General features: G+C 51.4%; 54 protein-coding genes and 2 pseudogenes (1 of these 56 only partly in view). 28 read left to right on the top strand and 28 right to left on the bottom strand.

Going from position 1 to position 57,671, the window contains the following annotated elements:
- Positions 1-23: 23 nt before the first annotated feature.
- Entirely contained in the window at positions 24-659 is a 636-nt protein-coding gene (rutR, locus tag HA49_RS03940) for an HTH-type transcriptional regulator RutR (protein WP_038020633.1), read from the bottom strand.
- A 318-nt stretch (positions 660-977) separates the two neighbouring features.
- On the opposite strand from rutR, the gene rutA reads away from it, so the two are divergent.
- Genes rutA through rutG form a run of 6 tightly spaced genes read left to right on the top strand, consistent with a single transcriptional unit; the run spans position 978 to position 5,971 of the window.
- Positions 978-2,069 carry a pyrimidine utilization protein A gene (rutA, locus tag HA49_RS03935; RefSeq protein ID WP_038020899.1) on the top strand — a complete coding sequence of 364 codons (1,092 nt, stop codon included), beginning with the start codon at positions 978-980 and terminating at the stop codon, positions 2,067-2,069.
- Positions 2,069-2,806: a pyrimidine utilization protein B gene (gene rutB / locus HA49_RS03930; protein ID WP_038020632.1), complete on the top strand. Its 738-nt coding sequence runs from the start codon at positions 2,069-2,071 to the stop codon at positions 2,804-2,806. Before rutA ends, rutB begins: the two co-directional genes overlap by 1 nt.
- A gap of 47 nt (positions 2,807-2,853) precedes the next feature.
- Positions 2,854-3,246, top strand: a complete 393-nt coding sequence (gene rutC / locus HA49_RS03925; protein WP_038020631.1) for a pyrimidine utilization protein C — start codon at positions 2,854-2,856, stop codon at positions 3,244-3,246.
- Positions 3,247-3,248: 2 nt separating this feature from the next.
- Positions 3,249-4,031, top strand: a complete 783-nt coding sequence (rutD, locus tag HA49_RS03920) for a pyrimidine utilization protein D (RefSeq protein ID WP_038020630.1) — start codon at positions 3,249-3,251, stop codon at positions 4,029-4,031.
- Positions 4,032-4,060: 29 nt separating this feature from the next.
- Positions 4,061-4,582, top strand: a complete 522-nt coding sequence (gene rutF / locus HA49_RS03915) for an NADH-dependent FMN reductase RutF (RefSeq protein WP_038020629.1) — start codon at positions 4,061-4,063, stop codon at positions 4,580-4,582.
- Positions 4,583-4,639: 57 nt separating this feature from the next.
- Positions 4,640-5,971, top strand: coding sequence for a pyrimidine utilization transport protein G (gene rutG, locus HA49_RS03910; RefSeq protein WP_038020628.1), 1,332 nt, complete (start codon positions 4,640-4,642; stop codon positions 5,969-5,971).
- Between the two features lie 347 nt (positions 5,972-6,318).
- Here the strand turns inward: rutG and HA49_RS03905 are convergent, their stop codons facing one another.
- The 6 genes and pseudogenes from HA49_RS03905 to ulaA all read right to left on the bottom strand — a co-directional run bounded on the left by HA49_RS03905 (position 6,319) and on the right by ulaA (position 10,726).
- Positions 6,319-7,005 carry an L-ribulose-5-phosphate 4-epimerase gene (locus HA49_RS03905; RefSeq protein ID WP_038020627.1) on the bottom strand — a complete coding sequence of 229 codons (687 nt, stop codon included), beginning with the start codon at positions 7,003-7,005 and terminating at the stop codon, positions 6,319-6,321.
- A 1-nt stretch (position 7,006) separates the two neighbouring features.
- Positions 7,007-7,858 (bottom strand): L-ribulose-5-phosphate 3-epimerase, encoded by an 852-nt coding sequence (locus HA49_RS03900; protein ID WP_038020626.1) that lies wholly within the window; start codon positions 7,856-7,858, stop codon positions 7,007-7,009.
- Positions 7,859-7,867: 9 nt separating this feature from the next.
- On the bottom strand, positions 7,868-8,518 hold the full coding sequence (locus HA49_RS21390) for a 3-keto-L-gulonate-6-phosphate decarboxylase UlaD (RefSeq protein WP_072055930.1): 651 nt from the start codon (positions 8,516-8,518) through the stop codon (positions 7,868-7,870).
- Positions 8,519-8,539: 21 nt separating this feature from the next.
- Positions 8,540-8,998: pseudogene (gene ulaC, locus HA49_RS21385) on the bottom strand (PTS ascorbate transporter subunit IIA); the annotation flags it as partial.
- Between the two features lie 9 nt (positions 8,999-9,007).
- Positions 9,008-9,313: a PTS ascorbate transporter subunit IIB gene (gene ulaB, locus HA49_RS03890; protein WP_038020625.1), complete on the bottom strand. Its 306-nt coding sequence runs from the start codon at positions 9,311-9,313 to the stop codon at positions 9,008-9,010.
- 12 nt (positions 9,314-9,325) lie between these two features.
- Positions 9,326-10,726, bottom strand: coding sequence for a PTS ascorbate transporter subunit IIC (gene ulaA, locus HA49_RS03885; RefSeq protein WP_038020624.1), 1,401 nt, complete (start codon positions 10,724-10,726; stop codon positions 9,326-9,328).
- Between the two features lie 40 nt (positions 10,727-10,766).
- Between ulaA and HA49_RS03880 the strand changes: the two genes are divergently transcribed.
- From HA49_RS03880 to HA49_RS03865, 4 genes are all read left to right on the top strand, one after another.
- On the top strand, positions 10,767-11,012 hold the full coding sequence (locus HA49_RS03880) for a hypothetical protein (RefSeq protein WP_038020623.1): 246 nt from the start codon (positions 10,767-10,769) through the stop codon (positions 11,010-11,012).
- 67 nt (positions 11,013-11,079) lie between these two features.
- Positions 11,080-12,144, top strand: coding sequence for an L-ascorbate 6-phosphate lactonase (ulaG, locus tag HA49_RS03875; RefSeq protein ID WP_038020622.1), 1,065 nt, complete (start codon positions 11,080-11,082; stop codon positions 12,142-12,144).
- A 63-nt stretch (positions 12,145-12,207) separates the two neighbouring features.
- Entirely contained in the window at positions 12,208-12,963 is a 756-nt protein-coding gene (gene ulaR, locus HA49_RS03870; RefSeq protein WP_038020621.1) for an HTH-type transcriptional regulator UlaR, read from the top strand.
- A gap of 207 nt (positions 12,964-13,170) precedes the next feature.
- On the top strand, positions 13,171-13,653 hold the full coding sequence (locus HA49_RS03865; protein WP_038020620.1) for an RES family NAD+ phosphorylase: 483 nt from the start codon (positions 13,171-13,173) through the stop codon (positions 13,651-13,653).
- Between the two features lie 84 nt (positions 13,654-13,737).
- On the opposite strand, the gene HA49_RS03860 is transcribed toward HA49_RS03865, so the two are convergent.
- The 5 genes from HA49_RS03860 to HA49_RS03840 form a co-directional block, all read right to left on the bottom strand.
- Positions 13,738-14,340, bottom strand: coding sequence for an alpha/beta hydrolase (locus HA49_RS03860; RefSeq protein WP_038020619.1), 603 nt, complete (start codon positions 14,338-14,340; stop codon positions 13,738-13,740).
- A gap of 9 nt (positions 14,341-14,349) precedes the next feature.
- Positions 14,350-15,291 carry a glutathione S-transferase family protein gene (locus HA49_RS03855; RefSeq protein WP_038020618.1) on the bottom strand — a complete coding sequence of 314 codons (942 nt, stop codon included), beginning with the start codon at positions 15,289-15,291 and terminating at the stop codon, positions 14,350-14,352.
- A gap of 13 nt (positions 15,292-15,304) precedes the next feature.
- A complete protein-coding gene (locus HA49_RS03850) occupies positions 15,305-15,709 on the bottom strand; it encodes a DoxX family protein (RefSeq protein ID WP_038020617.1) in 405 nt (134 codons plus the stop codon).
- 103 nt (positions 15,710-15,812) lie between these two features.
- Positions 15,813-16,724, bottom strand: coding sequence for a LysR family transcriptional regulator (locus tag HA49_RS03845; RefSeq protein WP_038020616.1), 912 nt, complete (start codon positions 16,722-16,724; stop codon positions 15,813-15,815).
- Between the two features lie 128 nt (positions 16,725-16,852).
- A complete protein-coding gene (locus HA49_RS03840; RefSeq protein ID WP_038020615.1) occupies positions 16,853-17,854 on the bottom strand; it encodes a zinc-binding alcohol dehydrogenase family protein in 1,002 nt (333 codons plus the stop codon).
- Positions 17,855-18,041: 187 nt separating this feature from the next.
- On the opposite strand from HA49_RS03840, the gene HA49_RS03835 reads away from it, so the two are divergent.
- The 4 genes from HA49_RS03835 (at position 18,042) to HA49_RS03820 (ending at position 21,302) form a co-directional block, all read left to right on the top strand.
- On the top strand, positions 18,042-18,959 hold the full coding sequence (locus HA49_RS03835) for a LysR family transcriptional regulator (RefSeq protein WP_038020614.1): 918 nt from the start codon (positions 18,042-18,044) through the stop codon (positions 18,957-18,959).
- A 59-nt stretch (positions 18,960-19,018) separates the two neighbouring features.
- Positions 19,019-19,633: a TetR/AcrR family transcriptional regulator gene (locus HA49_RS03830; RefSeq protein WP_038020613.1), complete on the top strand. Its 615-nt coding sequence runs from the start codon at positions 19,019-19,021 to the stop codon at positions 19,631-19,633.
- 228 nt (positions 19,634-19,861) lie between these two features.
- Positions 19,862-20,896 carry an NADP-dependent oxidoreductase gene (locus tag HA49_RS03825; RefSeq protein WP_038020612.1) on the top strand — a complete coding sequence of 345 codons (1,035 nt, stop codon included), beginning with the start codon at positions 19,862-19,864 and terminating at the stop codon, positions 20,894-20,896.
- 115 nt (positions 20,897-21,011) lie between these two features.
- The gene (locus tag HA49_RS03820) at positions 21,012-21,302 is read left to right on the top strand and encodes a DUF1330 domain-containing protein (RefSeq protein WP_038020611.1); all 291 of its coding nucleotides are present in this window, start codon (positions 21,012-21,014) and stop codon (positions 21,300-21,302) included.
- A gap of 60 nt (positions 21,303-21,362) precedes the next feature.
- On the opposite strand, the gene HA49_RS03815 is transcribed toward HA49_RS03820, so the two are convergent.
- Complete coding sequence (locus HA49_RS03815; protein WP_038020610.1) at positions 21,363-22,292, bottom strand: 2-hydroxyacid dehydrogenase; 930 nt, start codon at positions 22,290-22,292, stop codon at positions 21,363-21,365.
- Positions 22,292-23,137, bottom strand: a complete 846-nt coding sequence (locus tag HA49_RS03810; protein ID WP_038020609.1) for a GNAT family N-acetyltransferase — start codon at positions 23,135-23,137, stop codon at positions 22,292-22,294. Before HA49_RS03810 ends, HA49_RS03815 begins: the two co-directional genes overlap by 1 nt.
- 298 nt (positions 23,138-23,435) lie before the next feature.
- Between HA49_RS03810 and HA49_RS03805 the strand changes: the two are divergent.
- Positions 23,436-24,213: pseudogene (locus HA49_RS03805) on the top strand (transporter substrate-binding domain-containing protein).
- A gap of 65 nt (positions 24,214-24,278) precedes the next feature.
- Here the strand turns inward: HA49_RS03805 and HA49_RS03800 are convergent.
- Positions 24,279-25,454, bottom strand: a complete 1,176-nt coding sequence (locus HA49_RS03800) for a M20 aminoacylase family protein (RefSeq protein WP_038020608.1) — start codon at positions 25,452-25,454, stop codon at positions 24,279-24,281.
- A gap of 646 nt (positions 25,455-26,100) precedes the next feature.
- Between HA49_RS03800 and HA49_RS03795 the strand changes: the two genes are divergently transcribed.
- Genes HA49_RS03795 through HA49_RS03785 form a run of 3 tightly spaced genes read left to right on the top strand, consistent with a single transcriptional unit; the run spans position 26,101 to position 29,628 of the window.
- Positions 26,101-26,604 (top strand): sugar dehydrogenase complex small subunit, encoded by a 504-nt coding sequence (locus HA49_RS03795; RefSeq protein WP_038020607.1) that lies wholly within the window; start codon positions 26,101-26,103, stop codon positions 26,602-26,604.
- Between the two features lie 52 nt (positions 26,605-26,656).
- On the top strand, positions 26,657-28,261 hold the full coding sequence (locus tag HA49_RS03790) for a GMC family oxidoreductase (protein ID WP_038020606.1): 1,605 nt from the start codon (positions 26,657-26,659) through the stop codon (positions 28,259-28,261).
- Between the two features lie 11 nt (positions 28,262-28,272).
- Positions 28,273-29,628 (top strand): cytochrome c, encoded by a 1,356-nt coding sequence (locus tag HA49_RS03785; RefSeq protein WP_046791664.1) that lies wholly within the window; start codon positions 28,273-28,275, stop codon positions 29,626-29,628.
- A 58-nt stretch (positions 29,629-29,686) separates the two neighbouring features.
- Here HA49_RS03785 and HA49_RS03780 read toward each other — a convergent pair whose 3' ends face one another.
- Both HA49_RS03780 and HA49_RS03775 read right to left on the bottom strand, forming a co-directional pair.
- The gene (locus tag HA49_RS03780; RefSeq protein ID WP_038020605.1) at positions 29,687-31,339 is read right to left on the bottom strand and encodes a multidrug ABC transporter permease/ATP-binding protein; all 1,653 of its coding nucleotides are present in this window, start codon (positions 31,337-31,339) and stop codon (positions 29,687-29,689) included.
- 63 nt (positions 31,340-31,402) lie between these two features.
- A complete protein-coding gene (locus HA49_RS03775; RefSeq protein WP_038020604.1) occupies positions 31,403-33,610 on the bottom strand; it encodes a TonB-dependent receptor in 2,208 nt (735 codons plus the stop codon).
- Positions 33,611-33,778: 168 nt separating this feature from the next.
- Between HA49_RS03775 and fhuF the strand changes: the two genes are divergently transcribed.
- Genes fhuF through fhuB form a run of 4 tightly spaced genes read left to right on the top strand, consistent with a single transcriptional unit; the run spans position 33,779 to position 38,140 of the window.
- Entirely contained in the window at positions 33,779-34,450 is a 672-nt protein-coding gene (fhuF, locus tag HA49_RS03770; RefSeq protein WP_038020603.1) for a siderophore-iron reductase FhuF, read from the top strand.
- Positions 34,451-34,466: 16 nt separating this feature from the next.
- Positions 34,467-35,267, top strand: coding sequence for an ATP-binding cassette domain-containing protein (locus HA49_RS03765; protein WP_038020602.1), 801 nt, complete (start codon positions 34,467-34,469; stop codon positions 35,265-35,267).
- On the top strand, positions 35,257-36,186 hold the full coding sequence (fhuD, locus tag HA49_RS03760; RefSeq protein ID WP_038020601.1) for a Fe(3+)-hydroxamate ABC transporter substrate-binding protein FhuD: 930 nt from the start codon (positions 35,257-35,259) through the stop codon (positions 36,184-36,186). Before HA49_RS03765 ends, fhuD begins: the two co-directional genes overlap by 11 nt.
- A complete protein-coding gene (fhuB, locus tag HA49_RS03755; protein ID WP_038020600.1) occupies positions 36,179-38,140 on the top strand; it encodes a Fe(3+)-hydroxamate ABC transporter permease FhuB in 1,962 nt (653 codons plus the stop codon). Before fhuD ends, fhuB begins: the two co-directional genes overlap by 8 nt.
- 46 nt (positions 38,141-38,186) lie before the next feature.
- On the opposite strand, the gene HA49_RS03750 is transcribed toward fhuB, so the two are convergent.
- A complete protein-coding gene (locus tag HA49_RS03750) occupies positions 38,187-39,542 on the bottom strand; it encodes a carbohydrate porin (RefSeq protein ID WP_156994539.1) in 1,356 nt (451 codons plus the stop codon).
- 621 nt (positions 39,543-40,163) lie between these two features.
- Between HA49_RS03750 and HA49_RS03745 the strand changes: the two genes are divergently transcribed.
- Entirely contained in the window at positions 40,164-41,378 is a 1,215-nt protein-coding gene (locus HA49_RS03745) for an MFS transporter (RefSeq protein ID WP_038020599.1), read from the top strand.
- Positions 41,379-41,471: 93 nt separating this feature from the next.
- Here the strand turns inward: HA49_RS03745 and HA49_RS03740 are convergent, their stop codons facing one another.
- Entirely contained in the window at positions 41,472-42,389 is a 918-nt protein-coding gene (locus HA49_RS03740; protein WP_038020598.1) for a bestrophin family protein, read from the bottom strand.
- Positions 42,390-42,761: 372 nt separating this feature from the next.
- Here HA49_RS03740 and mqo point away from each other — a divergent pair, with 372 nt between their 5' ends.
- On the top strand, positions 42,762-44,408 hold the full coding sequence (gene mqo / locus HA49_RS03735; RefSeq protein ID WP_038020597.1) for a malate dehydrogenase (quinone): 1,647 nt from the start codon (positions 42,762-42,764) through the stop codon (positions 44,406-44,408).
- A 160-nt stretch (positions 44,409-44,568) separates the two neighbouring features.
- Here mqo and HA49_RS03730 read toward each other — a convergent pair whose 3' ends face one another.
- From HA49_RS03730 to HA49_RS03720, 3 genes are all read right to left on the bottom strand, one after another.
- Positions 44,569-45,405, bottom strand: coding sequence for an aldo/keto reductase (locus HA49_RS03730; protein ID WP_038020596.1), 837 nt, complete (start codon positions 45,403-45,405; stop codon positions 44,569-44,571).
- A gap of 144 nt (positions 45,406-45,549) precedes the next feature.
- Positions 45,550-46,173, bottom strand: a complete 624-nt coding sequence (locus tag HA49_RS03725; protein ID WP_038020595.1) for a flavin reductase family protein — start codon at positions 46,171-46,173, stop codon at positions 45,550-45,552.
- A gap of 95 nt (positions 46,174-46,268) precedes the next feature.
- Complete coding sequence (locus HA49_RS03720) at positions 46,269-47,501, bottom strand: MFS transporter (protein WP_046791662.1); 1,233 nt, start codon at positions 47,499-47,501, stop codon at positions 46,269-46,271.
- Positions 47,502-47,736: 235 nt separating this feature from the next.
- Between HA49_RS03720 and HA49_RS03715 the strand changes: the two genes are divergently transcribed.
- The gene (locus HA49_RS03715; RefSeq protein WP_038020594.1) at positions 47,737-49,212 is read left to right on the top strand and encodes a catalase; all 1,476 of its coding nucleotides are present in this window, start codon (positions 47,737-47,739) and stop codon (positions 49,210-49,212) included.
- Between the two features lie 22 nt (positions 49,213-49,234).
- On the opposite strand, the gene HA49_RS03710 is transcribed toward HA49_RS03715, so the two are convergent.
- A complete protein-coding gene (locus HA49_RS03710) occupies positions 49,235-49,732 on the bottom strand; it encodes a very short patch repair endonuclease (protein ID WP_038020593.1) in 498 nt (165 codons plus the stop codon).
- 224 nt (positions 49,733-49,956) lie between these two features.
- On the opposite strand from HA49_RS03710, the gene eptA reads away from it, so the two are divergent.
- The 3 genes from eptA to pmrB are packed head-to-tail and all read left to right on the top strand — an operon-like array spanning position 49,957 to position 53,380.
- On the top strand, positions 49,957-51,594 hold the full coding sequence (gene eptA, locus HA49_RS03705) for a phosphoethanolamine transferase EptA (protein ID WP_038020592.1): 1,638 nt from the start codon (positions 49,957-49,959) through the stop codon (positions 51,592-51,594).
- Positions 51,591-52,247, top strand: coding sequence for a two-component system response regulator PmrA (gene pmrA / locus HA49_RS03700; protein ID WP_038020591.1), 657 nt, complete (start codon positions 51,591-51,593; stop codon positions 52,245-52,247). Before eptA ends, pmrA begins: the two co-directional genes overlap by 4 nt.
- A 29-nt stretch (positions 52,248-52,276) precedes the next feature.
- Positions 52,277-53,380: a two-component system sensor histidine kinase PmrB gene (gene pmrB / locus HA49_RS03695; protein WP_038020590.1), complete on the top strand. Its 1,104-nt coding sequence runs from the start codon at positions 52,277-52,279 to the stop codon at positions 53,378-53,380.
- A 189-nt stretch (positions 53,381-53,569) separates the two neighbouring features.
- On the opposite strand, the gene phoC is transcribed toward pmrB, so the two are convergent.
- The 5 genes from phoC to HA49_RS03670 all read right to left on the bottom strand — a co-directional run.
- Positions 53,570-54,316 (bottom strand): acid phosphatase PhoC, encoded by a 747-nt coding sequence (gene phoC, locus HA49_RS03690; protein WP_046791661.1) that lies wholly within the window; start codon positions 54,314-54,316, stop codon positions 53,570-53,572.
- A 144-nt stretch (positions 54,317-54,460) separates the two neighbouring features.
- Positions 54,461-55,375 (bottom strand): metallophosphoesterase, encoded by a 915-nt coding sequence (locus HA49_RS03685; RefSeq protein WP_038020589.1) that lies wholly within the window; start codon positions 55,373-55,375, stop codon positions 54,461-54,463.
- Positions 55,376-55,387: 12 nt separating this feature from the next.
- Positions 55,388-56,230, bottom strand: coding sequence for a carbohydrate ABC transporter permease (locus tag HA49_RS03680; RefSeq protein WP_046791660.1), 843 nt, complete (start codon positions 56,228-56,230; stop codon positions 55,388-55,390).
- Positions 56,218-57,141: a carbohydrate ABC transporter permease gene (locus HA49_RS03675; protein ID WP_084706358.1), complete on the bottom strand. Its 924-nt coding sequence runs from the start codon at positions 57,139-57,141 to the stop codon at positions 56,218-56,220. Before HA49_RS03675 ends, HA49_RS03680 begins: the two co-directional genes overlap by 13 nt.
- Positions 57,138-57,671, bottom strand: partial view of an ABC transporter substrate-binding protein gene (locus HA49_RS03670; RefSeq protein WP_038020588.1) — the 3' end only. The gene runs 735 nt beyond the window's last position; 534 of the gene's 1,269 nt are visible here — the last part of the coding sequence; the start codon falls outside the window, past its right edge; it ends in the stop codon at positions 57,138-57,140. Before HA49_RS03670 ends, HA49_RS03675 begins: the two co-directional genes overlap by 4 nt.

The raw sequence follows: 57,671 nt of genomic DNA, 5'->3' as shown, positions 1-57,671 counted from the left end.
ATGGCGCTTAGCTGACAGATAGTTCAGCGCGGTCGAAGGCCTTCCGTAATAACACTCTGAATATTATTCAGCGTTTGGGTAAAGAATGCTTCATCCTGCAAACTTTTTCCGGTGATCGCCTGCACCTGAATAGCAAAGTCTGCGTAATGCTGGGTGACAGACCACAGCATAAAAATCAGCTGACAAGGATCGGTTTCTGCCAGTTGCCCACGACTAATCCATAAACGAATCAGTTCGGCTTTTTCATTCACCAGCTCACGCAATCCACCTTCCAGTTCCTGCTGTAACACCGGCGCACCCTGCAAAATTTCAAGACAAAACAGACGTGATGCCTGGGGATGATCCCGCGATACTTCCAGTTTCAGGCGGATATAATGGTTAATGGCTTCCAGAGGTTGCTGATCGGCCTGCAATGCCCTGAGCGGAGCCAGCCAGACCGCAAGTATTTCCTGCAGTACGGCCAGATAGAGCTGCTCTTTCGAAGGGAAATAATATAACAGATTAGTTTTAGAGACATCCGCCAGTGCAGCCACCTGCTCCACCCGGGTGCCGTGCAGACCAAACTGCGAAAAGAGTGACAATGCCGCGTTCACAATCGCCGAACGTTTAGCAGCAACCGCCCGGGAGCGACGTCCCGGTTTTTTCTCACTGACTTTCACTGACTAACCTCATCTCTGTCCTTTTGCAGCATCATAACAGACTGCCCTGAATGCACCACTGCACAGAGTTGCCCTTTTCCTGAGCAATCCCCGTCATGTGATGCACTTATTTTTACCAAATGGTCTGTTTTGGACCATTTATTCTGGTTTGTGATTGCAGGAATTTTATTAATTTGTTGTTTTTAAAGTGATATCTAAATGTGGCACAGCCTTTGCTTAATTTAACAGGTACACACGACTCAGCGACGACCCATGGAGATGCAGGATGCACCGCCGCCGACAGGTGAAACTTTAATCATTCATCAGACGAGGTTTGACATGAAAATAGGCGTCTTTATCCCAATTGGTAATAACGGCTGGCTGATTTCTGAAAATGCTCCGCAATATATGCCGAGTTTTGAACTGAATAAAACCATCGTTCAACGGGCCGAGCATTACCATTTCGATTTCGCACTCTCAATGATCAAATTACGCGGTTTTGGCGGTAAAACTGAATTCTGGGACCACAACCTGGAGTCATTCACGCTGATGGCCGGTCTGGCTGCGGTGACCTCACGCATCGAGATATATGCCACGGCAGCCACCCTGACTCTGCCACCGGCCATTGTCGCGCGAATGGCTAGCACCGTTGACAGCATCTCTGGTGGACGTTTCGGCGTCAATCTGGTCACCGGCTGGCAAAAACCGGAATACGACCAGATGGGTCTCTGGCCTGGCGAAGAGTATTTCTCCCGTCGCTATGACTATCTGACCGAATATGTCACTGTCCTGCGTGATTTATGGGGCACCGGAAAATCTGATTTCAAAGGCGATTTCCTGACCATGAATGATTGCCGTCTCAGTCCTCAGCCGCAAAAACCTATGAAGGTGATCTGTGCCGGACAAAGTGATGCCGGGATGGCCTTCTCTGCACAATATGCCGATTACAACTTCTGCTTTGGTAAGGGAGTAAACACCCCAACTGCCTTTGCTCCAACGGCTGAACGGATGAAAAAAGCGGCAGAAAAAGCCGGTCGCGATGTCGGTTCCTATGTGCTGTTTATGATTATCGCCGACGAAACCGATGAAGCGGCACGCGCTAAGTGGGAACACTACAAAGCCGGTGCAGACCAGGAGGCTCTCGCCTGGCTGACTACCCAAAGCCAGCAGGATACCCGCTCAGGAAGCGATACCAACGTGCGGCAAATGGCCGACCCGACCTCCGCGGTAAATATCAATATGGGCACCCTGGTGGGTTCTTATGCCACAGTGGCAAAAATGCTGGATGAGGTGGCGACCGTGGAGGGTGCAGAAGGTATTTTGCTGACCTTTGATGATTTTGTTCAGGGTATTGAGAATTTTGGACAGCGTATCCAGCCGTTAATGAGCAGCCGGAGCGCCGTGACTGAAGCAATGAAAGAGGTGGCCTGATGAGTACTGTAATCTGTTCGACTGCCAGTCAGTTAAATAATGTGGTTGTCACTGCGAAACCTGAATCCATCGCATTTCCGCCGCAGCAAACGGCATTGATCGTCGTGGATATGCAGAATGCCTACGCCACTATCGGGGGCTATCTGGATCTGGCGGGCTTCGATGTCTCGGCCACCAAACCGGTGATTGCCAATATTAAAAAAGCTGTTGATGCTGCCCGTGCTGCCGGCATTCAGATTATCTGGTTTCAGAATGGCTGGGATGACCAGTATGTAGAGGCCGGAGACGCAGGTTCACCCAATTTTCATAAGTCGAATGCGCTAAAAACTATGCGTAAAAATCCTGATCTGCAGGGCAAATTATTATCCAAAGGTGGCTGGGACTATCAGCTGGTGGATGAACTGGTCCCGCAGCCGGAGGACATCATTATTCCGAAAATCAGGTACAGCGGCTTCTACAACACCCCACTGGACAGCATGCTGCGTAGCCGGGGGATTCGTCATCTGATTTTTACCGGCATCGCTACGAATGTCTGTGTGGAATCCACCCTGCGTGACGGCTTTTTCCTTGAATATTTTGGCATCGTACTGGAAGACGCCACCTATCAGGCCGGACCTCCTTCTGCCCATGAGGCAGCACTGTTTAATATAGAGACTTTTTTCGGCTGGGTCTCCGATGTCAGCAGTTTTTGTAGCGCCATTGCGCCGGTTTCTGAACAGGAACGTCCGGCAGCCTGAGCACCGGATTTTCATCACCTGCCACTGAGAAAAAAAGGAAAATTAATATGCCAAAATCTGTGATTATCCCTGCCGGTACCAGTACGCCCATCGCCCCGTTCGTTCCCGGAACACTGGCGGATGGGGTTGTCTACGTGTCAGGGACGTTACCCTTTGATGAAAACAATAATGTAGTTCATGTGGGGGATGCTGCAGCACAAACCCGCCATGTGCTGACCATGATTAAAAACGTAATTGAAACTGCCGGCGGAACCATGGATGACGTCACATTCAATTCCATTTTTATTACTGACTGGCAAAACTATGCCGCAATAAACCAGGTGTATGCCGAATTTTTCCCCGGAGAAAAACCGGCCCGTTTCTGTATTCAGTGTGGTCTGGTGAAACCAGACGCATTAGTTGAGATTGCCACTGTCGCCCATGTCGGTAAGCAGGCTTGATTATGCAGATACAGATTTCCGGCGTTGATTCCGCTAATGCTCCGGTGGTGGTGTTATCCGCCGGGCTGGGAGGCGCTGCCGCCTTCTGGAAACCCCAGATGGCTGCACTCAAAGAAAAATACAAGGTCGTCACTTATGACCAACGCGGAACCGGCAATAACCCGGATCAGCTTCCCGAAAATTACTCGATGCAACAGATGGCGGATGAGCTGGCCGCGGCACTCGATGCCCGGGGAATCGACCGCTATTGCATAGCGGGACATGCGCTGGGCGGGCTGATTGGCCTGCAACTGGCGGCCAGCTATCCGCAACGGGTGACCGGTGTGGTGGTGATTAATGGCTGGTTGTCACTGAATGCTCATACCCGTCGCTGTTTCCGCGTCCGCCAGGAACTGTTGCTGAATGTTGGCGTGGAGGCTTTTGTTCGTGCTCAGCCACTGTTTCTCTACCCGGCTGACTGGATGGCTGACAATCAACAGCGCATGGAGGCAGAGGATATCAGTCATGCAGAACATTTCCAGGGCACAGACAACCTGTTGCGCCGCCTGAATGCCTTGATGGCCTGCGATTTTACCCGGATTGCCCCCACTCTTAACCTGCCGGTACTGGTTATCTATAGCCAGGACGATTTGCTGGTGCCCTGGACCTGTTCGGTGGTACTGGCAGATGCGCTGCCACAGTCCAGTGTGGCGGCAATGGCCCGCGGAGGTCATGCGATGAGTGTTACTTATCCGGAAGAATTCAACCAGTTGTTACTGCCCTGGCTTGAACAACACGCTGCCTGAAAGGCAGTGAATTTAAATAAGGACCGCAGATGAATGTTTCTGAGTTGGCCCCGCTAACGGACGGGGTGGATAAACAGCAGTTCCGTAATGCCATGTCGCGCCTCGGAGCAGCCGTCAATATAATTACCACCGACGGCCCCGCCGGCCAGGCCGGATTTACGGCATCTGCGGTGTGCAGTGTGACGGATACACCGCCGACACTGCTGGTTTGTCTGAATCGTTCAGCGTCCGTGTGGCCGGTTTTCCAGGCCAATGGCCGGTTATGTGTTAATACATTGTCCGGCGATCATCAGACATTATCGGGATTATTTGGCGGTAAAACCCCAATGCCCGATCGCTTTGCGGCAGCTCAATGGTCTGAACTGACCACCGGCTGCCCGGTGCTGACAGGAGCTGTCGCCTCCTTTGATTGTGAAATTACCCAAAGTGTCAGTGTCGGCACCCACGACATTTTGTTTTGTCAGGTAAGGGCTCTGGTCTGTGACCACACACCACATGGCCTGATGTGGTTCGACCGGCGCTATCATTCTCTGACCCGGCAGGAAGCCTGATTACGAAGCCAGTCGCTGGCATTCATTGCTTTTCCACTTTACCGGAGTACAAAGTTTATGAGCTGGTTTCCTGTATGGCGTAAAAAAACAACCCTCAGTGGAGACGGTGTCATCGCTCCTGATGAAACACTGCCCTTTGGCCCAACCCTGGTAATGGGGTTACAGCATGCGGTGGCCATGTTTGGCGCCACGGTTTTAATGCCGTTGCTGATGGGACTAGATCCTAATCTCAGTATTCTGATGTCAGGGATAGGTACCCTGCTATTCTTCCTGATAACAGGAGGTCGTGTTCCCAGTTACTTAGGTTCCAGTGCTTCATTTGTCGGTGTAGTGATTGCAGTAACGGGGTTTACCGGGCAAGGTATGAATCCTCATCTTGGGCTGGCGCTCGGCGGTATTATCGCCTGCGGGGCTGTGTACGCAGTGATTGGGTTGGTGGTGATGAAATCCGGTGCTCGCTGGATTGAAAAACTGATGCCTCCGGTCGTCACAGGTGCGGTCGTTATGGCGATAGGTCTCAACCTGGCACCTATCGCCATTCATAGTGTTTCAGGCTCAATGTTTGACAGTTGGATGGCGGTGATTACCGTGGTTTGCATCGGAATCGTGGCTGTGTTTACCCGCGGTATGATCCAAAAACTGTTACTGCTGGTCGGGCTGTGTCTGGCATGGGGTGTCTATGCTGTGCTGACCAATGGCCTGGGACTGGGCAAACCTGTGGACTTTTCACCACTGGTGTCAGCGCCATGGTTTGGGCTCCCTGCGACCACCGCTCCGGTGTTTGACTGGCAAGCGATTGTAATGATAGCGCCAGTGGCGATTATTCTGGTGGCAGAAAACCTGGGGCATATGAAAGCGGTGGCAGGCATGACCGGACGGAATCTTGACCCGTATGTGGGCCGTGCATTCTTTGCTGACGGACTGGCTACCATGTTGTCGGGCAGTGTTGGCGGCAGTGGCGTAACGACCTATGCAGAGAATATCGGCGTGATGGCGGTCACCAAGGTCTATTCAACCCTGGCATTTGTCGCAGCCTCAGTCATCGCCCTGTTACTTGGTTTTTCACCAAAGTTTGGGGCGCTGATCCATACCATCCCGGGCCCGGTGATTGGGGGGGCCTCCATAGTCGTGTTTGGCCTGATTGCTGTCGCAGGTGCGAGAATATGGGTCCAGAATAATGTAGACCTGAACCGCAACGGTAATCTGATCATGGTGGCGGTTACTCTGGTACTGGGGGCCGGTGATTTTGCGCTAAAAATCGGCAGTTTCACTCTGGGTGGTATTGGCACCGCGACCTTTGGCGCGATTTTACTCAATGCCTTCCTAAGTCGCAGAAACTCACCGACAGCAGATAATCCTGCAACACTGGTGACTCCTTCCGGTAAGTAACCGACCCAGATATTGGCTGGCTACCTCAGGTAGCCAGCACTATTATCTGCATACTGCGTCACAATCGTTCCGGCGGTTATTCATCAATCACCAGGAAAACAAACTGTCAGGGAGACAACACTCTGGCCGGAAAAAACACTCAATCTGCAATGTTATCTGGCAGGTTGACAAGAGTCAGTGACTGACGATTTGCCGAAATCATCGTTAATCATCACCACTGCCGGAGTTACCCTGCATGACCTGCTCTCTGTTGCACAGCTTCTGAAATAAGCCATCTCACCTCTGAATGCTGTCATCTGGCAACTGACATTTGGAGAGTCAACATCGACTGAATATCTCCACTCAGGTTATTTCTGCCCGTAATAAGCATCCGGCCCATGTTTGCGCATAAAATGTTTTTTCATCAGATAGGAGTCAATGTAGCGAAGTCCGGGGTTAATCGCGCAGGCAATCCAGGCGATGCGGGCAACCTCTTCAAGAACGACCGCATTATGCACGGCGTCGTGAGCATCTTTCCCCCAGGCAAACGGGCCATGCTGACAAACCACGACCCCCGGGGTATGCAGAGGATTTCGCTCTCCCAGCGTTTCGATAATCACCTTCCCGGTATTCAGTTCGTACTCCCCCTCAACTTCCTGTTGTGTCAATGCCCTGGTACAGGGAATATCACCGAGAAAATAGTCAGCATGCGTGGTACCCAGCGCCGGAACTGACAATCCTGCCTGTGCCCAGGCGGTGGCATGTGTCGAATGGGTATGGACAATCCCCCCAAGAGAGGGATAACGCCGGTATAATTCCAGATGGGTGGCAGTATCTGAGGAAGGCCGCCATTTACCCTCAATGATATTCCCGTCTGTATCCATTACCACCATATCGTCGGCGGTCATCGCATCATACGCAATACCACTCGGCTTAATCGCTATCAGCCCCTGACGGCGATCAATCGCACTTACGTTTCCCCATGTGAAAGTGACCAGTCCATAGCGTGGAAGATCCTTATTAGCCTCAAAAACCTGCTGTTTCAGTGTTAGCACCTTAAGCCTCCAGCAATCCTGCTTTCACCATGCGTTCACGGACCCAGGCCCGGGCTTTTATCACTTCAGCCGCCGGGTCCTCCGCTGTTTCGCTCCACATTTCAATCAGATAGGGTCCCGAATAGCCTGTCTGTTTCAGGGTGCGGAAGCAGCGCTCGAAATCCACAACGCCACTGCCGAAGGGGACATTTTTGAACTCCCCGGGACGGGTATCTTTAACGTGCACCGCAACGATATGTCCTTTTCCGGCTTCCAGCTCCAATTGCACATCGTTATCCCATGCCGACAGATTGCCCAGATCAGGATAGATCTGGAACCATGGATTATTCAGATAATGGGTATATCCCAACGCCTTACTGATGGAGTTCATTAACGGATAGTCCATAATCTCCATTGCCAGTGTGACCTGAGCACGACTTGCCATAACGATGCTCTGCTTCAGCCCTTCACGAAAACGGCGGCGGGTCTCATCATTAGCCTGCTGGTAATAAACATCATAGCCGGCAAGCTGGATGACACGGATACCGACATCCTGTGCGAAACCGATCGCCTTTCGCATGATCTCCAGTGCTTTTTCACGTACCGCATCATCTTCACTCCCCAGCGGAAACCGGCGGTGAGCACTGAGACACATCGAAGGAACCCGTACCCCGGTTTCCGCCACGGCATTCACCAGTTGCAGGCGCTGTTGCCGGTTCCAGCTAAGTCGGGCAAGACGTGCGTCAGACTCGTCCACTGACATTTCAACAAAATCAAAGCCCAACTGTTTCGCCAGTTGCAGGCGTTCAAGCCAGCACTCCCCCGCAGGGAGTGCTTTTTCATAGATACCCAGTGGAACCTGTTGTGACAACATAGTTGCTCCTTACTCCCAGATATCAGCGATTGAGCGTCTGAACTGGCGGGCTGCCTCCACCGGCGATGCCGCATCGCGAATACTCCGTCCCGCGATAAACACATGGATCGGTATATCCTTAAACAGGGGCAGGTCTTCCAGTGCCAGTCCTCCGGTGACTGTCACTTTAAAACCCATATTGTTCAGACGCCTGACAGCCCGGATATCCTGTTCTCCCCAGGACACTCCTGCCGCCTGTGCATCCCGACTACGGTGATAAACCACCTGCTGAATCCCCGCATCATGCCATGCCTGAGCCTGCTCCCAGGTCCAGTGGCCCGTCAGTTCAATCTGAACATCTCCACCGAACTCTTTTGCCACTTCCAGCGCTCCGCCTGCCGTATTTATGTCTGCACAACAGATCACGGTGATCCAGTCGGCATGGGCTTCAAAGCACATCCGGGCGAGGATTTTTCCTGCGTCCGCTATTTTGGCGTCGGCCAGTACAATTTTATGCGGATAGAGTGCCTTCAGGTCTCGTACTGCGCGTACACCCTCGCCGACACAGAGGATGGTACCGACTTCAATAATATCCACCTCTTCAGCAATTAGTCGGGTGGTTTCATAAGCGTCTGACAGCGTGTGATTATCCAGTGCGACCTGCAACATAGGTAATGGCATATTCAATTCCTTCTGTGTCTCTGCCTGCGTAGCATTATCTATTAAATCAATGACCTCCTGTTCTGTGCGACAGGCGCGTAAGCGGTCAAAGTTGGCTTCATCTTCAAATAAGCTGACAATCTGCATAATGCCTACTTCCTGGTGAGTCGTAGCATCCACTGCGGCCATAGTGATAATAATGTCGACTGGGTCATTGTCTTCGTGATTAAAGATGAGCGGTGTTTTTAAGGTAACCAGCGAAAACCCCGTCTTCCTGACGCCCTCTTCCGGACGTCCATGGGGCATCGCCAGCCCTGGCGCAATAACAAAATAAGGCCCGTGCTGCACAACCCCGTCAAGGATTGACTGGTAGTACCGGGGTTCAACGACATCGGCCTTAACCAGCAAATCGACCCCCAGCTTTACCGCTTCCTGCCAGTTGCTGGCTTCGGCCTGTAAAAGAATGGAATTATTTTCTGTCAGGGAATCACGTAATTTCATTTCGTGTCCTCACATGACATCTTGCGGAAAATGCGTTTTGATGACTTCCAGTAATTTGGGGCCAAAATCCGCTGGCGATAACATATTGCGGACCCCCACGACATATTTATTACCTGTCACCGTGATTTCACCGGCGATATGGGTAGAGGCGATAATGATATCCGCGCCGTTAAGTTCACTTTTGTATTCACCCACTGCACAGCTGTTCACTGTATGGTCAATATTTGACTGGGTCAGAAACTGGTCAACTTTCATTTTCATAATCATAGAGCTACCTTGCCCATTACCACACACAGCCAGGATACGTACGGTCATATTGGATACTCCCTAGTGAGCAGAAATGTCTGCTTTTGTTTTTTCAGCGGCTTCTTCAGCCCGCAGTTCACGTCCTGCGAAGAACATGTAAGCCAGAGCAATCAGGATGATGACAGCCATAAATGCCAGTCCCAGGCTGAAGAAACCCTGCATCATTGGCGGTGCCAGAATTGACCAGTCCGCCATTCCCATCCAGGCGCTCATGTCCGTCAGCTTAATCGCCCATACACATCCAAAGATTTCAACCATCCCCATGACCAGGCAAATCTTGATAGCAGCCCGCCAGCCGCCAAAATGATTAGCAAACACACCGATGGTTGCGTTAGAGAAAAACATGGGAATGAAACCCGGGATAATCAGAACAGAGGAGCCGCAGACCACCAAAATGCCTACCGCAATTAACTGGCCGATGGTACCCCACATAAAACCCCACACCACCGCGTTTGGCGCAAAGCTGTAGATCGCCGCACAGTCAATCGCCAGCACGGCCCCCGGGATCAGTCGTTGAGAAATCCCGTTAAAGGCTTCAGACAGTTCGGCTACAAACATACGCACCCCCTGGGTGATGATGAAAATCGCCACCGCGAAGGAGAATCCGGTCTGAAGGATATAGACGGTCCAGTGAGTCTTCCCGGCCATCACCTGAACCACATCAATCCCAAATGAGAGCAGAATGACCCCGAAGAAAACGGTCATGACAATGGCCGTCGACACGATATTGTCATGGAAAATATTCAGCCAGCCAGGCAACTTAAGCTCTTCAACACTCTCTTGTTTTTTACCGAGCAAGGGCGCGACTTTGCAGGCAATCCAGGAAGCAAACTGTTGTTGATGCCCGATGGAAAAACCACAGCCGTCGGTGACTTCCTGTGTCGGTCGGTACATCATGTTGGAGGTGATACCCCAGTAAAGCGATACCAGCACCGCAGTGCAGATGATAGTGGTCCACATGGGGTAGCCGAAAATATAGAACGACACCGCTATCAGCCCGGCTTGCTGGAACATGATATGCCCCGTCAGCATGATAGTCCGGATGCCGGTCAGACGACGCAGCAACACATAGATAATATTCAGCGCCAATGCCAGCAGAACAGCATAGCCGACCCAACTGTAGGCATCGCCCATTCGCTCAATCGCAGCCATCATTGACGCGTAAGTGTCAGAGATAGCTCCGCTTATCCCATAGACTTCCGACATTCTGGCGACAACCGGCTTAAAGGTGCTGGTCAGAATTCCTGAACCTGCCTGCAGCAACATAAAACCAATGATGGTTTTAATCGTGCCTTTAATAATTACGCTCACACTTTTACGCAGCAGGATATAGCCCAGGCAGGTCACAATACCCAGCAACAACGGCGCGTTAGTCATTACCTGATTAAAAAATACGGTAAAGGCGTTATAGAGGATCTCCATAATTCGCTCCAAAAATAAGAACACGAGGAGCAATCCCTGAATGATTGCCATCGCAACTCTACCAATCAAAATGAATCAAAAAAGATCTGATATGATTATTTGTGACAAGACCCACAAATTATTTCCTCAGATATTGTATGGTTATGCTGCTTCAATTGAGCCCTTAACAAAAACACATAAAATACAGTTATATAAAATAAATTTATTCGTTTGGCGACAGAGAAACAAACGGTTAGAAGTAAATATTAAAGCCGTTTACCTCTGTTTCGCTGAAGATGAACAGTAATAACCAGAGAAAAATACAATCATTAGTGATCATTAAATGATTTATTATGACCACAAGGAGATATTTGATGAGTAAAGTGAAGACCATAACCCGCGAGTCATGGATCCTGAGTACCTTCCCGGAATGGGGTTGCTGGCTGAATGAAGAGATTGAGCAGGAACGGGTCGCTCCGGGGACTTTTGCCATGTGGTGGCTGGGATGCACAGGGATCTGGCTGAAATCGGAAGGAGGAGCCAATATTTGCATCGACTTCTGGTGCGGTACCGGTAAGCAGAGCCACGGGAATTTACTGATGAAGCAAGGGCATCAGATGCAACGTATGGCGGGGGTGAAAAAACTCCAGCCCAATCTGCGCACTACCCCTTTTGTCCTGGATCCGTTTGCTATCCGCCAGATTGACGCAGTACTTGCCACCCATGATCATAACGACCATATCGATGTCAACGTCGCTGCCGCAGTGATGCAAAATTGTGCCAGTGATGTACCGTTTATCGGCCCTCAAACCTGTGTCAATATGTGGGTAGACTGGGGGGTGCCCAGAGAGCGCTGTATCGTGATTAAGCCAGGTGAGGTGGTCAAAATTAAAGATGTCGAAATACACGCTCTCGACGCCTTTGACCGTACTGCATTAATTACCTTACCGGTGGAACAAACCGCCGCGGGTACGCTACCGGAGGGTATGGATGAACGTGCAGTAAACTATTTGTTTAAAACGCCAGGTGGAAACCTCTATCACAGTGGTGATTCTCATTATTCAAATTACTACGCCAGGCACGGTAACGACCATCAGATTGATGTTGCACTGGGTTCTTACGGGGAAAACCCGCGTGGCGTGACAGATAAAATGACCAGCGCCGATATGCTGCGTATGGCAGAATCGTTGAACACCAAAGTCGTGATACCTTTCCACCATGATATCTGGTCAAACTTCCAGGCGGATCCGCAGGAGATTCGGGTGCTCTGGGAGATGAAAAAAGACCGACTTAACTATGGCTTCAAACCCTTTATCTGGCAGGTCGGCGGAAAATTCATCTGGCCTTTGGATAAAGACAATCTTGAATATCATTATCCTCGTGGTTTTGATGATTGTTTTACTCTCGAACCCGATTTACCCTTTAAGTCTTTTCTTTAATACCAAGGGGCCGGATAGTCCGGCCCCGGCCATCATGGCCGATAACAGTGAGCCGGTGCCAGAATGACGGAAACACAGAGACATTATCTTTTACTGGATCTACTACGTGAACACAATGTTCTCAGTGTCAGCCAGATTACAGAATTACTGGGGACTTCACCGGCTACCGCCCGGCGGGATATCGCACGGCTGGACAAAGAAGGGAAAGTCCGGAAAATCCGTAATGGTGCTGAAGCGGTCATTCCGGAACGTGAGCGCTGGGCCCCACTTAACCCACATCAGGCCTCTAACCATGACGAGAAAGTCCGGATTGCCAGAGCCGCGGCGACTTTTATTCGTCCTGAGGACAGTGTGGTGATTAACTGTGGTTCCACCGCTTTCTTACTCGGCCAGGAGATCTGCAATAAACCCGTACAAATCATCACTAATTATCTGCCGTTAGCTAACTTTCTGATTGAACACGATCATGAAAATGTGGTGATTATTGGCGGACAATATAATAAAAAACAGTCAATCATCCTACCTTCTCAGGAAAGCAGCAATTCCCTTTATGCCGGGCACTGGATGTTTACCAGCGGTAAAGGCCTGACCGCCGATGGACTTTACAAGACGGACATGTTGACGGCTGTTTCCGAGCAACGAATGCTCGGGATGGTGGGAAAGCTGGCAGTGCTGGTGGACAGCAGTAAACTGGGTCAGCGGGCCGGTATGCTGTTTAGCAAAGCTGAAAATATTGACCTGGTCATTACCGGACAACAGGCTGATGAGGAAATTGTGAAACAACTCCGGGCACAAGGTATCGAAGTCGTGCTGGTATAAAACCGGAGCGGGAGGCTAAAGTGATTACTGAAGGTAAAGCGCGTCATAAGTGACGACGGTCAACCGAACAGTCTCATCTTACCTCTGGCCAGCAAACAGGTTATTAAATAGTCCTGGGCTCCCCGGGACAATATTCATCAACGTTAAATCAGTGCCGCACCCTGACCACAGCCAATTCCCTGTCACCGACAATTATCCCGGAGTGATATGACGAATCATGAATTTTTGACCCGGATTGATGGCCTGTTTTATCGCGCGACAGACCCTGCCTTCCGGGAATATGCCCTGTCCGGGTCAGTCACCGCAGGCCGCTATTCGGCTGTCAGCCAGCCAACACTTTACCTGAGTTCATCACCTGAAGGTGTAGAGGCTGCCATGATGGCACATCGTACTCAACGGGCGCCGGCTTCTGAAATCCTCTGTATTCGGGTGGCTGCAAACAATATTTTCGATTTGCGTGATACGCACGCTTTGCGATACGCCGGAATCGATATCAATGATGCGATTGCTCCGTGGCAGGAAATTGTCGCTGCCGGCGGTATTCCTCGTTCATGGCGGGTAAGGCGGCGGTTGGAAGCGTTAGGGGCTGCCGGGCTGATTGACCCTTCCCGTAAAGCGCCCGGACTGTGGCACCTGGTATTATTCCAGTGGAACCAGGGAGCGGAAGTCAGCGCAGAACTGATTGATTGAACCGCAGGTCCCTGACCGTTCTGCAAAGCATGGCCGGCCAGGGAGCCGATATTGTGATCGGTTATCTTAACTCAGGCAGCCTGATTACAAAGAGAATCGCTGCTGAATAAAGTCCGCGGCCAGGGTGACGCCCTCCGCAGAGATGGTGTGTGGAACTCCGGGCTCAAATACCGCAGTCACCTCGACCCCAAGCCCTTCCAGTACCTGCTGCGCGTGCTGACTCTCAGTCCAGGGGATCACCGGATCTGACTGGCCATGAATCAGCAGTGCTGCCACACCCGCTGCCGGGTGAAAAGGCTCAGGCGAGGCTAAACGTCCGGAAAACGCCACGACCCCGGCCAACGGTAATGCATTACGCACCAGTGCATCCAGAGACATAATGCTGCCCTGTGAAAATCCTACCAGAATCAACTGGTCCCCGGCAGTCACCTGGTTTTCACGCAGAATCTTTTGCAGAGTGGCATCAAAAGATTCCCGCGCCTCAGCGATACGTGATACACGATTTTCATCTGTCACACCGTTCACGCTGAACCACTGGTAGCCGGATCCCATATCACAACGATGCGGTGCATCCGGCGAAACAAAAGTCACGTCAGGCATAGCGGCTTCCCAGAAATCACCCAATCCCCGGAGATCCGCACCATTACTGCCGACACCGTGTAACAGTATAACTATTTTTTTACTCATCTTTGCCTCTTACAGCCCCAGATCCGCAAGTGAAGGACCTTCAGGGACAATGCCGTTTGGATTCAATGCCTTAATAGAATAGTAGCCCTGTTTTATATGATCAATATTTACCGTCTCACGAATACCCGGAATATCCAGAATCCGTCGGGTGTAGCGGCTGAGCGCCGGATAGTCACTGAGATGCTGCAGGTTACATTTAAACAACCCGTAGTAAGCCGCATCAAAACGAATCAGAGTGACAAACAACCGGATATCTGCCTCGGTTAACCGCCCGCCGACCAGATACTCACGCCCGTCACTCATCCGTTGTTCCAGGCTGCTCAGCATAGCAAATACGTCACTGAAGGCTTCCTGATAACTCAGTTGCGTGGTAGCAAATCCGGCCCGGTAGACGCCGTTGTTAAGTTTGGGATAGATCTGTTCATTCAGCGCATCAATTTCGGTCTGCAAGGGAGCCGGATAGAGATCGATATCGTGGCGAGCCAGGCTGCCGAAGCCCTGGTTCATTATTCGCACGATATCGGCCGATTCATTATTCACGATGGTGCCGGTCTTCTTGTCCCATAAAACCGGCACCGTCGCCCGCCCGGTGTAGTGCGGATCGGCCATAGTGTAAATCTGGTGGATCCACTGGCAATGATTCACGTTATCGGCCACAGCACCGGGGTAATCACCAAAATGCCAGCCCTGATCCAGTAGCCAGGGTTCTACTACGGATACCGTGATCACCTGTTCCAGCCCTTTGAGCTTACGCGCCATTAACGTACGGGAAGCCCAGGGGCAGATGTAAGCGACATATAAATGGTATCGCCCTGCTTCTGCCGCAAAACCGGTTTCACCCCCGGGGGTAATCTGATGACGGAATCCCGAAGTCTGGCGGACGAATCCGCCTTTTTTATCCACTGCCTGTACCGGATGCCAGTCAGCGCTCCATTGACCATTTACCAGCATGTCCCCTCCTGAATCAGTGGCTAAAGGTTGGTTTTAACGCGTATTTTCCGTCACCGGTTAACGCCAGCACCAGCAGACCGATAATCCAGAAACCCGGGAATTCCCAGCCACCATTAGGATCGGTAAAGAAAAAGCCGGCATGGCCGTGTACGGTAATAATAGTGCCTAACAGTAACGGAATTAAGGCAACAGCCGCAATACGTGCATAAACACCCAGAATAAGCGCCAGTGCGCCGACAAATTCAACCACCATCACCAGGTAGGCCAGGCCTCCGGGCAGTCCCAGCGATTCAAAAAATTTCGCCGTGCCGGCCGGGGTGAATACGAATAATTTCAGCCCGAGATGAGCCAGGAACAGAATGCCGAGTGCAATACGTAACAGCAGAGCAGCATAGGGGGTAGTACGGGTATCGTTCATGATTATTTCCTCAGTAAAGTGTTGTTGAGGAAAAGACTACCCGAATTACAGAGTCAGGATTAGCCGTCCTGAGAGCGCATGTTAGTTTCCATTTTGGAAATAATTACCAGCCCTGCTCCCAGACGGGCTGGCCGGCGAAAGCACTGGCCAGATAATCAATCATCGCCCTGGATTTATGTGCCAGATATCGGGCCGGTGGATAGAGGGCAAATAACCCCAACGGGGCCGGCGCGTACTCCTCCAGCAGGGGCACTATCCGGTGATTTTTCAGCGCATCGCCGGCAATAAAGGTCGGTAAACGGCCTATCCCCAGCCCCGCTGTCACCGCCTGCAGACACACTTCGGCGTTTGAAAATTTGAGCCGGCCATGGATAGCCTGCTCCTGCAGTTGCTTCTCCGGACCGACAAATGGCCAGCGATAAGGGTCACGAAAATTGGTATCCACTATGCAGTCATGCTCTGCCAGTTCTGTCCAGTGTTGCGGAGTGCCCCTGCGGGCCAGATATTCCGGTGAAGCCACCAGCAGTATTCGGATATTACACAGCTTTCTCGCCATCAGGCTGCTGTCTGCCAGCGCACCAATGCGCAGCGCAAGATCAAAACCTTCATCAATGATATTCACCAGCCGGTCTGCATAGCTAACATCCAGCTCAATGTCCGGAAAGCGTTGCGCAAAATCAATCAGATGGGGGGTCAGTTGAGTGGTACCAAAGGTGACCGGCGCCGAAATGCGCAACCGACCGGCAGGAGAATCTGAAGTATTACGGATAGCATCATTCAGAGCATCGTACTCACCGATCAGTGTACGTATCCTTTCGTAGTAGGCTACACCGACCTCAGTAACCGTCAGAGAGCGGGTACTACGGCGAAATAACTGCACGCCAAGAATTTGTTCCAGCCTGGAAATTAATTTTGAAGCCTGACCGTGGCTGGTATGCAGACGCTGGGCGGCGGCGGTAAAACTGCCCGACTCCACCACCGCAATAAACATCCGATCGCAATCCAGTCTTTCCATGCGCTGTTCTCCGGTACAATTTTTCACGGCTTCGGTTCAGAGGAGCCAGTCCGGCGCAGGCAGACTTGCCGCGCCGGAATCATCATACAGAAAAATAGTGGCGGAAAAAGTCGGTGACGGATAACCGGTTAAAAACCTTCCAGTACAATTTTACCGCGGGCACGGCCACTTTCGATCAGTTGATGTGCCTTACGTAAATTGTCGGCACTGATTTTCCCGTAATGTTCTCCGAGCGTCGTTTTCAGCGTTCCGTCGTCCACCAGCCGGGCGACTTCATTCAGAATCTCATGCTGCCGCTGAATATCCGGGGTAGTGTAAAGTGAACGGGTAAACATCAGTTCCCAGTGCAGCGAAACTGCCTTACGTTTCAGTGGTAACGCGTCGAGTGTTTCCGGATCATCAATAAGCCCGATACGGCCCTGCGGGGCAACAATATCTACCAGTTGCGGATAGTGCAGATCGGTATGAGTCAGGCTGGCGATATAATCAACCGATTCGATGCCCGCGTCCAGCAGCTGCTGTTTCATCGGTTGACGATGATCAATCACATGATGTGCGCCCAGTGATTTAACCCATTCAGACGTTTCTTCCCGCGAAGCCGTGCCAATCACCGTCAGTCCGGTCAGGCTGGCCGCCAGTTGCGTCATAATCGAACCCACACCACCACCGGCTCCGACAATCAGTAACGATTTCCCCTGTCCATCACCCACCTGCAGGCGGTCAAACAGCAGTTCCCAGGCGGTCAGAGAGGTCAGCGGTAAGGCTGCCGCTTCAGCGTTATTCAGGCTGGCGGGCTTACGACCCGTAATACGTTCATCGACCAAATGATATTCGGCATAGGTTCCCGGGCGAATCAGTGATCCGGCGTAAAAAACTTCATCACCCGGCGCGAATAGCGTGACACTGTCACCTACCGCTTCGACCACGCCGCTGGCGTCCCAGCCCAGGATCCGGGGTTGCTCAGGATCCCCGCCATTTCGCACTTTGGTATCTACCGGATTTACGGAAATCGCGTTGATTTTCACCAGCAGGTCATGACCGGTAGGTTGTGGTTTAGTGGTTTCTGTTTCATACAGTGACTGTGGATCGGTCAGAGGTAAACCGGCTTTCTGGTAAACAATGGCTTTCATAATTTTCTCCGGATATTGTTAACATCGGGTTAGCACTTTTGGCTGCTGGCCCCATTCTGTTCATCCCGGGGCTAAAGAAACAGCCGTTTTACCGGGTAACACTTTCTCTTTTATTGTGAAAATATCGATGCATTCCCGCGTAAAATATTGTAATTAACGCACTGACGAGAAAGATTACGGAGCTGAAATGGTACGTCTTGAAGATATCTGGTTATTTACCCGGGTGGCGGCACTGGGCAGTTTTTCTAATGCGGCGCGTGAAGCCGGCCTGCTGCCAGGCCAGGTCAGTGCAGCTATCGCCAGACTGGAACAACGTCTGGATACACGTCTGTTTGCCCGCTCTACCCGTAATCTGAGGCTGACAGCGGAAGGCGAAAAGTATCTGCCGTTTGCCAGCGAAATGTTATCGGTTATGCAGGCTGGCCAGCAAAGCCTGAAAAAAGGCACAGATGAGCTGCAGGGGACACTGCGCATTGCCCTGCCTTCCGATTGCGGTCGTAACTTGCTGTTACCCTGGATTAGCGATTTCTGTCAGCAGCATCAGGGGTTAACACTGCAATTATCGGTGTCAGATCAGGTCAGTGATGTTTTCCGTGATCCGATTGATGTTGCCATACGCTATGGCGTACCGGATAACCGCAGTTATGTTGCCAGAGTGTTGGCTGACCGCAACCGACGGGTTCTTGCGGCATCGCCGGAATATCTGAAAAAACATGGCTATCCACAGTCGCTGGATGACCTGCTTCATCATCAGTGCCTGGTCTACAGCCTGAACGGTCATGTCTATGATAAATGGCAGTTTCCACACCAACATCAGCTACGACAGTTATCTCTGACCAGCCGCTGGCAGTGTGATGATGCAGATATTGTTCGCCGCTGGGCGGTGGATGGACGTGGTATCGTTTACAAATCCTGGCTGGATCTCAGCAGCGATGTGCAGTCAGGCCGGCTGGAGATTGTACTGCCGGAGATTACCGGAGAAGCCGCCCCACTGTATCTGATATGTCCTCATCGCCAGCAGCTTTCACCCGCTGTTCGCCTGTTATATCGTGGTCTGAGTGACCATCTGCAAAAAATTATCCACCAACTGCCGGCTGTTGAATAATTTTCCCGCCACCGCAAATACGACTTGATTAGGATCCGGTCGGTTCCTAATATGTCCGGATGAAAACTCCTTCTGATACTCAACGTGCTGTCGGGCGTCCCCGTGAATTCGATTATGACCAGGTCATGGACGCTGCTATCCGCCAGTTCACTCTCAACGGATACCACGGTTCGTCCATTAGCCTGCTGAGTCAGGCGACCGGGCTGACCGCCGGCAGCCTGTATAAAGCGTTTAATGATAAGCGTGACCTGTTTCTGGCGGCATTGACCCGTTATGTAGATATCAATAATCAGCGCCTGGAATCCTCACTCTCTGCGGCCGGTGATGGCATGCAACATATCCGGATTTTACTCGACCACTATCTGGCGAACAGCAACGGTGAAACCGGCAGGCTCGGTTGCCTGGTAGTGACCAGCGCCAGCGAACTGGCCTCAGGAGATCCGGAAATTGCCGCACAAATAGCCCGGCTGATGAAACGCTACCATCAGCGTTTTGTGCGCTATCTGCAACAAGGCATTGAGGACGGTTCGGTCAGAGCCGACCTTGACCCACAGGCTACTGCCTCGCTACTGCTGGCGGTTTCTCAGGGGCTGCGGGTTCTGGGTAAATCCGGATTTTCTCTGCAACAGGCCGATGACATTCGTCAGTCAATACTGAAACTCACCCTGCCCTGAAATACGGCTGAGTACCGCCTTATTGATCGGTGATAAATGGCCAGCGTCAGACAGGCTGAGACTAAGAATAATATTTCGCCCTGATATCCCGGCAAGATATTAACCCGACGCTTGCCGGAAAACTGAGCCCGCTAGCCATTTAGTGCGGATATCAATGTAATCTCTTACCCCCGGGCAGCTTTTTGCTTACCATCGGGACGAAGGGTCTCACTGAAAGCAGGAGTATTCATGCCACAGACAACCTCGATCAACCGCCGCTGGGTACTGGCTTCCCGCCCTGTCGGACGCCCATCTGCTGAAAATTTTCGTCTGGAAACCCGCGACATTCCTCAGCCCGAAGAGGGGCAATTGTTACTGAGAACCGTCTATCTGTCCCTTGACCCCTATATGCGGGGCAGGATGAGCGACGCCCCTTCTTATGCCGCCCCTGTTGAAATTGATGAAGTGATGGTCGGCGGCACAATCAGTCGCGTGGTCAGCTCCCGGCATTCTGACTTTAAACAAGGTGAATGGATCCTGGCCTATACCGGCTGGCAGGATTATGCAGTGGCGGATGCTGCCTCAGTGATCAGTCTCGGCGACAACCCTGAACACCCTTCGCTGTCACTGGGTGTGGCGGGTATGCCTGGCTTTACCGCCTGGATGGGACTGACCGATATCGGCCAGCCCAAGCAGGGAGAAACCCTGGTCGTCGCTGCTGCCACCGGGCCGGTGGGCAGTACGGTTGGCCAGATAGGAAAAATGAAAGGGTGCCGGGTCATCGGTGTTGCCGGCAGTGATGAAAAATGCCGGGATGCCACAGAAAATGCCGGTTTTGACCTCTGTCTCAATCATCGTGCCCCAGACTTTGCTGAACAACTGAGCAAAGCCTGCCCGCAAGGTATTGATATTTATTTTGAAAATGTTGGCGGAGCCGTATTCGATGCGGTAGTACCGCTACTCAACCCTAAAGCCCGGATTCCGGTCTGCGGTCTTGCTGCGCGTTATAACGATACTGATACCCCGGAAGGCCCGGACAGGCTACCGGCATTTATCGGTATTCTGTTGAAAAAACGCATCCGCGTTCAGGGATTTATTATCTTTGATGATTATGCTTCACATTTCCCGGCATTTCGCAGCATGATGGGCGACTGGTTACGTCAGAATAAAATCTATTACCGTGAAGATATCGTTGATGGTCTGGAACAGGCGCCTCAGGCATTTGGCGGAATGTTACAGGGTCACAATCATGGCAAGCTGGTGGTCCGTGTTGCCGATGATTAACGGACGCAGGGGCTTCTGCTCTGCCTCACCGGTCACCTTGCAATGAAAACCAAACCCGGATGGCGGGTTGAGCAATAACGTTAAAATTTTATCTGTTTAACAAAAGGACTATACCATGACTGCTTATGTGATCTTTATCCGCGATGAAACCGTGGATCAGGATGAAATGCAGGTTTACAGCGAAAAAGCCTCTGCGGCACGCGGTGACCATCCGATGACTCCGCTGGCTTTTTACGGCCCGGCTGAAGCCCTTGAAGGTCCGGGGACTGAAGGAGTAGTACTACTGAAATTCCCGGATATGGAAGCGGCTAAAGCGTGGTATTTCAGCCCAGCTTACCAGGAAGCGAAGCAGCATCGTCTGAAAGGCGCGAAGTATCGCGTCGTACTGACCGAGGGTATCGCGTAATCCCGGGTCGCTGCCATCTACCACTGGCAGCGACCTGAGTACGATTGTGCGGGGGGTGATTTAGTAGCCGCGAAGTGGATCAATCACCCCACTCATCTCTTCTCCACCTTCATGGCGACGAATATTTTCCAGTAATACTTTTACCGAAGACTCCGGGCGGGTTTCACTGGCCATATGGGGCGTCAGCCAGATAGCGGGATGCGACCAGAATGGATGGCCTTTGGGCAGGGGTTCCGGGTCGGTCACATCGACGATGGCATGGTTTAACTGTCCACTCTCCAGTGCCCGCAACAGATCATCATGATTCAGTTGCTGCCCTCGTCCGGCATGAACCAGCGACGCCCCGGCCGGCAACTGGTCAAACAAAGAACGACATAAAATTCCACGGGTTAAGCCGGTCAGGGGTAACAGGCAAACCAGAATATCGGTATCGGCCAAAAACGCCGCCAGCTGATCATCACCATGCCAGCAACGAACCCCCGGCACTGTTTTCTCCGTCCGGCTCCAGCCGGCACAACTGAATCCCAAAGACAATAACTGGCGGGCTGCTGCCTGGCCCAGCGTTCCCAGCCCCAATATCCCGACCCGGCAATGCTCTGCCTGAGGGGCCGGATGTTTCTGCCACAGTTGTTGTTGCTGCTGTTGCAGGTAACGAGGCATACCACGCTGTAAGGCAAGTACCGAAAAAGTAATATAACCCACCATATCCTGTTTCAGTCCGGGCTCAATCATTCTCACCACGGCAACGCCTTCCGGCAACAATGAATAATTAAACTGGTCGGCACCGGCTCCGACTGAAAAAATCACCTGCAAACCAGGGAACAACTCCTGAAGATTAGGCGGAATTTCCCAGCACACCAGATATCTGACTACCTGCGGGTCTCCGGCCTCCGGCCAGATGAAAAATTGCTGTTCCGGCGCATGTTCTGCCAGCCATGTTTTCCAGATGTGCCCACGTTCTGCGTTCGAATGATAATAAACAATACTCATTAGCCCATCGCTTGTGTCATAAACCCAAAGTCCAGCATACCGCCACGCGTTTTTTCCGGCGGCACACCACGAATCATCAGTAACGGGGTATCCACTATCGCCAGCCCGCAAGCGGTCAGCCACTCAGAAAATAAGCTGTCTCCATGCGTGTCAATACGCAGAAACTCACCCGCCAGCGAGGCGGCACAATGGCTGAACAACTGCCTGGCACCCCGTTCATTACGGGCGATTAAGGGGCCTGCCTGGTAGCCATGACCAAATTTACGCAGACAGACAAAGCCCTCGATCTGCCCTTGTTGTTCCAGCACCCACAACCCCTCTGTGGTCAATAACTGCTGATACAATGTCGGACGGTAAAGCCCGTGGGCCTGCTGGTCAAATTCTATAATCTGTGCCAGTTCACCCGCCTGCAAGGGGCGAATCTGCTCTCTTGCACCCAACACTGGCGGTGAAAATACCGGCAACCGCGCGCACTGGTGCTGGTGCACGGTGCCGTGCGCTGTGAAACCAAACTTCTGATACAGTCCCTGACCGGCTTCGGTGGCATGCAACCGAACACTGGTCCCGGAGACCTGCTCCAGCAATGCACCGATCATTGCTTTACCCATCCCCGTCCCCTGGTGTGCAGGGTCGACGATAACCAACCCCAGGGTACTGCGCTGCACTCCCCAACGCCAGACCAGAGCACATCCGACAATCTGTTGTTGTACAACAGCAACCACGCCTTCTCCCAGAGAAAATGCCTGTTGCCAGTCTTCCGGCCGGTGTGGCCAGTGCATCATTTGGGTAAGCCGGTATCCTGCCGGCAAATCCTCCGGCTGCATACGGCGCAACACAAAACTCATTCGGACTCCTGAAACCATCATCATTGACTCAGCCAGAACATAAGCTGAGCTTCAGCATAAGCGCTTAATCGTGCGGGGTAAATAAACTTACTGACCGGCAGACGGGATAAAACCGGCTCTGCCGCCCGTAAGATGTAAACATCTATTAATGATTGTTCACCCTGTACGATTGATTTACTATCAAAACTCCGGCGTGGGTGGACAGACTCTTGTTGGATATGCGTGATTTGGGGTCTGCTTCTCAGCAGGCGGAATCTCACAGTTCAGGGTATTCATAACTCAGTAAGGTAATAATTTAGTGAAAAAAATCGTATCTGCCGTTTTTCTGGCCGGCTTATTTTGTGCCAGTGCTTCTGCCAGCGCCCAGGAAGTGTTACGTTTTGCCGTCGACCCTACGTTTCCTCCGTTCGAATTCAAAGGCGCCGACGGTTCGCTACAGGGATTTGATATTGATATCGGTAATGCGATTTGTCAGCAGGCACAGGTCAAATGTGAATGGACCGAGCTGGGTTTCGATGCGTTGATTCCTGCGCTGAAGGCCAAAAAAATTTGATGCCATCCTCTCTTCAATGTCCCGTACCGAAAAGCGCGAACAACAGATTGCCTTCTCGGACATGATTTATCACACCCCGAATGCGCTGGTGGTGCCAGACGGCAGCAAAATCACCGATGATGTCGCCACCATGAAAGGTAAAACTATCGGAGTCGCTCAGGGCACGACCCAGGAAGCCTGGGCTAAAGCTAAATGGGCTCCGGCCGGTGTTCAGGTGATCTCTTATGCCAACCAGGACCAGGTCTATCCTGACTTAGTGGCGGGTCGTCTGGACGGCACGCTGACTGATGCAGTCACCGCCGATAATGGCTTCCTGAAAACTCCGCAGGGCAAAGGTTTTTTTATCAGCGCGAAGCCTGAAGATAAAACCTTCTTTGGTCAGGGATCGGGAATTGGTCTGCGTAAGGGCGATACCGCGCGTCTGACATTAATTAACAATGCGATTGCTGCGATTCATAAAAGCGGTGAATACGATCGTATTGAAAAGAAATACTTTACTTTCAGTGTGTATCCTAAGATGTAACCTCTCTCCCCGGCCATCCGGCCGGGGATTTTCCGCAGAAGGCGGCACAGCCACGCTTTTTGCGGTTAACGGCAATGTTGCTGAACCAGTTTCACAAAAAACGAGGCACCTGACGAGATAATCTGGTCGTTAAAGTCATAACCCGGGTTATGCAGTGAACACCCCTGTTTCCCCTCTCCGTCATTGCCTAACAAAAAGTAAGTTCCCGGCCGTTTTTCCAGCATGAACGAAAAGTCTTCGCTGCCGGTGGACGGAATAATATGGTCTTCCACCGCATCGCGTCCAAAAACGTCGATAGCCAGGGCTTTAGCCTCTGCCGTATGTTTATCGCTGTTGGTCAGTACAGGATAAGACTCATAAACCTGCAAACTGGCGCTGGCACCATAGCTTTGTGCAGTCAGTTCACTGATTTCATGAATCCGGCGGATCAGTAATTCGCGGATTTCCGGTTTCATGGCTCTGACAGTCAGCTCCATCTCCGCGCTTTGTGGAATGACGTTCGACGCAAATCCGGCATGAAATGTTCCAACGGTCACAATCGCAGTTTCGCCAGGGGTGACATTACGGGAAACAATGGTTTGCAGTGACATCACCAGAGCCGAAGCCACCAGGATAGGGTCTACCGTGGCCTCCGGATGAGCCCCATGCCCTCCTTTACCCTGCACCGTAATTTTCACTGTGTCCGCAGAGGCCATAAAATGTCCGGCATAAAAACCAAATTTACCGGCAGGCAATCCTGGTCGGTTATGCAGTGCATAGACTGCATCACAGGGAAATCGCTCAAATAAACCGTCCTTAATCATCAGGTCTGCGCCGCCAATCGCCTCTTCCGCCGGCTGAAAAATCAGATGCACAGTTCCGTCAAACTGACATTCATCCTCCGCCAGATATCGGGCCGCAGCCAGTAAAATGGTGGTATGACCATCGTGGCCGCAGGCATGCATCTTACCCGGGCGTGTGCTGGCATAGCTCAGACCCGTTGTTTCATGAACAGGCAGTGCGTCCATATCCGCCCGCAGGCCAATAGATTTGTCAGAATTCCCTTTTTTAAGTGACCCTACCAGCCCGGTTTTACCCAGTTCACGGGTGACCTGATAGCCCCACTCAGTCAGCTTTTCTGCGACAAACTGGCTGGTTTCATATTCTTCGAGGCTCAGTTCCGGGTGTGCATGTAAATGACGGCGAATAGCAATCATCTCAGGTTCATGACGTTTAACGCCCGGAATAACAAAGTCTGACATAGTGATCTCTCTTGTTCTGTTTATTGTGTTTGCATTTTCACTCTCAGAATATCAGGCATTCTCTAAAAAATAAGCAAAATTTATCCTTTCATTTTTTATTCCCCGGCGCTTTTGAAGCTTATTGTGCTGAATAAAATATAGCGTTTTACCTGGGGTAAAATATATCTTCTGAAATAAACTCCGGGAAATCACCAGCAGTTACCTTTCCTGTCGTTGGTGATGATATTTTTTGCACCCGATTGCTAAAAATTTTTGCACCCGGTAGCGAAAAAAATGCACCCGGTAGCAATGACTTTTGAATCATTTTGTTACATTACAGTCTGTGGGGTTTTGAGGGTGGTTTTAACATTCACTGAACAATCACAGAAATTTGTTCACTCACCTCCAACAACCTGATTTATCGGTCCATTTTCAAAAACCACCGGATATCAGTAGGTGTAAACGCTTCCACAAAACCAGCTTGCGGCAGTCCTTTGTCAGTCATGTTTAGCGTGCCTGTTAAAATCTGTGTGTTTCGGCGTTACGCAAATGATTATACTAACGGCCGTTATTAGTTAACTGATAAAAACTGTTAGCTTTAAACATGCAACGTGTCTTTATTTACACTCTTTTTTGTGAGCAAATTAAATAACATCAGGAAGCCTGAATGATTGATATGTTAAATATGATATCGCGCAGGCGCATATTGCAGGGAATGGGGGCGCTGGCCGCTACCACATTACTTCCGTCTGGTATTTTGCCAGCATTCGCGGATACGCCTGCAAACAGCGACTTTAACGATATTTCCAGGTTATTAACCGGCCGCACTACTTTGTCGCCTGAATTTAGTACTGCGCTTTTTTCTGCCTTCACGAAAATTGATAACCACTTCCCACAGAAACTGGCACGACTGAAGCAGTGGATCACTGCCAATTCTGTCCCGGCTGCCTCGCTGCAAAAGCGTTTGTCTGCCGACAGTTCTGTCGCCGATCTTGCTTCATTACCCGCGCTGATCCTGACCGGATGGTATCTGGGTATTGCCGGCAGCGGCGATAAGGCGATTTGTGTCGCCTACGTTGATGCTCTGGCAAATCAGGAAGTTGCAGCGGTGTTGAACCCGCCTACTTACGCCTATGGCGCCTATGGAAGCTGGGCCACGAAACCGTTTTAACCCCGGTACTCAGTCAGTGTGTACAAATTAATAAACTGTGAGAAGTGAAGAAATGTCTGAGACTATTTCTACTGACATCGTCGTGATCGGTTCCGGCGTTGTAGGTTCGTTAGCTGCCAGAAAACTGGCATTGGCAGGACGAAAAGTTCTGATGTTGGAAGCTGGCCCGCGTATCCAGCGTGACCAGATTGTCAGCAATTTTCGCCACTCGGCGCGCAAAGACGATTTTATCGCCCCATACCCGAACTCAAAAATCGCCCCCTTCCCTGACTATAAACCGGAAGATAATGGCTATTTAGATCAAACCGGTCCTAAAGATTATAAACCCGAATATCTGCGGGTGGTGGGTGGCACAAGTTGGCACTGGGCTGCCCAGGCCTGGCGTCTGGTGCCCAATGATTTTCGTCTGAAATCACAGTACGGCGTGGGCCGTGACTGGCCGATCAGTTATGAAGATCTGGAACCCTATTACTATGAAGCCGAAATTCTGTGGGGGGTCTCCGGTCCCGCTGAGATGGCGAAATACTCGCCACGTAAACATCCTTATCCGATGGAAGGCGTCAAAATGTCTTACCTGGAACAACGGGTAACGGCACGTCTGGCACCAAAATATGAAGTTCTGACTAACACCACTGGCCGTAACTCTGTCCCTTATGACGGACGCCCACAGTGTTGTGGCAATAACAACTGTATGCCTATCTGCCCTATCGATGCGCAGTACCATGGTGGTATCGCTGCTGCTGCCGCGGAAATGGCCGGGGTAAAACTGATCCCACAAGCCGTGGTCTATAAACTCGAACACAATAGTCACGGGAAAATCACAGCGCTGCATTACTATGACTGGAATAAAGAGTCGCATCGCGTCGAAGCCGAAGTCTTCGTGATGGCCGCGAATGCTATCGAAATCCCCCGTATTCTGATGCTCTCTGCCGATGATAAAAACCCACACGGGCTGTGCAACAACTACGATCAACTGGGCCGTAATCTGATGGATCACCCGTCGAATTCCGCCACTTTCTATGTTGACGAACCTTTGTGGCCAGGCCGTGGTCCGATGAGCCCTTCGTCTATCCAGCAGTTACGTGATGGTGCCTTCCGTTCAGAGTCAGCCGCATTCCGTATTGATATCTCTAACTCTTCACGGGTTGCCGGAGTCACTGCCGGAGCCATTAAAGAAGGCCTGACCGGTGCTGACCTTGACAGCGCAATTCTGTACCGTGCGTCACATGAACTGAGTATTAAAAATGTTCTGGAACAGTTACCGGACCCGAAAAACCGCACCATGCTGAGTACCCGTAAAAAAGATGCTCTCGGACTGCCAGTTCCCGCATTCTCTTACTCTTACGATGACTACATCGAGAAAGGGATGCAGCACTCACTGGAAGTCTATGCCGATATTGCCAAAATGCTGGGTGCGACCAATGTCCGTTATTCGACTCCGGGCGTCTACAGCAACAACCAACACATTACCGGAACACTGGCAATGGGTACCGATGAGAAAACCTCAGTGACCGACCACGTGGGAAAAGCCTGGGAATACGACAACCTGTATATGGTGTCTACCGGGGTGATGCCAACGGTCGCCACGGCTAACTCCACGCTGACCGCCTGCGCCCTGGGCTTACGTACCGCTGATGCCATTCTTGGCAAAATCTGAGGAGAGCCACCATGAAAAAATTGCTTTCCCTGTGTATCGCCGGTGCCCTGACCGGGTTCATGCTGAATAGTGCAGCTCAGGCAGAAGACAGCAACGCTCAGAGCCTGATCGAGAAAGGTCAGTATCTGTCTGTGGCCGGTGACTGTGCCGCCTGTCATACCACCAGCGGCGGTAAACCTTTCGCCGGTGGCCTGGCGATAGCCACACCGATTGGCAAAATCTTTTCGACCAATATTACGCCGTCAAAAACCTCAGGTATTGGCGATTACTCGCTGCAGGATTTTGAAAAAGCAGTGCGTCAGGGGGTAAGAAAAGACGGTGCCAATCTCTATCCGGCCATGCCTTATACCTCGTATGCCAAAATATCTGATCAGGATATGCAGGCTCTGTATGCTTATTTCATGCATGGTGTCGCGCCGGTGGATGAGAAAGGCCCGCAGACAGCCCTGCCGTTCCCATTCAATATTCGTCTGTCGATGGCGGGCTGGAACCTGATTTTTGCCGGTGACAAACCCTTTACACCAGACAGTAGTCAGTCTGCTGAATGGAACCGGGGTGCCTACCTGGTACAGGGGCTAACTCACTGTTCGACCTGCCATACCCCGCGTAATGCTCTGATGGCCGAAAAATCGGGTCAGGAGCTGGCCGGTGCCTCACTCGGAACCTGGTTTGCACCGAATATTACGCCGGATAGCCATGCAGGTATCGGTAAATGGTCAGCCAGTGATTTAGCGACCTATCTGTCAACCGGTCGTTCACCGAACGGTTCCCAGGCAGGCGGCCCAATGCTGGAGGCCATTGATAAGAGCTTCAGTAAGCTGTCACCGTCAGACATTAACGCCATCGTGACTTATGTCCGCTCGGTGAAGCCTCAGTCTGCTAACGCAGCCCCGGGCCAGCTACCGGCCAGCGCACCGGTGGTAAACGATTTTGCGTTGATGGATGGCAGTGCTTCTGATGGCGCTAAACTGTATGAAGCTCACTGCTCAACCTGTCATCAGGCCTCAGGTCAGGGCAGCCATGGCTTACCGGCACTGTATGGTAATGCCGCATTACACCGCCCGGTGGCAGATAATGCCGTCATGGCGATCCTGGACGGTCTGACTCCGACCCAGGGTCAGGCGATGCCGTCATTCAAAAATGTGATGAACGATCAACAGGTCGCAACACTGACCAATTATCTGTTCAAAACCTTTGGAGATGCCGGTGTCCAGACAACCGCAGATCGCGTTAAAGTTCTGCGGGAAGGTGGCGCACCCTCTCCGTTACTGGCGATTGCTAAAGGCGGGATGATAGCGGCCGTGATCGTAGTCTTGCTGCTGATAGTGGGCGGAGTGATGATGAGATCCAGGCGTAAACGTGGTTAACTACCGCTGATTTAACCTGCCAGAACAGGCGCCCGGTTCACCCTGGACGCCTGTTTTTTTATCCCTGCTCTGCCTGTCGACTCCCCAGTCGGGCAATCACATCCCTGGAGACATGGTGCCGCTGCTCAGCGGTTAATTCAGTCAACTGCCCCTGATGCATTTCCAGAATCCGGTCTGCAACATCAAAATAATCATCATCATGGCTGATAATGATTAATGTTTTCCCTTGAGCCCTGAACCAGGGTAGTAATTCCCGGTAAAAATAGCGCCGGAACTGCGGGTCCTGCTCTGCTGCCCATTCATCGAGAAACAAAATGTCGCGTTTCTCTGCTAACGCCAGCAGCAAAGCTACACGTTTTTTCTGTCCCTGAGACAGTTCCAGAGTACTCAGCTGATGGTTTTCAACGCTGATTTTGCCCTGCATACCCATTTTTTCCAGCCACTGTTCAGTCAGCGCCTGATCCCCTGCCTGCGGGTTCACGAACAGGGTTTTAAACAGATAAGGCTGAGTAAATACTACCGAAAACAGTGATTTGAGCCGGGCATTATCGAGGGGTTCGCCGTCCAGCCAGACCCGCGCCTGTGGATCATGATACAACCCAGCCAGCATCTGACTGACCGTTGATTTACCGGAGCCGTTAGCCCCGATAATAAACACGATTTCACCGCGTTGCAGGGTTACATTTACCGGGCCCACCTGAAATCCGGTTTTCGGGTAGTGCCAGCTCAGATTCTCCCAGTGCAGGGTTTTCCAGCCCACAGGGACCGGAGCAGCATCCGGTTGCTGTTCTGACGGCTGCGGCGGAAATATCTCATTAATTTTTTTAAACGCCAGCTCACCGGTGAGTAAGGTTGGCCAGGCCCCGATGGCCTGTAATAAGGGTGAACGCATAAACAACACGGTGAGAGAAAAAGAGGTAGCGATAGTTTCTGAAATCCACCCCAGCGCCTGAGAGGCCAAAAAAATCAGACCAATCAGCCCCAGCATCATGATATTCGACCAGTTAATCGCCGACAGATGAAAACTGTCAGCACGGATAATATGTTGCCGGTATCCCAGGGCCGCCTGCTGATAGTCGTTGTCATAGAAATGCCGGGCCCGGGCCGGATTGAGCCCCAGTTCCTTTTTGCCGTGGATTACTACCTGAAACACATCCTGTAAATCACTCTCATACTCACGAACCTTCCGGATATGCTCATAGACCTTAGACACCATCCGGTAACCCAGGTAGAAAGTTAACCCCATCCAGATAACCACGATCGCCAGTACCGGTAATGACAGATAGCCAAGATACACTATGGCCACCCCGCCGAGCACGACGCCCTGAATCAGTTCCGGCAGCCGGACAAACGCCAGCGTGATATTGCGAATATCGGGTCCCAGCAACGACAACAACTCACCATTGCCCTGCTGTTCCAGTTTATCCAGCGGAGTGGCCATCATCTGTAAGATCATCCGGCTGCGTTTTTGCCAGATAAAATGGTGACCAAGTGCCGTCAGTGTCCATTGCGCCGCCAGAGTGATTAATAACAGCAGAATCAGCAGCCCTGCCAGCCTGGCCAACCCGCCATACAGCGAGCTTTCATGAGAAAGCGTCTGATTGATATAAGAAATGGTGAAGATACCAAGACAGGCACTGATCAGATTCAGCACAATGATGCCACTGATCGCCAGGAAATGTTGTTTAAGAATCGATTTAAGTAGCGACATAATTCACAGTAAAAAAATCCCGCCAGCTATCCCGGCGGGTTAACAGGAATATCAACAAGCGATTTAGAAATCGACACTCATTGACAGCTTCAGGGTACGTGGATCGCCCTGGACCAGATAACCATCGGCCTGATTAACCTGAGCCCAGTATTTCTTATTGGTCACGTTTTCGATACCTGCACGCCAGGTCATACGAGTGTTCTGCAGTGACATGGCATACTGGACTCCGAGGTCTAAGCGCGTCCAGGAGGGCAACTTCATGGTATTTTGCACATTATAATACTGGTGGCTGGTGTGGATCAGCGTCCCGGAAACCGTCACTCCCTGCAGACCCGGCAGATCCCATTCTGAGCCGAGGACCCACTGGTTACGTGGAACACCTACTGCATCGTTGCCACTAGAGCCATCTGTGGTGTTATGCATAACAGGTCTTAGCCAGGTGCTGCCCGCATTCACCCGCCAGCCAAGGATCGGCTCACCAAAGACATTAACTTCAATCCCCTGATTCCGTTGTTCACCATTCAGGGTGTAAATATAAGTATCAGGATTGGCGGTTAACTGTCGGGTGACCGCTGCCATTTTACGTATATCAAATACGGCCAGGTTCCCACCAAAACGTTCACGCTCCACCTTCAGTCCAACTTCATTCTGCCTGGTGCGCATGATTCCGGGGATTTGACCCTGGTTGACGGTATCTTTAGGTGCTGCGGTAGCGGCTTGTAATCCCTCGATATGGTTAGCATACAAAGAAAGCCAGTCTTGCGCTTTCCAGACTACACCGTAAACCGGGGACCAACGGTGTTGAGATGTCTCATTATCAATCGCAGCTTTGTAAGCATAGTTAATAACACGGATATTCTGGAAACGAGCGCCGGCGGTAAATAGTAGTTTATCGTTAAGTATTCCCAAAGTGTCAGAGAGCGAAACCCCATTATTAGCCGTACGGGCAACGACTGTGGGTGCCTGCATATGGCTACCGGGATAAACCATATCTCCGGCGTAAACGTCAGAAGGATGATAAATATTCGGTCCGGTAAATGGTTTAGACATCACATAAGCACTGGCGGAACGATTATAAAGCCCAGAATATCCGATATTAACCTGGTGGCTAACCTCACCGATATAGAACTTACCGCGAATGCCTGCCATACCACTGATTCTGTCTTCGGTATGATGAGTATCCATCCTGGTCATAGTCGAATCGCCCTGTAAATCAGAAACCACCGGGGAAGCACTGGCCGACCATTCATTGGTGTGGTTAGCCCCGACGGCGCTGTAAAAAACCCAGTCATCATTAAGATGATAGTCATTTTTCATCATCGCATAACGGGACGTCTGATCAGCATAGTTCCAGGGTTGAGCGTAATTGGTACGAGGGTCGGGTACGGCTGGAATTTCTGTCATTCCACTGGCTAAACGAATGCCCTGTCGGCCGTTATGAATGGTGGTTTTCACATAACCCAGATCCAGGGAACTTTGCAGTTTATCGCCGTGATAATCCAGCCCCAGAAAGGCGCCGGTGGTACGATCTTTTTCGTTATGAACCTCAGTTTCACCTTCGCGATGAACCACGTTAAACCGCACACCAAACTGGTCGTTATCCCCAAATCGCTGGCCGATGTCGGCACTAATACCGGGTTGTTTGCGTGAGGTATAGTCCACCGATACCCGACGGGTCGGCACGCTGGTGGCATGTTTGGATTCGATGTTGATATTCCCGCCTACCCCTGTTCCTCCCGCGGGGACTCCGTTAAGAAAGGCGCTGGATCCTTTTATCACTTCCACGCGTTCCACATCTTCCAGTGGCAGGATCTGGCGAGGCAGAACGCCATACAGGCCATTCAGTGAGATATCATCGCCGTATAAGTCAAAGCCACGGATACGGAATCCTTGCGAAAAGTTGCCATAACCCCGCACGTTCTGGATGGAAGAATCATTCTTCACCACATCCTGCAGCGTTCTGGCCTGCTGGTTGTCAATCAGTTTCGAGGTATAGCTGATCACATTAAACGGTACATCCAGCGCTTTCTGCTCGCCTAATACCCCAAGCCTTGCACCATTAGCGATACCGCCATCGAGGAAGGCAGGTACCGGGTCTTGTCCGTTATTGGTGGTATCCACATTCGGTTTGGCCCGCACCACCAGCGTATTGTCGGAGGAACTGGTACTGGCGTTATCAGCCGCCAGGGCATAAGCACTGAAGGGTAACAATGCCATCAGCATTGCCTGATTGAGTCGGGTTGGGGTAAAGCTACTGCCACGTTTTTTCATTTGTTTGCCTGGTTTAAAATTGTTAATCAATCGCAAGAACAATGCTTTCTGCAGGTAAATTTTCTAACAGAGCGGGTGAAAAATGGTACAAAACGTAAGATAATAATGTAAGTGTTTATCATTTGCATTATTATTCCTCGGATTTTAATGTGCATAACGGAAATAGCCATGTCACAAATGCTGATGACAGCCGAACCGGTATTTACCGGGGTGCCTGCCAGTATCGTTTGCCAGCCGGAAACCTTTAGCAGCCTGCTGCCAGCCCACTGGCAGACGCTCTCTTCCGCCGGAAAAACCGCCTGGATATCGTTATGGTCACAGTGGTATTTTGCCGGCACCCTGTTGGGCTGGGCCGATCAGTTATGCAGTGAACATCAGTCCTGCCCACTCTGGGAATTCAGAGGACAACTGCAAATCAATGACCGTGGCTGTCCGGAACACTGGCTGAACCGTGGCAATCTCAGTGGGTCACTGAGCGAAAGCCAGAAACAACAACAGCTGGATCTCCTGATTCACCGTTTTATTGCGCCCGTCTGCCAGACCCTGGCGGTTTTTGCCGCCAATAACCTCACCGTATTCTGGAGCAATGCCGCGGTCCGGTTATGGCAAGGAATGCAACGTGCGATTGAAAAACAGGCTGACGTGCGGGTGCTGCAGGAGATGTTCTCTGCCCCGCGTCTGGCAGATGATCAGGTTAACCGGTTATATTCTCCGCTACGCAGGGTGATAAAAGAAGACGGTAGCGAACAGATGCAGCGCCGTCATTGCTGCCTGATCTTCCGGCTGGACGAATTTGAGAAATGCCCCTCCTGTCCGTTGCAAAAATGCAGCAAAAATTAATCCCATGAGACATCACGTGAATAACCAGCAAACTGCTGCTGCGGCAGCAACCTTTAGCCTGAGGCAGGCGCAGGTGAGTATTGATAACCGCCAGTTGCTCAAACCCTTGTCCATAGAGTTTACCCCGCACAGAATAACCGGATTAATAGGTCATAACGGTTCCGGAAAATCCACACTGATAAAGCTTCTGAGCCGGCAAAACCCGGGGTTTTCCGGTACCGTACAATGGAACGGCAAACCACTTTCTGAGTGGGGTTCCAGAGAATTTGCCCGCCAGGTAGCTTACCTGCCACAAACCCTGCCCGTTGCCGAAGGAATGACAGTGACAGAACTGGTGGCGTTGGGCCGTTACGCCTGGCATGGTGCACTCGGCAAAATGAGTGACCATGACCGGCAATCTGTTGACCAGGCGATTGCCAGTGTTGATCTGAGTTGGGCCGCCGATCATCTGGTGGAGAACCTCTCTGGCGGGGAACGTCAGAGGGCATGGATTGCGATGTGCGTGGTTCAGGGCAGCCATTGCTTATTACTGGATGAACCGACCTCTGCTCTGGATATCGCTCATCAAAAAGAGGTGTTGTCGGTGATTCAGCAGTTGTGCCGCCAACGGCAGTTAACCGTGATTATGGTACTGCATGATATCAATATGGCGGCGCGGTTTTGTGACGAGTTTGTGGCCCTGAAACAGGGTGAAAAGATCTTCCAGGGTAGTGCGGCCGAACTGATGACCGAACAACGGCTGGAACAGATTTATAGTGTGCCGATGGGTGTGATTCATCATCCGGACAGCGGAGATCTGTTAAGTTATGTCCGATAGTCTTAATCACTCTCTGTTGTCAGGTGAATACAGCCGCCGGGAGATCCTTGCCAAATCCGCCCTGTTGCTGGCCGCAGCGGGTCTGCCCGAATTCGCCCGTGCCGGTCAGTCAGGCGAACAACGCCTGCCACGCGCAGTGGCTCTGGAGTGGTCTGCCGTGGAAACGCTGTATGCGCTGGGTCTGACTCCTGTCGCGGTCAGCGATATTACCGGTTACAACAACTGGGTTTCCAAACCGGCCATTCCGCCGGCGGTGACTGAACTGGGTCTGCGTACCGAGCCTAACCTTGAGCTACTGGCCAGCCTGGCACCGGATTTACTGATCCTTCCTGAACACTCGCCACTGTCTGTGTCGCGCTTAGAACAGATTGCGCCGGTATGGCAATACTCGTTTGCCGTGCCGGGGAAATCACTACTGAGTGTTGCTACCGACAATATACTGCAACTGGCGTCCCGGCTGGGTCGTGACACCGAGGCCCGGCAATATTTGTCAGATTATGCACAACAGCAGGCAGGGTACCGCCAGCAACTGCAACCTTTTGCCGGTAAAAAAATACTGATGTTTACTCTGATGTCGTCACGTCAGGCCCTGGTGTTAACTCCGGACAGTCTGTTTGGCGAAGTGCTGCAACAGTTGGGTCTGCACTGTGCCTGGCAGGGAGCCACCAGTATCTGGGGCAGCGTGATTATCGGGATAGAACAGTTACTGACCTGCGATGCTGATTATGTTCTGCAGTTCTCACATAATGATCAGCCATTGCTGGATAGCTTGTCCGGGTCACCTCTCTGGCAACAAATGCCGTTTAATCAGAATCACCGACGCTGGCTGGTTGAGCCGGTATGGCTGTATGGCAGCCTCTACTCAGCACAGCGCTTTGCCGGAATACTGACACAGGTATCCAGGGAGTGGCATGCGTAAATCTACGGTAGTCCCGATTATTATGTTGCTGATTGTCATGATCAGCCTGTTACTGGGTGTTAACACCCTGCACTACTTTTTCCCGGGCCACGGACAGTCTCTGACACCGGCTGAGGCGCATAACCTTTCTCTGCAAAGTATGCTGTTGTTCCACTACAGTTTTCTGCCTCGTATTGCTGTCGCGTTGCTGGCCGGAGCCGCCCTCGGTCTGGCAGGCTGGCTATGTCAGTTGCTGTTAAAAAACCCACTGGCAGAACCTGCCACACTGGGCATTGCGTCCGGGGCGCAGTTAGGCTTGACCCTCGCCACACTGTCGGGCAGCAGTGTTATGCTGAGCCAAGGGTTATCCCTGACGGGAGCGATGGTCAGCGCTTTAATTATTTTTGTGTTGAGCAGCCAACGGCGCTTATCGCCGCTGACCTTGCTGCTGACAGGGCTGATTATCGGCTTGTTCTGTTCCGCTCTGCAGAATGGCATTGCCTTATTCCGGCATGAACAATTGCAGAACCTGTTTATCTGGAGTAGCGGAAATCTGTCCCAGAATGACTGGTCAGTTGCCCGGTTACTGGCGCCTGTATTGCTGCTGGTTGTACTACTGACCCTGCTGTTTTCCAGATCGCTTAATCTGTTGCGACTGTCCGATACCATGGTTAATAGCCTGGGGGGGCGCAGCCAGCGTATCCGGCTGGCAGGGCTATTGCTGGTTACTCTGGTCTCAGGCTGGACGGTCAGTCAGGTGGGAATTATTGGTTTTATCGGGCTGTTTGCACCGCAAATTTGTCGACTGCTGCCACACCAACGTTTTATCAGCCATATGCTGCTGGTGATGCTGTTTGGGGCAATGGTCCTGCTGGCCTGCGATCAGCTATCGGTACTCAGCCAGTACGCGGGTTATCAGTTTACCGCCGGTAATATTACAGCTATCGGCGGTATTCCACTGATGTTGTTTATTATTGCTAAAGCCCGGTTTATTTACGCTCCGGACTTACGGCCCGCGCTTCGCCATACCGTCATGATGACAGGGAAAAAGTACGCTCTGACCGGGCTGTTATTAGTTCTCACGACCTTGCTGGCTGTTAGCATCACCCGCAATGCTGATGGCCTGCTACTGAACTGGCATGATCCTTTGGCATTCCGCTGGCCGCGCGCTGTCGTCGCCGGTAGTTGTGGCGCCTTGCTGGCGATGGGTGGCGTTATTTTGCAGCGTTTGACCGCCAACCCGCTGGCCAGCCCCGAAGTTCTGGGAGTCAATAGTGGTGCGGCTTGTGGGGTAGTATTAATGCTGATTTTTTTCCCGGCTACCGGCAGTATTGGGATTTTCCCGGCAGCGTTGGCGGGGGCTTTGCTGAGCCTCATCATCATCATCTTTTTTGCCTTCGGAGGTTACTCCTCATCTTCGCGTATTCTGTTGGCCGGAACGGCCCTGAGCGCACTGGCGGCCGCAGTCATTAGCCTGTTACTGGCCAGTGGCGCGCCCAATGCCAGCCAGATTATCAGCTGGCTGTCGGGTTCTGCGTGGGGAGCGACTCCGGTGATGGCGATGAGTGGGCTGTTGATCACCCTTATCACCCTGCCACTGTCCCTGCTGTTTAGTCGTTGGCTGACGCTGCTGCCTCTGGGAAGCCAGGTGGCGTCTTCCCTCGGGTTGGCAATGCGCCCGGTCACCGGCGTGCTGTTGGTATTCTGTGCAGTATTGAGCGCCTGTGCCACTCTGTTGTTGGGACCGATGAGCTTTATTGGTTTACTGGCGCCTCAGGTGACACGTCAGATGGGGGTCAGGCATGTTGCGGTAGCATTACCCGTGACCGCCTTGACAGGCGCGGTATTGATGATGACGGCAGATACGCTGGGAAGGCTGATTATCTGGCCGTTTCAGATTCCCGCGGGGGTCATGGCGGTGCTGTTGGGAACACCGGTATTTGTCTGGTTGTTGTGTCGGAAAAAAGTATCGTAAAAAGTAGTTGAGGGTAAACCGCCCGTTACCCACGGGCGGTGATTGTTCAGAAGGTTACCACGGTTTTCAAACCCGCTACCCAGCCATCCTGAGTATTACGATCTCCACCAGGATTATGCCAGTACTGCAGGTCCGGTTGCAGTTCCAGCCAGGATGCCGCGCGAATCCGGTAATAGATTTCGGCGTTCACCGAATGGCTCAGATCGGCAATTGGCTGCCCTGACATTCCGCCCTGCGGTGCGGCAAACTGCAACTGTTCACTGGCATAACGGCTCATTTTAATGTAGCTCACCCCTATCCCGAGCCAGTCTTCCGGACGTGCGTCAAACATCCCCCGATAGCGCATTGATACCGCGGTACTCAGTTGTACACGGTTACTACGGTGATCAGAGAGGCTGCCACTCCAGGAGAGACTCATGCCGCGCTGTGCATCGTCCTGATGCCGCGTGACCTGCTGATTGGCTGAAGCCCAGATAAATCCGGTTGAGGAGTAGCGACGGTAACCCGCGGGATCGGTGCTGCCATCCGGTTGTGATTTTCCGCGTGATAAATGCTGCTGACTGGCATTGGTCAGCAACACACCGACATTATAGACACCTGGTAACTGGTTAAGCGTAGTCTTCAGTTCAGCTTCCAGTGGAAACAGTGCGCCACGGCTGCCACGTGTAGACCAACTCCAGGCATGGTTACGCTCAGCGACCTGGGGATTCTGCTCCATCACCCCCCCTTTGAGTGTCAGTTCCGGGTTGACGCGCCATGCCAGGGTAGTTCCCCAACTGTGCACATTCCAGTTGTTCCATAACATCGCATTCGCTGACTTTCCGCCACACTGTGTCAGCATCTGAAAATCACAGGGAATGGACTGATCAAAGGTCTGAACCTTATTCATCATCCCTACCCGCCAGTACAATTGCTGGTCGAAGAAGCTTCGTGAGAATGTCAGCCAGCCCAGGCGGGTGATTGATTGCCCTCCCCAGCTCTCCTGCGCCAGATCATTAATTGGTAAGCCGGGATTTTGTAACCGATCTACCGTCAGATTACTGTTATGGTTACGGTTAACAATATTTCCTTCAATCATGGCATCGGGAATGCCGGTGAGCTGTTGCAGATCCTGTGAAAAGGTCAGTGCGAACTGGTCAATATAGGCCACTTTGCTATCGTGGTTATATCCTCCGCCAATATTGGTCGCCGCCTGGCTAAGATAGCCAAGGTTGAAGTTAAACCCGGCGTCTTTTAAATCGGGGCGCAGCCCCAGCATATTGCCCATCAGCCCCTGCTGAGGGGCTTCAAACCCCAGCGCGGTACCATCCCACTCCTCAGCATACCCCGTAGCAGTATACATACATAATATCATCGCGGCTGATAATGGCCGGAGGTATCCTTGCTTATTAATGATATTCATAATCTCATCCTGAAATTAACAGAGTCCTTAACTCCGCGAGTGCGGAATAAATAAATCAGCAACAGTCAATTAATGGTTTCATTTATCAGAACCTCGCTGCCTTCTCATAGCAAGAACAGCAGAGGATGTCTTCGTCGATGCCTCATCGACAATAAAACTCATCTGTTTCACTGATATCTTGCTGATTCTCCGGAATAACCTGCCGGAAACTTCCCTGTCACTTTACCATCCGACCGGCCGCTGAAAACCTGATTTTCAAGGTGTAAATTATTATTGTGACGAGGGTCATATCCCTTCGGAATATAAATCAGAGTATTTCAGGATAATCTCTCTCAGGGATTTTAATTCTGTGTTGTTGTGGGATAACAGGGTGTTTAACCACAACAGTTATTCGGCAGGTCCGGCAATAACATCACCGCGTAATAACACTGATGATTATCAGAGAATATGGGGTTATTCAGGGAAAAGGATAACCGTTGCCATACAGGTCACGGCTAAAAAATGCTAATTTGTCTCTCAGTCTCTGAATTTCAATAGCTTAGTCGGGCTTCTCACTGCCAATTATTGCATAGCTGGCGTATACTTTCGCCTCCGACAGCTGAACAGACGCCTTTGTTGCTTATGATTTCCTGGAAAAAGAACCTGTTTTCCCTCTGGCTGGGATGTTTTATTACAGGTCTGGGTACCAGCCAGATTTTACCTTTCCTTCCGCTCTATATTTCTCAGTTAGGAAGTTATGATACTGCCAGTCTGACACTCTGGTCCGGGATGACGTTTAGTATTACTTTCCTGGTCTCTGCCATTGTGTCGCCCATGTGGGGCCGCCTGGCAGACAGTAAAGGTCGGAAACTGATGCTGATTCGGGCCGCTGTCGGAATGGCGATTGCGATTTTTTTCCAGGGAATGGTCACTCATGCCTGGCAGTTACTGGTATTACGTGGGCTGATGGGACTGGCTTCAGGGTATATTCCTAACGCCATGGCGCTGATTGCCACTCAGGTCCCCAAAGGAAAAAGTGGCTGGGCGCTAAGTATTTTGTCTACCGCGCAAATCAGTGGATTTCTGGGTGGCCCCTTGCTGGGCGGGTACCTGGCGGATCACGTCGGATTACGGCCGGTATTTCACGTGACAACCTCGTTACTGGTGCTGGCAACCCTGGTCACTATCGCTTTTATTAAAGAAGAGCCGCGCGTCGTTACACAAAATGCACAACGCAGCAAACCGGTCTCGGTCTGGAAAACAGTCCCTTCCGCAAGGATTATCCTGTGTCTGTTATTCTGTACCCTGGTGGTTCAGTTATGTAATGGCTCGGTCAACCCTATCCTCTATTTATATGTTCATCAACTTTCCCCTGACAGCAATAATATTGCCTTTATCAGTGGTTTTATTGCCGCGCTACCCGGCATGTCTGCCCTGATATCCGCCCCCGTCTGGGGCAGAATGAGTGACAGAATCGGACCGAAACGTATTATTTCGGTCGCCTTTGTGATGTTTATTATTTTACTGACGCTAATGTCACTGGTGAGCAGCGTACCGCAGTTCTCGATACTGCGCTTTTTGCTGGGATTTGCTGACGGGGCTATGTTCCCGGCGATTCAGTCACTGCTGCTGACCTACTCATCGCGGGAAGTCTCTGGGCGGGTTTTTGGTTACAACCAGTCGTTTATGAATCTGGGGAATGTCACCGGCCCCTTGCTGGGGTCGGTCACCTCCGCAGCCCTGGGGATGCGCTGGGTGTTCCTGGCTTCGGCAGTGGTCATATTGATCAACCTGATTTATCTGAGCATCACGTTTCGTTCTGCTCAGCAGGCCGGTAAATTGATTTCACCGGAGTAAATGGCATCCGTTTGCTGGCGGCCAGAAGGCCGCCATTGACTGAATCTCTCAGGCTGAATTGCCCGCTCTGCAATCTCCGTTAATTTCGTACCCTCAGGTGAGATTAAATTTACTGTCTGGCAACCACAGTTCTGGCAACGGCGACTGATTATTCATCTCCAGCATATGTCGTTCAATGACAATACACATCGCGTCCAGCGGCAACTGGTTAGATTCAGTACCAAACGGATGCTCAAGCTCTTCTGCTAACGCTTCCAGCGACAGGAAGGTATAAGAAATAAATGCCGAGACCAGGATAGTCAGATAGTGTAATTCGGTAATCAGCGCAAACGGAAGCAGAGAACAAAACAGGTATACCGTCCGGTGCAGGATCAGGGTATAGGCAAAAGGTATGGGGGTGTTTGCCAACCGTTCGCAGCCGCCGAGAATAATTTCTAACTGACGAAAAGCCTGATCTATTTCGCTAAAAACAATATCTGAGATAGCGCCCTGGCGACGTAAGTCGCCAAGAAACATCCCGATCACCAGCAATATGCGGTTAGCGCGAAACGGACTGGTCATCACCTGCTGGCGATATTCTTCCGGAAGTAAACGCAGTAAATCCTCATCAGAACCGCTTTCTCTTAACTGATGTTTTAAGGCATAGGCAAATGCGGTAAGTAATCTGGCAAAGGTCATCAATTCCGGAGAATTTTTTGGCAGTACAGAGTGCAACTGGCGAAGTAAAATTCTGTTATGAATCAGTAAGGTTCCCCATAACAGCCGGGCCTCCAGGAAGCGTGAATAGCTGGCGTTATTCCGGAAGCCAAGAAATACCGCAATCGATACCCCGAGCAGGCTAAAAGGCGCGGTCGTCAGCCTGACATTCAGGGTTTCGTACCAGGGCAGGCTGAGCAGTGCTATCACTGACATCATGATATTTAGTGTCAGTTGAAAAGAAATTTTAGGCAGGACTGAACCATGCCAGTCGAACAGGCGAAGAAACCAGTGCTGAGGTTTACGGATAATCATGATGATTTTGTGTCAGGTATATAATCTTGAGGATTATACAATAAATCTGATGTGATTAGGCGCAAACAGCCCATCTGACCAGGCTAAAATTTCCCTGTCCCCTGCTCAGTTTCACTTTCACATCCGCGAGATTACCATGAAAATCCCATCAGGATGTTTGTAACATTTGGTCATTAATTCCGCGACTGGTTCGCAATATCAATATGCCCCCTTATAATCAACATTAATTAAAAACATTAAAATCAACAACATGAAAAGAAATCATTCAATTTATGTACATATATAAATTAAAATAAACAGATAAATTAATTCACATATAGACACAATTTCCGTTACACTTCCGGCCAGTTTTTCACAATGACCAGGCGTAATATGACTTTTTCAAAAAAAATAGCTTTCAGCCTCTCCCTGCTTACCCTGACCACTGTTAGCCAGAGTGTCAGCGCGGCCAGCGAAAAAACCGATGTGTTACTGATTGGTGGAGGAATTATGAGTGCCTCTCTGGGCACATGGCTGAATGAACTCCAGCCAGACTGGAAACAGATCATGGTGGAAAGGCTGGACGGTGTTGCCGAAGAGTCATCAAATGGCTGGAACAACGCCGGTACGGGCCACTCTGCGAATATGGAGCTTAACTATACGCCGCAGCGTGCCGATGGTTCTATTGATATCAGTAAAGCCCTGGAGATCAATGAATCATTTATGATCTCTCGCCAGTTCTGGTCTTCACTGGTCAGACAAGGAACGCTGAACAACCCCCACTCTTTTATCAATTCTGCACCCCACATGAGTTTTGTCTGGGGTGATGCGAATGTGGAATACCTGACCAAACGCTATCAGGCACTGCAAACCAGCACCCTGTTCCAGGGCATGAAATTTTCGACCGATCAGAATCAGATCAAACAGTGGGCCCCGCTGGTGATTGAAGGCCGCTCTCCGTCGCAAAAAGTCGCGGCTACCTGGACACCACTGGGTACGGATGTGAATTACGGTGAAATTACCCGTCAGCTGGTCTCCTCGCTGAAAACCCGACCAGGATTCCGTCTTGAACTGTCCACCGAAGTAACTGCATTCAGCCGTAATCCGGATAACAGCTGGCATGTGACGGTGAATGATTTGAAAAATCACACCAGTCATGAAATCGATGCCCGTTATGTCTTTATCGGAGCCGGCGGTGCGGCGCTGAAGCTGCTACAGGAAACCGGTATTCCGGAAGCAGAAAACTATGGGGGTTTCCCGGTGGGGGGCTCTTTCCTGGTCACGGAAAACCCAGAGGTTACCGAACACCATGCCGTGAAAGTCTATGGACAGGCATCGGTCGGTGCGCCTCCGATGTCAGTTCCGCATATTGATATTCGTCACCTTGACGGAAAGAAAGTGGTGCTGTTTGGCCCCTTCGCGACCTTCTCGACCAAATACCTGAAAAATGGCTCTTTGTTTGATCTGCTGAGTGCCACCACCACCCATAACTTCCTGCCGATGGCCCATGTGGGTATCGATAATTTTGACCTGGTGAAATATCTGATAGGTCAGGTGATGCTGTCTGATGAAGACAGGTTTGCGGCATTAAAAGAGTATTATCCGCAAGCCCAACAAGCAGACTGGCATCTGTGGCAGGCCGGACAGCGCGTACAGATCGTCAAAAAAGATCCGCAGAAAGGTGGCGTTCTGAAACTGGGGACCGAAGTGGTGACCGACCAGCAAAAAACCATCGCGGCATTACTGGGAGCCTCTCCGGGAGCCTCTACCGCAGCGCCGATCACGCTGAATGTTATCGAAAAACTCTTCAGTGAGCAGATTAAAACGCCTCAATGGCAGCAAAAAATTCGCGGTCTGGTGCCAACCTATGGACAGAAATTAAACGGTAATGTACAGCTTACACAGCAGGTGTGGGATGAAACAGCCCAGGCTCTGCAACTCACCAAACCTCCGGTCATAGTGATGCCAGCAGCACAAGTCACAGCGCCAGAGAGCACTCCGGCTCGTCAGTCCACGCCTCAGCAGGATTTAGCGCTATAAAACACAGACGGGTTAAGTACTACACACAGCCTCCCCGACGACCCGGGGAGGCTGTGTGCTTAGCGTAATCCAATGACCGGTTTACCGATAATCTCGTTCGGTCAGTGTCTGTATCCTCACGACTGCATTTGTGCTCACCGCCACCAATAAGCGGATCAGGTTAGCGGATCTCTAATGGCTGTTCACGTGCTGGCGGCGCAAAATGTTTGTCTATCTCCAACAGGTCCTCATCACTGAGTTCGAGAGTCAGAGCTTCCAGGTTCGCGGCGATATGATTTTCGGAACCGGATTCAGGAATAGCCAGGACATTGCCATCCCGGATGGCCCAGCTCAGCACAACAGCCGAAGGGCCACACTGGTACTTATTCGCCAGTTGGCTGATTAAAGGATGATTGAGTAAGCCACCTTCATGACCACCGAGGGGCGAATACGCCATCACTGCCACCCCGTGCTCTGCACACCAGGGTAATAGAGAAAACTCAGTGCCACGGGCCTGAGGATTATAGAAAATCTGGTTAACGCAGCACTCTTGTCCTCCCGGCGTCTGCCAGAGTTGTTTCATGGCGCGGGTATCAAAATTAGAAACACCCCATGCCTTGATTTTGCCCTGTTGTTGTAGTTGCTGAAATCCATCGACGATTTCTTCCAGTGGATATTCAGAAGCCCAGTGCAACAGGTAGAGGTCGAGATAATCCGTCTGTAATCGTTGTAAACTCTGCTCGCAGGCCGCCTTCATTCCTGAGACCGAAGCATTCCAGGGGTAGACTTTAGAAACCAGCCATGCCTTTTCACGCTGGTTTTTTAACGCCTTACCGATCAGAATTTCTGAATCGCCATCGCCGTACATTTCTGCGGTATCAATCACCTTCAGTCCGTGTGACAGACCGTAGTTGAGCGCGGCGACCTCCTCCGCTTCCGGATATCGTCCTTGTCCCAAACGCCAGCTTCCCATACCGATGGCTGGCAGGGTTTGACCGTCAATTTTCAGGCTCTTCATCGTTTACTCCCGGGCTGATCGCGGGATCAGCAATTGAGTGAATGTCTGAATGATCATGTATAGTGCCTGACGGGATAAATTTCCAGTGACAGCCACCTGTCATTGCACCCTGCTGTGCATCTGCAACCACGCAATGGCCGGGTTTTATAACGTGGGACGGAACAGATCGAAACGCTGTTCATCGCTGATCCCGTAATAGGCCGATGGCCCGCCGGCACGAAGGATTGGCTGTGCGCGACTGGTCTGGTAAATGCCTTCGTCAAGCAGTTGTCTGTCGATATGCACCTGCACGACTTCCCCGAGCACCAGCCAGGTTTGCAGTGCATTGCCCCCCGCGTCCTGCAACCGTAGACACTGCGTTAACCGGCATTCAAAATGCACCGGACTCTCCGCGACCCGCAATGCAGACACCTGTTGGGAGGGGAGTGTGTTCAGCCCCGCAAAGCGAAACTCATCCTTGTCTGCCGGCAAAGGTGCCGAGCTGGCGTTCATCGCTTCAGCCAATGGCCGGGTGGCCAGGTTCCAGACAAATTCACCGGTCTTATCAATATTGGCGACACTGTCTTTCCAGCCGGTACTTGAGAAGCCAATCAACGGAGGCGTGTAATTAAAGCAGTTAAAAAAGCTGTAAGGTGCAAGATTATGATTACCCTGCCCGTCGTGTGAGCTGATCCAGCCAATCGGCCGGGGGCCGATAATGGCATTCAGTGGGTCGTGCGGAAGTCCGTGGCCCTGTCGGGGCTGGTAGGTATAACGATCGGTGGACATCGACTACTCCTATTTGAGTTATCCGAAAACAGTGAAAATAATGAGCAAAGTGCAGTGAGACCCGTCTCTGTGCACTGTGAACCGTCAATGCTATATTACCGGGTTTCTGCCAGCTTCTGACGGCGGCGTAGTTGCGGAAACATCACCATCCATAATCCCACGACCACAATAGTACCTATCCCCCCCAGTACTGATGCCGGGACCGCACCAATGGCACTGGCCATGACTCCGGTCTCAAACTCGCCAAGCTGATTGGAAGTATTGATAAACACAGAGTTCACTGCATTGACCCTGCCCCGCATTTCATCCGGGGTATCCAGTTGCACCATCGCACCACGAATCACCATGCTGACCATATCGAAGCCGCCTAACGCCACCAGCGCCAGTAGTGATAACACCACATTATGGGATAAGGCGAAAACCAGGGTAGCCAGACCAAAACCAGCAACGCAGCCAAACATGATCATCCCGGTATGTTTCTGAAAACTGGTACGGCTGATCCAGATACCGGTGATCAATGCCCCCACAGACGGCGCGGCGCGTAAGGCGCCCAGGCCCCAGGCTCCGGTATGCAGCACATCATGGGCAAAAATGGGAAGTAATGCCGTAACGCCACCTAATAACACCGCGAACAAATCTAAAGAAATCACACCCAGCACATCTTTGCGTTTAAATATGAAATCCAGTCCGGCAAACAGGTTTTTAAACGTCATCGGCAGGGCTTTCACAGCCTCACGTTCATAACGCAGGTTCCGGATAAACAGTAGTGAAATGACATAGGCCACTGCCGCAGTACCGTAAGCTGCCAACGGAGAGATGACGTACAGTATTCCCCCGGCCATTGGGCCCGCAATCACCATGGCTTCACGAAAGACCTGGGTGGTGGCCATTCCCTTTGGCAATAATCCCGCAGGTAACAGCGCAGGCAATAATGACGTCATCGACGGGCTTTCGAAAGCACGGGCCAGTGAGAACAGGAACACCAGTGTCAGTAATAATGTGGTGCTGCCGGGCGCATACAACGGCAGTAAAGCCAGACCCACAACCGACAACAACTCCACCGTCTGACCACCGATGATAAGCGTCTTACGGTTGTACTGGTCGGCCAGATGGCCGGCCGGGAGTGCCAGTAACACCGACGGGACAAACTGCATCAGTCCAATCATCCCCAGCATAAAAGCACTGTGGGTCATGGCATAGAGCTGCCAACTGACGGCCAGAGAGATAATCTGAAAACTGAGTGTCGAACAGGTTTGCGCCACTAAATAACAGCGGAAACCATGATGATGAAAAATACGTGACGAAGGCTCTCCGGAGGAAGAGTCCATAGCAAAACTCCAGATTAATATGCAGGATTATTATTAGCAGGCAAGAATAACGCATCCATTCATATAAACTAAATAACAGAGCCGCATAATTTATTCTGTCACCGCACAAATTGGCGAAAACCCAGCTACCGGGATCTTATTACCGTGTTTTTTTTCATAATTTCCTGACTAACCGGGCATTTCAGCTATGCTTAGACGGTGTCTGATAACCCTGGAATAATTATGGAGAAGCAGCATGAGCAATGATAATAAACCTAAAATAACAACTACCGACGCTGGGATCCCTGTAGCCAGTGATGAGCACTCTTTATCGGTCGGTCCGGACGGTCCGCTGGTATTGCACGACCATTATCTGATTGAACAGATGGCGAATTTTAACCGGGAACGAATTCCGGAACGCCAGCCCCACGCCAAAGGCAGCGGCGCATTTGGTACCTTTCAGGTCACCGAAGATGTCAGCCAGTATACCCGTGCTGCACTGTTCCAGCCTGGTGTCAAAACCGATGTAGTGATGCGGTTTTCTACCGTGGCCGGTGAACGTGGCAGCCCCGACACCTGGCGAGACCCACGCGGGTTTGCCATTAAATTTTATACCACTGAAGGTAATTACGATTTAGTGGGAAACAATACCCCGGTTTTCTTTATTCGCGACCCGATGAAGTTTCAGCATTTCATCCGCTCCCAAAAACGTCGTGCTGATAATAACCTGCGTGATAATGAAATGCAGTGGGACTTCTGGACGTTATCTCCTGAATCGTCACACCAGGTGACCTGGCTGATGGGTGACCGTGGTATCCCTAAAAGCTGGCGTCATATGAATGGCTATTCCAGCCATACCTATATGTGGGTGAATGCGGCCGGCGAGAAATTCTGGGTGAAGTATCACTTTAAAACCCACCAGGGCGTAGAGTTTCTAACTCAGCAGCAAGCCGATCAGCTAGCCGGGGCGGATGGCGATTTCCATGTCCGTGATCTGTTCAATGCCATTAAACAAGGCGAATACCCGCAATGGACGCTGTATATGCAAATCATGCCGTTTGCTGAGGCCGAAAATTACCGGTTTAATCCTTTCGACCTGACCAAAGTCTGGCCACATACCGATTATCCGCTGATTAAAGTGGGTACCCTGACCCTGGACCGCAATCCGACCGATAACCACGCACAGATTGAACAGGCGGCCTTTGAACCGAATAATCTGGTGCCAGGCATCGGGCTGAGCCCGGATAAAATGTTGCTCGGTCGGGTATTTGCCTATGCGGATGCTCATCGTGCCAGACTGGGCGTAAACTATAAGCAAATCCCGGTCAATGCTCCACAATCACCGGTACACAGCTACAGCAAAGATGGTGCGATGCGGATGACTCCGGTGAGCGATCCGGTCTATGCTCCTAACTCCAAAGGTGGCCCAAAGGCGGATGGTGATAACTACCCTACCGACTCATCATGGCATGCCAGTGGTGACCTGGTACACCAGCCTTACAGGCTGCATGCAGAAGATGATGATGTGGGCCAGGCCAATACTCTGATTAATCAGGTCATGGATGATGCGGCCCGGCAGCGTCTGGTCGATAACGTCAGCGGACATCTGCTTAATGGCGTCGAAGAACCGGTGCTGTCACGGGCATTTGACTACTGGCGTAATATTGACAGCGAAACAGGTGACAAGATTGCCGCGAAGGTAACGGCAGCACGGGCCTCTGGTAAAAAATAGACCGTCACCCTCCGGCCGACCATCAATCTCCGGCCGGGGGAATCGTCCCAATATCCAGTAAGCGAATACCCTGTTCACCAATTTCTGCTGAAGACTCCGAGACACAAACCCACTCTTCAACCCGTTCACTGAGTTGCGTTTCGCTGAGCCGGTTTTTTCCCTTCATGGCACACTCCCAGATAAGCAGTACCGTCCATCCCTGCTGGTGTAATTTCATCAGATTCTGCTGATCACGCACCACGTTGCGACCAATTTTATTCCGCCAGAATTCGCTGCGGGTCGCCGGTAGTTTATATAAACCACAGTGGTGGCGGTGCCAGAAACAACCATGGGTAAATATGATTTTTTTTCTGTCTGGTAGTACAAAATCCGGACGACCTGGCAGTTCCCTGACCTGTTGAGTTACCGCAATCCCCAGCGACTGCAGCAACTGCAACAGTTGCTTTTCTATGCGGGTCCCCTGCGGACGTATGGCACGCATATTTTTGCTACGGGTGGCGGAATCGTGAACATCGGCCATGATGACTCTCCGGGTCTGCAATCTGACGGCGCCCTGTAACAAGGTCACGGGGCTGAAAACTCGAAACAGCTAAAAGCTTAAGCCTCTTAATCCCGGCAACTGTTCCGAAATAGAATAAATCAACAGCTTAGCGATTAAGAGTGGCCTGTAATATTAAGTTACTTAAGGTTTTCCTAATCTTCATCTTTCACAATACGGCGAAAATAATCCTGTCTGGTGAATCGATGTCCTATTCTCTGTTCAAACGACCGCAACTGAGTCGTTTAAGCTTTGTATTGCTGTTCGCGGCTTATATCAGCCTGTGCCTGAATATTGCCTATTACCGGCAGGCCTGGAAACTCGTCCCATTTGACTCGCTGTCTCACGGACTATTTTTCCTGTCTATGCCGCTGGTGGCCTTCAGTGTTATTAACATACTGCTCAGCCTGTCATCCTTTCTCTGGTTAAGCCGCCTGCTGGCTTCCCTGTTTGTGATGGTCAGTGCAGCAGCACAATACTTTATTATTCACTACGCCATTGTGTTAGATCGCTCGATGATAGTGAATATGCAGGATACCACGGCGTCGGAAAGCATGGCGTTGTTGACCCCGCAAATGGTTATCACACTGCTGTTAACCATTGTTCCGCCGGTGATCCTTGCCTGGTGGATAAAATTTCGCCCGGAAAAATCGGTGTGGCGAAGTCTGGGGAAACGCGCGCTAAGCATTATTATCAGTGTGGCCTGTATCGTACTGGTCGCGACGTTTTTCTATAAGGATTATGCTTCGCTGTTCCGTAACAATAAAGAACTGGTGAAAAGCCTCAGCCCTTCTAATACCATTGTGGCAATGCTGTCCTGGTATAAACATCAGCGGCTGGCACATCTGCCGCTGGTACATATTGGTGAGGATGCACACCAGACCCCGTTGATGCGTCAGGGTAAACCGAATCTGACCATTATGGTGCTGGGTGAAACCTCAAGAGCACAGGATTTCTCATTGTCCGGCTATAACCGCGACACGAATCCACGGCTGAGCCAGGACCAGGTCATTTACTATCCTCATACTTCTTCCTGTGGCACCTCGACCGCAGTGTCTGTGCCCTGCATGTTTTCAAATATGCCGCGGATTAAGTATGACGATGAACTGGCCAGCCATCAGGAAGGCGTGCTGGATATTCTGCACCGTGCCGGTGTCCAGGTGCTGTGGAATGATAATGACGGTGGATGTAAAGGCGCCTGTGACCGTCTGCCGCATCAGGATATGACAGCCCTGAACTTGCCGGGTCAGTGTATTGAAGGTGAATGTTACGATGAAGTGCTGTTCCACCAGATTGAAGATTACATCAGCCATTTACAGGGTGACGGGATGATTGTGCTACATACCATTGGCAGCCACGGACCGACCTATTATAACCGGTATCCCCCACAGTTCAGAAAATACGTTCCTGACTGCCAGACCAATCAGATTCAGAGCTGTTCCCGTGAACAACTGGTCAATACCTACGACAACACGATACTGTACGTCGACTATATTGTTGATAAGGCGATTAAACTCCTACAATCACATCAGGATAAATTCACCACCAGCCTGGTCTATCTGTCTGACCATGGCGAATCGCTTGGCGAGAATGGCGCCTGGCTACATGGTATGCCCTATGCTATCGCCCCTGCCCAGCAGACCCATGTACCCATGTTGTTATGGTTATCACCGGATTATCAGCAGCGTTATCATATCAGTCAGACCTGTATGGAGAAACTGAGCCAGAGCCAGCACTATTCCCAGGATAATCTGTTTTCCACGTTACTGGGTTTGTTTGGTGTGGAGACCACGCAATATCACCCGTCAGATGATTTATTACAGCCCTGCAGGAGCAGCCAATGAAAATACTGATTGTCGAAGATGATGCTTTATTGTTGCAGGGGCTGATCATTGCAATGCACGACGAGGGGTACACCTGTGATGGTGTGACCAGTGCGCGCGAAGCGGAACAGAGCCTGAAAGCGTCTCAGTACAGTCTGGTCATACTCGACCTTGGCCTGCCGGATGAAGATGGCATTCACCTGCTGCTGAGGCTGCGTCGCCAGAAGGTCAGTCTGCCGGTGCTTATTCTGACAGCCAGGGATACCCTGAGTGACCGGATTATCGGGCTGGACAGCGGTGCTGACGATTATCTGATCAAGCCTTTTGCCCTGGAAGAGCTAAACGCCCGTATCCGGGCATTGATCCGTCGGCATAATAACCAAAGTATTAACCTGCTGACGGTGGGGGATCTTTCGTTGGATACTACACATCGCCAGGTGTTTCGCGGGGGGGAATTACTGGAACTGACCCCCAAAGAGTATGCTTTGCTGGCCAGACTGATGATGAAAGCCGGCAGCCCGGTGCACCGTGAAATCCTGTATAACGATATTTATAACTGGGACAATGAGCCGTCCACCAACACACTGGAAGTGCACATCCATAATCTGCGCGATAAAATCGGCAAAACCCGCATCCGTACCGTACGTGGTTTCGGCTATGCATTACTTAAATAACCGCACTGTCTGTTGAGGCACCGGCAACGTTGAAAAAGAATCCTAAACCTACCACACTGCGTCGCCGGCTGCTGATCACTATCGGTGCTATTCTGCTGTTTTGTCAGGCCATTTGTGTCCTGTGGCTATGGCATGAGAGTAAAGAACAGATTGACCTGCTGGTGAAGGGCGTGCTGCAGCATCAGAATGAACAATCGCATGTCGAAAAGGAGATCCACGAAGCGGTTGCCAGTCTGGCCCTGCCCAGCCTGATTATGATTTCTGTGGCCTTACTGTTGTGCTGGCAGGCAGTGAAGCGTATTACCCGACCACTGACTGAGTTACGCTGGCATCTGGAAAAACGTACTGAATTTAACCTGCAACCGATTGAGTACCAGAGCGCCATTCTGGAAGTAGATGCCGTTATTCATTCGATAAATGAGATGGTCGAACGGATGACCGCTACCCTGGAGCGAGAGAGGTTATTTACCGCCGATGTGGCACATGAGTTGCGCACCCCACTGGCCGGTCTACGATTACATCTGGAACTGATTGCAAAACAGCAACATATTGATATGTCTGCTCTGATTCTGCGCCTCGATCAAATGACTAATAGCGTTTCACAACTTCTGCAACTGGCACGTATCGGCCAGTCATTCGATGCAGGGAGTTATCAGCAGGTACCGTTGGTCAGTGCCGTGACTCAGCCACTGCGTGACAGCTTGCTGACTATGATTAAGCTGCGTCACCAGCAACTGATTCTCCCCGAGCCACCCGCTGATTTTACGGTGAAAGGCGACCCAACCCTGATTCAACTGGTGGTACGTAACCTGGTGGAAAATGCTTACCGGTACAGTCCGGAAAATACGACACTACAGGTCAGTGTTCAACAGGTGAGCGCAGAAGATGGCAGCCCACAGATTGAACTGGCGGTGGAAGATGAAGGCCCGGGCATTGATGAGAGTAAAGCCGGTGAACTGAGTAAGGCATTCAGCCGGATGGACAGCCGATATGGCGGTATTGGACTGGGTTTAAGTATTGTCTCCCGTATCTGCCAGTTGCATGGTGCCAGTTTTCATCTGGCTAACCGCACCGACAGACAAGGATGCCGGGCAACAGTCAGATTTAAAGTCCCGGCGACCAGAACAACCTAATAACTACTGAACCAGACCACCAGAAAAGTCGCCACAACACACAAACTCAACAATGTGGCACTTAATTCAGAAAAAGAAACAGCAATAGCTTTGTTCATCATACTCTCCTGTCTGGTTTGTCAGGAGAGTATCGCCGCTAAAAATTAAGGAAATATTAAGAGGAGATAAAACTTCTGTTTGCCATCCGGATTAGCGTCCCGAAAATTCCGCTTTGGCTTTTGCCAGTTGCTGCATAAAGGCGGGAGAAGTATGTAGTGTTGCCACAATCGCCGAGGCCACAATCCGTGCGGCGTCTACATCACTCTGCCAGTGATAACCACAAATGACCCGACTTTGCCCCAGTTCATAGCCGCGTTTCAGGATCTCATTCTGCCGCTGTGGATTAATTTCTGCCAACACCAGAGCTGTCGCCCAGCCGATGGAAGTATGTCCGGAAGGATAAGATCCGTTAGTGGAAAGTTCACCCTGCTGACGGGTATTACAGGTGGCCACCTGATAGAAAGCAAAAGGCCGAATCCGCATATAGTATTGTTTGGCCGAACGCGTCGCCAGGTCACCGGCGTCTTCGATCATATTGGTCAGTAACTTATGCAGTTGAGGGGTATCTTTTGCCGTGATATTGCGGCCAAATGCCGCCGAAAATGCAGTAGCAATGCCACCACTGTCCAGATTGGCATCATCAGCAGCCTGACGTCCGCGTGGCGTATTACGCAGTAAACGCCCCTGCTCATACATGGCCTGATCGTTTAAAAAAGCGATACTGCCGATAGCCGGCGGAGGTGGCAACAGAGCCAGACTATCAATGGACTGGCTGTTGGTAAGGTAATAGAGATTGGGTTTGGTGGTGGCATCATCCCCTGCGGGAGTGACTGCCGCGGCTGCGGTGGTACTGAAAAGTAAAGCGGAAATCAGTAACGCTGTCGTTTTTTTTGTCATTATTAAGTCCTGTTATCGGTACATTCCCGGAGAAAGATAACGTTACCATGTCACGTTTTCCCGGTTCTCATGTACCGATCACAGTTCAATACAACGGCTTTACTCCGCTAAAGAATGATATTGATGTTTGCCGTAAGATAAAAATCAAATGTCGTCACTCTCAGGAGTGATCAGTATCTGGTGATCGGTCAGTGTCATCCCCTGCCCGCAAAAATCTGCCACCATAAAGGGCACAGTGCTTGCGCCATCCAGTAATCCTCGCAACGTGACAAACTGTGTGTTATGGCGGGTGTCAAGGCTTCCCCGGTGGTCGTGTCCATGAAAACTGGCTACCACCCGGTGGCGGGTTAGCAGGTCAGCGATTTGCTCGCCATTCCACAGGCGATGGATACCCGCAGGCGCCAAAGGGAAATGGCCTAACACTATCACCTGTTGCTGCTGACGATGTGCTTGCGTTAACTGCTGTTCAATCCACAGATACTGCTGCTGGCCAATACCCCCATTCCAGGTTTGCGCCTGCGGTTCGCGGGCAATAGTGAGAGCCGCATAGAACTGCTCTGCCTGGCGGCGTTCTTCGGGTTGTGCCGAAGTGGCATAAAAACTGATATCGTTGCCATCCAGCGCCAGTAACCGGTAATTGTCGGTCTGCAAGGCAAAATAATGCTTAGGTAGCGGCAAGACCGGTGAATGACGTTCCAACTGACGACTGATCACTGCCGCATCATGATTACCGGTGATAAACAGATGCGGGTGTTTCAACTGATCATAGAGCGGTAGTATCTGCTGATAATCCTGCCATTCGCGATCCACAATATCCCCCAGCGTCACCACCAGATCGAGATCCATCGCATTCAGTTGGCTGAACAGTGCCGGGAGTTTTTTCAGCGCCGAGGGGTAATACAAGCCTTTGCCATAATCGGGGCTGATATCAGCAAACTGTGGATCGGCCAGCAGAGCAACTCTTAACCGCTTCGGTTGTTTTTCAGTGATATCCGGTAACTGATAGACTGGCGCGATATCTGCCAGCGCCTGGCGTTGGGCAGCACTTAACTCACACATGCAATACTCCGGTTAGCGGATCCCTGCCCGCATAAATGACTGAACAAACTGACGCTGAAACAGCAGAAACATCACCAGTAACGGTGCCGAAGTCATCAGAGTCCCGGCACTAATCAGCGCCCACTGAATCCCCTGTTCCGGCGCAGAAAACAGCTGTAACCCCACCGTCAGCGGTCTGACGTTAACAGAATCGGTGATCACCAGCGGCCAGAGAAAATCGTTCCAGTGGAAGCTGACAGACACCAGAATAAATGCGACATACACCGGAAAGGCCAACGGAACATACACTCGCCAAAGGATCATCATCCGGCTGGCCCCCTCAATAATGGCAGCCTCTTCCAGCACCAGCGGGATACTCTTGAAGGTCTGACGCAGCAAAAAGATGGCGAAAGCCGAGGCAAAATACGGTAAAGCAATCCCGGTGAGAGTATCCCTGAGCCCCAGCGCGCTGATGGTTTTGTAGTTATTCAGAATCAATACATCGGGGCTTATCATCAGTTGCAGCAGGATCAATGCAAAAATAAAGCCGCCGCCTTTTAACCGGAACCGCACCAGCGCATAAGCGGCCAGGGTCGCCAGCACCAGCTGAGCCGAGACAATCAGCAATACCTGTAAAGTGGTATTAATAAAGTACTGAGCAAAAGGTGCACTGTGCCAGGCGGTGACAAAGTTTTGTAACGTCAATGGCGACAACAGCCGGAAACTGGCCTGATCGCTGACCGGATGAAAGGCAACCCACACCGCAATGAGAAGTGGCAGCGCCCAGAAAAGCGCGCCGGCCCCGATAAGTAAATTCACCAGCAGGGTTAGTCCGGAACGGCGGGAAGCACGTCCGGAAACAGCTATTGATACCATGCGCGCTTGTCCATAAAACGAAATTTGAGGATGGCGACCGTTCCAAGCAGCACCAGCAGCACCATGGTCATGGCGGCCGCAGAGGCGGTATCCCAGAAACTGAAGGCCGTCTGATAGATATAAAACAGCAGCAGGCTGGTACTGTTATCCGGACCACCATTGGTCATGGATATCACCTGATCAACGATACGAAACGCATTCATCGTGGCATTGATCAGAATAAATAAGGTGGTGGGCATCAGCAGTGGCCACTGAACCCGCCGAAAAAAATATCCTCTGCCTGCACCTTCCACCCTGGCGACTTCCGCCAGCCGTGGGTCGATCTGCTGTAAACCGGCCAGGTAAAAAATCATAAAAAAACCCGCTTCCCGCCACACTGTCACAGCCATCAGGCAGTACAAGGCGCTGTCCGGATCCCCGAGCCAGTTATGTGCCGGTAAGCCAAACCAGGCCATTAGCTGGTTTAACAGACCCGTTTGCGGCGAGTAGAAAAACAGCCACAGATTGGCAATCGCCACCATCGGCAGTAACGCGGGCATAAAAAAGACCGTTCTGACCCAACCGTCACCTTTCATGCCGCGATTGACCGCCATCGCCATCAGCAATGCCAGTATCACCGAGGCCGGGATGGTAATCAGTGCATATTTCAGGTTGTTGATAAGTGACTGGCGGAACACATCATCACTAAATACCGACAAATAGTTAGCTGCCCCGACAAACTTGCCGGGGGTTGTGCCGTGCGGAGCACTTCTCAGGCTGTCCCACAACGTTGCCAGTGCGGGATAGTGGGTAAATGCCAGCAGAAACACCAGCGCCGGCATTAACAGCAGATAGCCATAGAGTTGGGTTCTTAAGGCCGATGCTGACCTCAGTGTCCTGACAGAGTTGAGCGCGGAGGTTAACTGTGTCATTGGTAGCGCTTCAGTATCCGGTCAGCCTGCTGCTGGGCCGATTCCAGCGCCTGCGGGGCTGTTTTACTGCCGGTCACAACCGCTTCTACGGCATGGTTGAGCAGTTGCTGAATCTGGACACTGTTATAAGTCGATAACTCGGGCTGTGAGTATTTCAGCTGATCGCGGGCTACCAGCGCCTGAGGGAACTGTTTAACATATTCCTTCATCTGCGTGGTTTCCCAGGCCGCCGGAGAGGTTGCCACATAACCGGTGGCAATGCTCCAGCGGGCAGCCTGTTCAGGTGCCGAGACCCAGCGCATAAAACTCAAAGCCGCCTGCTGTTGTGCCGGAGTGGCTCCTTTAAACAGATAGAGGTTACCGCCGCCGGTCGGGCTGCCACGCTGGGTTTTTTCCGGCAGCATTGCTACACCAAACGGAAATTTTGCGGTACTACGGACGGTGCCGAGGTTACCGGTGGTTGTGACCATCATGGCGGTTTTACCTTCGAGGAAGTCCTGCGGCGTCGTTCCCCAGTTGATGGCACCTGG

It is taken from the genome of Tatumella morbirosei, assembly GCF_000757425.2.
GTDB classification, from domain to species: Bacteria; Pseudomonadota; Gammaproteobacteria; order Enterobacterales; family Enterobacteriaceae; genus Tatumella; species Tatumella morbirosei.
Note: the sequence above shows the minus strand (reverse complement) of the source record. Positions and strands in the feature narration are given on the sequence as shown.

Coding starts and splice junctions, on each gene's coding strand:
- rutA (WP_038020899.1), top strand. CDS start 978: ATGAAAATAGGCGTCTTTATCCCAATTGGTAATAACGGCTGGCTGATT.
- rutB (WP_038020632.1), top strand. CDS start 2,069: ATGAGTACTGTAATCTGTTCGACTGCCAGTCAGTTAAATAATGTGGTT.
- rutC (WP_038020631.1), top strand. CDS start 2,854: ATGCCAAAATCTGTGATTATCCCTGCCGGTACCAGTACGCCCATCGCC.
- rutD (WP_038020630.1), top strand. CDS start 3,249: ATGCAGATACAGATTTCCGGCGTTGATTCCGCTAATGCTCCGGTGGTG.
- rutF (WP_038020629.1), top strand. CDS start 4,061: ATGAATGTTTCTGAGTTGGCCCCGCTAACGGACGGGGTGGATAAACAG.
- rutG (WP_038020628.1), top strand. CDS start 4,640: ATGAGCTGGTTTCCTGTATGGCGTAAAAAAACAACCCTCAGTGGAGAC.
- HA49_RS03900 (WP_038020626.1), bottom strand. CDS start 7,858: ATGTTGTCACAACAGGTTCCACTGGGTATCTATGAAAAAGCACTCCCT.
- HA49_RS21390 (WP_072055930.1), bottom strand. CDS start 8,518: ATGCCATTACCTATGTTGCAGGTCGCACTGGATAATCACACGCTGTCA.
- ulaB (WP_038020625.1), bottom strand. CDS start 9,313: ATGACCGTACGTATCCTGGCTGTGTGTGGTAATGGGCAAGGTAGCTCT.
- ulaA (WP_038020624.1), bottom strand. CDS start 10,726: ATGGAGATCCTCTATAACGCCTTTACCGTATTTTTTAATCAGGTAATG.
- HA49_RS03880 (WP_038020623.1), top strand. CDS start 10,767: ATGATTGCCATCGCAACTCTACCAATCAAAATGAATCAAAAAAGATCT.
- ulaG (WP_038020622.1), top strand. CDS start 11,080: ATGAGTAAAGTGAAGACCATAACCCGCGAGTCATGGATCCTGAGTACC.
- ulaR (WP_038020621.1), top strand. CDS start 12,208: ATGACGGAAACACAGAGACATTATCTTTTACTGGATCTACTACGTGAA.
- HA49_RS03865 (WP_038020620.1), top strand. CDS start 13,171: ATGACGAATCATGAATTTTTGACCCGGATTGATGGCCTGTTTTATCGC.
- HA49_RS03860 (WP_038020619.1), bottom strand. CDS start 14,340: ATGAGTAAAAAAATAGTTATACTGTTACACGGTGTCGGCAGTAATGGT.
- HA49_RS03855 (WP_038020618.1), bottom strand. CDS start 15,291: ATGCTGGTAAATGGTCAATGGAGCGCTGACTGGCATCCGGTACAGGCA.
- HA49_RS03850 (WP_038020617.1), bottom strand. CDS start 15,709: ATGAACGATACCCGTACTACCCCCTATGCTGCTCTGCTGTTACGTATT.
- HA49_RS03845 (WP_038020616.1), bottom strand. CDS start 16,724: ATGGAAAGACTGGATTGCGATCGGATGTTTATTGCGGTGGTGGAGTCG.
- HA49_RS03840 (WP_038020615.1), bottom strand. CDS start 17,854: ATGAAAGCCATTGTTTACCAGAAAGCCGGTTTACCTCTGACCGATCCA.
- HA49_RS03835 (WP_038020614.1), top strand. CDS start 18,042: ATGGTACGTCTTGAAGATATCTGGTTATTTACCCGGGTGGCGGCACTG.
- HA49_RS03830 (WP_038020613.1), top strand. CDS start 19,019: ATGAAAACTCCTTCTGATACTCAACGTGCTGTCGGGCGTCCCCGTGAA.
- HA49_RS03825 (WP_038020612.1), top strand. CDS start 19,862: ATGCCACAGACAACCTCGATCAACCGCCGCTGGGTACTGGCTTCCCGC.
- HA49_RS03820 (WP_038020611.1), top strand. CDS start 21,012: ATGACTGCTTATGTGATCTTTATCCGCGATGAAACCGTGGATCAGGAT.
- HA49_RS03815 (WP_038020610.1), bottom strand. CDS start 22,292: ATGAGTATTGTTTATTATCATTCGAACGCAGAACGTGGGCACATCTGG.
- HA49_RS03810 (WP_038020609.1), bottom strand. CDS start 23,137: ATGAGTTTTGTGTTGCGCCGTATGCAGCCGGAGGATTTGCCGGCAGGA.
- HA49_RS03800 (WP_038020608.1), bottom strand. CDS start 25,454: ATGTCAGACTTTGTTATTCCGGGCGTTAAACGTCATGAACCTGAGATG.
- HA49_RS03795 (WP_038020607.1), top strand. CDS start 26,101: ATGATTGATATGTTAAATATGATATCGCGCAGGCGCATATTGCAGGGA.
- HA49_RS03790 (WP_038020606.1), top strand. CDS start 26,657: ATGTCTGAGACTATTTCTACTGACATCGTCGTGATCGGTTCCGGCGTT.
- HA49_RS03785 (WP_046791664.1), top strand. CDS start 28,273: ATGAAAAAATTGCTTTCCCTGTGTATCGCCGGTGCCCTGACCGGGTTC.
- HA49_RS03780 (WP_038020605.1), bottom strand. CDS start 31,339: ATGTCGCTACTTAAATCGATTCTTAAACAACATTTCCTGGCGATCAGT.
- HA49_RS03775 (WP_038020604.1), bottom strand. CDS start 33,610: ATGAAAAAACGTGGCAGTAGCTTTACCCCAACCCGACTCAATCAGGCA.
- fhuF (WP_038020603.1), top strand. CDS start 33,779: ATGTCACAAATGCTGATGACAGCCGAACCGGTATTTACCGGGGTGCCT.
- fhuD (WP_038020601.1), top strand. CDS start 35,257: ATGTCCGATAGTCTTAATCACTCTCTGTTGTCAGGTGAATACAGCCGC.
- fhuB (WP_038020600.1), top strand. CDS start 36,179: ATGCGTAAATCTACGGTAGTCCCGATTATTATGTTGCTGATTGTCATG.
- HA49_RS03750 (WP_156994539.1), bottom strand. CDS start 39,542: ATGAATATCATTAATAAGCAAGGATACCTCCGGCCATTATCAGCCGCG.
- HA49_RS03745 (WP_038020599.1), top strand. CDS start 40,164: ATGATTTCCTGGAAAAAGAACCTGTTTTCCCTCTGGCTGGGATGTTTT.
- HA49_RS03740 (WP_038020598.1), bottom strand. CDS start 42,389: ATGATTATCCGTAAACCTCAGCACTGGTTTCTTCGCCTGTTCGACTGG.
- mqo (WP_038020597.1), top strand. CDS start 42,762: ATGACTTTTTCAAAAAAAATAGCTTTCAGCCTCTCCCTGCTTACCCTG.
- HA49_RS03730 (WP_038020596.1), bottom strand. CDS start 45,405: ATGAAGAGCCTGAAAATTGACGGTCAAACCCTGCCAGCCATCGGTATG.
- HA49_RS03725 (WP_038020595.1), bottom strand. CDS start 46,173: ATGTCCACCGATCGTTATACCTACCAGCCCCGACAGGGCCACGGACTT.
- HA49_RS03720 (WP_046791662.1), bottom strand. CDS start 47,501: ATGGACTCTTCCTCCGGAGAGCCTTCGTCACGTATTTTTCATCATCAT.
- HA49_RS03715 (WP_038020594.1), top strand. CDS start 47,737: ATGAGCAATGATAATAAACCTAAAATAACAACTACCGACGCTGGGATC.
- HA49_RS03710 (WP_038020593.1), bottom strand. CDS start 49,732: ATGGCCGATGTTCACGATTCCGCCACCCGTAGCAAAAATATGCGTGCC.
- eptA (WP_038020592.1), top strand. CDS start 49,957: ATGTCCTATTCTCTGTTCAAACGACCGCAACTGAGTCGTTTAAGCTTT.
- pmrA (WP_038020591.1), top strand. CDS start 51,591: ATGAAAATACTGATTGTCGAAGATGATGCTTTATTGTTGCAGGGGCTG.
- phoC (WP_046791661.1), bottom strand. CDS start 54,316: ATGACAAAAAAAACGACAGCGTTACTGATTTCCGCTTTACTTTTCAGT.
- HA49_RS03685 (WP_038020589.1), bottom strand. CDS start 55,375: ATGTGTGAGTTAAGTGCTGCCCAACGCCAGGCGCTGGCAGATATCGCG.
- HA49_RS03680 (WP_046791660.1), bottom strand. CDS start 56,230: ATGGTATCAATAGCTGTTTCCGGACGTGCTTCCCGCCGTTCCGGACTA.
- HA49_RS03675 (WP_084706358.1), bottom strand. CDS start 57,141: ATGACACAGTTAACCTCCGCGCTCAACTCTGTCAGGACACTGAGGTCA.